General features: G+C 59.6%; 46 protein-coding genes, 1 tRNA gene and 1 pseudogene (1 of these 48 running past the window's edge). 22 read left to right on the top strand and 26 right to left on the bottom strand.

The annotated features are described in order from the left end of the window. A protein-coding gene (locus G3N58_RS09585) for a dienelactone hydrolase family protein (protein ID WP_205999039.1) crosses the window boundary here: on the bottom strand, window positions 1-523 show its 5' portion. 176 nt of this gene lie to the left of the window's left edge; the window shows 523 of its 699 coding nt (coding positions 1-523); its start codon is at window positions 521-523; the stop codon falls past the left edge of the window. Window positions 524-842: 319 nt separating this feature from the next. Between G3N58_RS09585 and G3N58_RS09580 the strand changes: the two genes are divergently transcribed. Both G3N58_RS09580 and G3N58_RS09575 read left to right on the top strand, forming a co-directional pair. Next, entirely contained in the window at window positions 843-1,952 is a 1,110-nt protein-coding gene (locus tag G3N58_RS09580; protein WP_205999038.1) for a nitronate monooxygenase, read from the top strand. Window positions 1,953-2,593: 641 nt separating this feature from the next. After that, entirely contained in the window at window positions 2,594-3,739 is a 1,146-nt protein-coding gene (locus tag G3N58_RS09575) for a branched-chain amino acid ABC transporter substrate-binding protein (protein WP_167042238.1), read from the top strand. Between the two features lie 371 nt (window positions 3,740-4,110). Here G3N58_RS09575 and G3N58_RS09570 read toward each other — a convergent pair whose 3' ends face one another. Then, on the bottom strand, window positions 4,111-5,895 hold the full coding sequence (locus tag G3N58_RS09570; RefSeq protein ID WP_241017052.1) for a collagen-like triple helix repeat-containing protein: 1,785 nt from the start codon (window positions 5,893-5,895) through the stop codon (window positions 4,111-4,113). A gap of 258 nt (window positions 5,896-6,153) precedes the next feature. Continuing rightward, window positions 6,154-7,404, bottom strand: a complete 1,251-nt coding sequence (locus tag G3N58_RS09565) for an MFS transporter (protein WP_277396970.1) — start codon at window positions 7,402-7,404, stop codon at window positions 6,154-6,156. Window positions 7,405-7,679: 275 nt separating this feature from the next. Here G3N58_RS09565 and G3N58_RS09560 point away from each other — a divergent pair, with 275 nt between their 5' ends. From G3N58_RS09560 to G3N58_RS09550, 3 genes are all read left to right on the top strand, one after another. Then, window positions 7,680-8,333 carry a pyridoxamine 5'-phosphate oxidase family protein gene (locus G3N58_RS09560; RefSeq protein WP_167042244.1) on the top strand — a complete coding sequence of 218 codons (654 nt, stop codon included), beginning with the start codon at window positions 7,680-7,682 and terminating at the stop codon, window positions 8,331-8,333. A gap of 394 nt (window positions 8,334-8,727) precedes the next feature. Then, the gene (locus G3N58_RS09555) at window positions 8,728-9,030 is read left to right on the top strand and encodes an H-NS histone family protein (RefSeq protein WP_167042246.1); all 303 of its coding nucleotides are present in this window, start codon (window positions 8,728-8,730) and stop codon (window positions 9,028-9,030) included. Window positions 9,031-9,319: 289 nt separating this feature from the next. Beyond that, window positions 9,320-10,597 (top strand): cation diffusion facilitator family transporter, encoded by a 1,278-nt coding sequence (locus G3N58_RS09550; RefSeq protein WP_205999058.1) that lies wholly within the window; start codon window positions 9,320-9,322, stop codon window positions 10,595-10,597. A gap of 69 nt (window positions 10,598-10,666) precedes the next feature. Here G3N58_RS09550 and G3N58_RS09545 read toward each other — a convergent pair whose 3' ends face one another. The 3 genes from G3N58_RS09545 to G3N58_RS09535 all read right to left on the bottom strand — a co-directional run bounded on the left by G3N58_RS09545 (window position 10,667) and on the right by G3N58_RS09535 (window position 12,501). Continuing rightward, window positions 10,667-11,125, bottom strand: a complete 459-nt coding sequence (locus G3N58_RS09545; RefSeq protein ID WP_012431468.1) for an Lrp/AsnC family transcriptional regulator — start codon at window positions 11,123-11,125, stop codon at window positions 10,667-10,669. Between the two features lie 90 nt (window positions 11,126-11,215). Continuing rightward, complete coding sequence (locus tag G3N58_RS09540; protein ID WP_167282272.1) at window positions 11,216-11,848, bottom strand: exonuclease; 633 nt, start codon at window positions 11,846-11,848, stop codon at window positions 11,216-11,218. Then, window positions 11,845-12,501, bottom strand: a complete 657-nt coding sequence (locus G3N58_RS09535; protein WP_205999036.1) for an MBL fold metallo-hydrolase — start codon at window positions 12,499-12,501, stop codon at window positions 11,845-11,847. The genes G3N58_RS09540 and G3N58_RS09535 overlap by 4 nt, the downstream gene beginning before the upstream one ends. A gap of 627 nt (window positions 12,502-13,128) precedes the next feature. On the opposite strand from G3N58_RS09535, the gene G3N58_RS09530 reads away from it, so the two are divergent. After that, window positions 13,129-13,761, top strand: coding sequence for a septal ring lytic transglycosylase RlpA family protein (locus G3N58_RS09530; RefSeq protein WP_205999035.1), 633 nt, complete (start codon window positions 13,129-13,131; stop codon window positions 13,759-13,761). A 241-nt stretch (window positions 13,762-14,002) separates the two neighbouring features. Here G3N58_RS09530 and rsmI read toward each other — a convergent pair whose 3' ends face one another. Then, window positions 14,003-14,887 (bottom strand): 16S rRNA (cytidine(1402)-2'-O)-methyltransferase, encoded by an 885-nt coding sequence (gene rsmI, locus G3N58_RS09525; protein ID WP_205989430.1) that lies wholly within the window; start codon window positions 14,885-14,887, stop codon window positions 14,003-14,005. A 379-nt stretch (window positions 14,888-15,266) separates the two neighbouring features. Here rsmI and G3N58_RS09520 point away from each other — a divergent pair, with 379 nt between their 5' ends. The 5 genes from G3N58_RS09520 to G3N58_RS09500 all read left to right on the top strand — a co-directional run bounded on the left by G3N58_RS09520 (window position 15,267) and on the right by G3N58_RS09500 (window position 17,892). After that, on the top strand, window positions 15,267-15,713 hold the full coding sequence (locus G3N58_RS09520) for a YraN family protein (RefSeq protein ID WP_346778256.1): 447 nt from the start codon (window positions 15,267-15,269) through the stop codon (window positions 15,711-15,713). A 280-nt stretch (window positions 15,714-15,993) separates the two neighbouring features. Next, complete coding sequence (locus G3N58_RS09515) at window positions 15,994-16,581, top strand: phosphoheptose isomerase (RefSeq protein WP_205999034.1); 588 nt, start codon at window positions 15,994-15,996, stop codon at window positions 16,579-16,581. 26 nt (window positions 16,582-16,607) lie between these two features. Further along, entirely contained in the window at window positions 16,608-17,396 is a 789-nt protein-coding gene (locus G3N58_RS09510) for a BON domain-containing protein (RefSeq protein ID WP_167042259.1), read from the top strand. After that, window positions 17,396-17,752 (top strand): c-type cytochrome, encoded by a 357-nt coding sequence (locus tag G3N58_RS09505; RefSeq protein ID WP_167042262.1) that lies wholly within the window; start codon window positions 17,396-17,398, stop codon window positions 17,750-17,752. The genes G3N58_RS09510 and G3N58_RS09505 overlap by 1 nt, the downstream gene beginning before the upstream one ends. 64 nt (window positions 17,753-17,816) lie before the next feature. Further along, a tRNA-Ala gene (locus G3N58_RS09500) sits at window positions 17,817-17,892 on the top strand. A gap of 431 nt (window positions 17,893-18,323) precedes the next feature. On the opposite strand, the gene G3N58_RS09495 is transcribed toward G3N58_RS09500, so the two are convergent. From G3N58_RS09495 to G3N58_RS09475, 5 genes are all read right to left on the bottom strand, one after another. Then, window positions 18,324-19,550 (bottom strand): GIY-YIG nuclease family protein, encoded by a 1,227-nt coding sequence (locus G3N58_RS09495; RefSeq protein ID WP_205999033.1) that lies wholly within the window; start codon window positions 19,548-19,550, stop codon window positions 18,324-18,326. Then, the gene (locus G3N58_RS09490; RefSeq protein ID WP_205999032.1) at window positions 19,537-21,657 is read right to left on the bottom strand and encodes a DEAD/DEAH box helicase; all 2,121 of its coding nucleotides are present in this window, start codon (window positions 21,655-21,657) and stop codon (window positions 19,537-19,539) included. The genes G3N58_RS09495 and G3N58_RS09490 overlap by 14 nt, the downstream gene beginning before the upstream one ends. Continuing rightward, entirely contained in the window at window positions 21,657-24,458 is a 2,802-nt protein-coding gene (locus tag G3N58_RS09485) for a class I SAM-dependent DNA methyltransferase (protein WP_205999031.1), read from the bottom strand. Before G3N58_RS09485 ends, G3N58_RS09490 begins: the two co-directional genes overlap by 1 nt. A gap of 452 nt (window positions 24,459-24,910) precedes the next feature. Then, entirely contained in the window at window positions 24,911-25,114 is a 204-nt protein-coding gene (locus tag G3N58_RS09480) for a DUF2188 domain-containing protein (RefSeq protein ID WP_205999030.1), read from the bottom strand. Window positions 25,115-25,129: 15 nt separating this feature from the next. Further along, the gene (locus G3N58_RS09475) at window positions 25,130-25,435 is read right to left on the bottom strand and encodes a DUF3892 domain-containing protein (protein ID WP_205999029.1); all 306 of its coding nucleotides are present in this window, start codon (window positions 25,433-25,435) and stop codon (window positions 25,130-25,132) included. Window positions 25,436-25,662: 227 nt separating this feature from the next. Here G3N58_RS09475 and G3N58_RS09470 point away from each other — a divergent pair, with 227 nt between their 5' ends. Then, a complete protein-coding gene (locus G3N58_RS09470) occupies window positions 25,663-25,986 on the top strand; it encodes a helix-turn-helix transcriptional regulator (protein WP_205999028.1) in 324 nt (107 codons plus the stop codon). Next, window positions 25,979-26,869, top strand: coding sequence for an ImmA/IrrE family metallo-endopeptidase (locus tag G3N58_RS09465; protein ID WP_205999027.1), 891 nt, complete (start codon window positions 25,979-25,981; stop codon window positions 26,867-26,869). Before G3N58_RS09470 ends, G3N58_RS09465 begins: the two co-directional genes overlap by 8 nt. A 211-nt stretch (window positions 26,870-27,080) precedes the next feature. On the opposite strand, the gene G3N58_RS09460 is transcribed toward G3N58_RS09465, so the two are convergent. The 3 genes from G3N58_RS09460 to G3N58_RS09450 all read right to left on the bottom strand — a co-directional run bounded on the left by G3N58_RS09460 (window position 27,081) and on the right by G3N58_RS09450 (window position 32,286). Next, the gene (locus G3N58_RS09460; protein WP_205999026.1) at window positions 27,081-28,358 is read right to left on the bottom strand and encodes a TniQ family protein; all 1,278 of its coding nucleotides are present in this window, start codon (window positions 28,356-28,358) and stop codon (window positions 27,081-27,083) included. Between the two features lie 95 nt (window positions 28,359-28,453). Continuing rightward, on the bottom strand, window positions 28,454-29,593 hold the full coding sequence (locus tag G3N58_RS09455; protein ID WP_205999025.1) for a TniB family NTP-binding protein: 1,140 nt from the start codon (window positions 29,591-29,593) through the stop codon (window positions 28,454-28,456). Continuing rightward, window positions 29,593-32,286, bottom strand: a complete 2,694-nt coding sequence (locus G3N58_RS09450; protein WP_205999024.1) for a TnsA endonuclease N-terminal domain-containing protein — start codon at window positions 32,284-32,286, stop codon at window positions 29,593-29,595. Before G3N58_RS09450 ends, G3N58_RS09455 begins: the two co-directional genes overlap by 1 nt. Before the next feature lie 926 nt (window positions 32,287-33,212). On the opposite strand from G3N58_RS09450, the gene G3N58_RS09445 reads away from it, so the two are divergent. The 6 genes from G3N58_RS09445 (at window position 33,213) to G3N58_RS09420 (ending at window position 37,667) form a co-directional block, all read left to right on the top strand. Then, a complete protein-coding gene (locus G3N58_RS09445) occupies window positions 33,213-33,446 on the top strand; it encodes an AbrB/MazE/SpoVT family DNA-binding domain-containing protein (RefSeq protein ID WP_205999023.1) in 234 nt (77 codons plus the stop codon). 355 nt (window positions 33,447-33,801) lie between these two features. Continuing rightward, a complete protein-coding gene (locus G3N58_RS09440; RefSeq protein WP_241017051.1) occupies window positions 33,802-34,590 on the top strand; it encodes a DUF1883 domain-containing protein in 789 nt (262 codons plus the stop codon). Window positions 34,591-34,651: 61 nt separating this feature from the next. Continuing rightward, entirely contained in the window at window positions 34,652-35,125 is a 474-nt protein-coding gene (locus tag G3N58_RS09435) for a TIR domain-containing protein (RefSeq protein ID WP_205999021.1), read from the top strand. 5 nt (window positions 35,126-35,130) lie between these two features. Then, window positions 35,131-35,748: a hypothetical protein gene (locus G3N58_RS09430; RefSeq protein WP_205999020.1), complete on the top strand. Its 618-nt coding sequence runs from the start codon at window positions 35,131-35,133 to the stop codon at window positions 35,746-35,748. A 27-nt stretch (window positions 35,749-35,775) separates the two neighbouring features. Continuing rightward, entirely contained in the window at window positions 35,776-36,993 is a 1,218-nt protein-coding gene (locus G3N58_RS09425; protein ID WP_205999019.1) for a nucleoside triphosphate pyrophosphohydrolase family protein, read from the top strand. Continuing rightward, a complete protein-coding gene (locus tag G3N58_RS09420) occupies window positions 36,990-37,667 on the top strand; it encodes a uracil-DNA glycosylase (protein ID WP_205999018.1) in 678 nt (225 codons plus the stop codon). The genes G3N58_RS09425 and G3N58_RS09420 overlap by 4 nt, the downstream gene beginning before the upstream one ends. Window positions 37,668-37,737: 70 nt before the next feature. On the opposite strand, the gene G3N58_RS09415 is transcribed toward G3N58_RS09420, so the two are convergent. The 8 genes and pseudogenes from G3N58_RS09415 to G3N58_RS09380 form a co-directional block, all read right to left on the bottom strand. After that, window positions 37,738-40,389: a patatin-like phospholipase family protein gene (locus G3N58_RS09415; RefSeq protein WP_346778255.1), complete on the bottom strand. Its 2,652-nt coding sequence runs from the start codon at window positions 40,387-40,389 to the stop codon at window positions 37,738-37,740. A gap of 427 nt (window positions 40,390-40,816) precedes the next feature. Continuing rightward, window positions 40,817-41,929: a potassium channel family protein gene (locus tag G3N58_RS09410; RefSeq protein WP_205999017.1), complete on the bottom strand. Its 1,113-nt coding sequence runs from the start codon at window positions 41,927-41,929 to the stop codon at window positions 40,817-40,819. A gap of 244 nt (window positions 41,930-42,173) precedes the next feature. Then, window positions 42,174-43,448: a hypothetical protein gene (locus G3N58_RS09405; RefSeq protein WP_346778254.1), complete on the bottom strand. Its 1,275-nt coding sequence runs from the start codon at window positions 43,446-43,448 to the stop codon at window positions 42,174-42,176. 691 nt (window positions 43,449-44,139) lie between these two features. Next, on the bottom strand, window positions 44,140-44,331 hold the full coding sequence (locus G3N58_RS09400; protein ID WP_205999016.1) for a hypothetical protein: 192 nt from the start codon (window positions 44,329-44,331) through the stop codon (window positions 44,140-44,142). Between the two features lie 345 nt (window positions 44,332-44,676). Next, on the bottom strand, window positions 44,677-45,579 hold the full coding sequence (locus tag G3N58_RS09395) for a plasmid partitioning protein RepB C-terminal domain-containing protein (RefSeq protein ID WP_205999015.1): 903 nt from the start codon (window positions 45,577-45,579) through the stop codon (window positions 44,677-44,679). Beyond that, window positions 45,576-46,478: a ParB/RepB/Spo0J family partition protein gene (locus tag G3N58_RS09390; RefSeq protein WP_241017050.1), complete on the bottom strand. Its 903-nt coding sequence runs from the start codon at window positions 46,476-46,478 to the stop codon at window positions 45,576-45,578. Before G3N58_RS09390 ends, G3N58_RS09395 begins: the two co-directional genes overlap by 4 nt. Next, a pseudogene (locus tag G3N58_RS09385) lies at window positions 46,475-48,039 on the bottom strand (recombinase family protein). The gene G3N58_RS09390 and the pseudogene G3N58_RS09385 overlap by 4 nt, the downstream one beginning before the upstream one ends. Window positions 48,040-49,354: 1,315 nt before the next feature. After that, entirely contained in the window at window positions 49,355-51,175 is a 1,821-nt protein-coding gene (locus tag G3N58_RS09380; protein ID WP_205999014.1) for a methyl-accepting chemotaxis protein, read from the bottom strand. A gap of 589 nt (window positions 51,176-51,764) precedes the next feature. On the opposite strand from G3N58_RS09380, the gene G3N58_RS34120 reads away from it, so the two are divergent. Together G3N58_RS34120 and G3N58_RS34115 are read left to right on the top strand one after the other, a co-directional pair. After that, a complete protein-coding gene (locus G3N58_RS34120) occupies window positions 51,765-52,277 on the top strand; it encodes a hypothetical protein (RefSeq protein ID WP_241017049.1) in 513 nt (170 codons plus the stop codon). Beyond that, window positions 52,256-52,699 (top strand): helix-turn-helix domain-containing protein, encoded by a 444-nt coding sequence (locus G3N58_RS34115; protein WP_241017048.1) that lies wholly within the window; start codon window positions 52,256-52,258, stop codon window positions 52,697-52,699. Before G3N58_RS34120 ends, G3N58_RS34115 begins: the two co-directional genes overlap by 22 nt. Window positions 52,700-52,883: 184 nt before the next feature. Here G3N58_RS34115 and antC read toward each other — a convergent pair whose 3' ends face one another. The 3 genes from antC to antA are packed head-to-tail and all read right to left on the bottom strand — an operon-like array spanning window position 52,884 to window position 55,812. Beyond that, entirely contained in the window at window positions 52,884-53,912 is a 1,029-nt protein-coding gene (gene antC, locus G3N58_RS09370) for an anthranilate 1,2-dioxygenase electron transfer component AntC (RefSeq protein WP_205999013.1), read from the bottom strand. Window positions 53,913-53,926: 14 nt separating this feature from the next. Beyond that, on the bottom strand, window positions 53,927-54,415 hold the full coding sequence (gene antB / locus G3N58_RS09365; protein WP_167042270.1) for an anthranilate 1,2-dioxygenase small subunit: 489 nt from the start codon (window positions 54,413-54,415) through the stop codon (window positions 53,927-53,929). Continuing rightward, window positions 54,412-55,812, bottom strand: a complete 1,401-nt coding sequence (antA, locus tag G3N58_RS09360; RefSeq protein WP_167042272.1) for an anthranilate 1,2-dioxygenase large subunit — start codon at window positions 55,810-55,812, stop codon at window positions 54,412-54,414. Before antA ends, antB begins: the two co-directional genes overlap by 4 nt. Before the next feature lie 453 nt (window positions 55,813-56,265). On the opposite strand from antA, the gene G3N58_RS09355 reads away from it, so the two are divergent. Then, on the top strand, window positions 56,266-57,671 hold a 1,406-nt coding region (locus tag G3N58_RS09355; protein WP_205999012.1), incomplete at its 3' end, for a sensor domain-containing diguanylate cyclase.

The raw sequence follows: 57,671 nt of genomic DNA, 5'->3' as shown, positions 1-57,671 counted from the left end.
GAATGTGCGCGTCGAGCTCGCCATAGTGGAATTGCATCGGCACCTTGACGCTGGCGGCTTTATCCAGATGGGTGTGAATGCCGCCGCCGTAGTAGGCGATGGCGGCGTCGAGCGAACCGGCCGCGGCGGCCAGGTACGCGAGGCGGCCGCCGAAGCAGTAGCCGATCGCCGCGACCTTGCCGGTCACTTCCGGCAGCGCGCGCAATGCGGCGGCAGCGGAGCCGATGTCGGCGACCGCGTCGTCGAGCCTGGTCTTCTGCATCAGCTCGATGCCCTTTTCGCGGTCCTTGCCTTCATACGTCAATTCGACGCGCGGCTGCACGCGCCAGAACACGTCCGGGGCGAGCGCGACATAGCCGTCCTGCGCGTACTGATCCGCGACCGAGCGGATATGGCTGTTCACGCCGAAGATTTCCTGAATGATGATGACGGCCGGTCCCTTGCCGCCCTTCGGCAGCGCCAGGTAGCCGCCGAAACTTTCGTTGCCGGCGGGGATGTCGATCCATCGGGAAGTCGTGCTCATACTGTTCTCCATTGACTCGCGCGGGCGCCGCGCGAGGTCGGGGTAGTCGGAACGCCAAAGGCCGGCCGGCCTCGGGCGGGCGCTTAGTGTGCCATCAAAAGAACCGCCTTGCAGCAGGGCTGGGCGGGGCCTTGCGGCTTGCTTCGCGCGCCACGATTCTCGTCAGGCGATTGAAACATTCTCGATAATTCATTTCTCCGGCGGCGCGCATATGGGTAGAGTCGGCCGTATCGGCTCGCGCCGGCAGGCGCATCACGCGAACGCGTGGCGAGCCTGTTGCACAGATATGGCCGGCCTCGCGCCGGAAAGGAAACCGATCATGAATGAGGGCAATTTTGTGACGCCGTTTGCGGCGCGTTTTCAGATGCGCGTGCCCGTCGTGCAGGCGCCGATGGCGGGCGGCGCGACCACGCCGGCGATGGTCGCGGCGGTGTCGAATGCGGGCGGGCTCGGTTTTCTCGCGGGTGCGGCGCTCGAGCCGGAGAAGATCGCGAGCGAAGTCGCGGCGATTCGCGAACTGACCACGCGGCCCTTTGGTGTGAACCTGTTCGTGCTCGATCCCGCCTCGCCGGACGAAGCCACCGTGCGCCGCGCGCTCGACGCGATCGATCCACTGCGCGCCGATCTCGGCCTGCCGCCCGGCCGGGCGCTCGAACGCTATGCGCCGGACTTCCGCGCGCAGTTCGAAACGCTGATCGAATTGCGCGTGCCGGTGGTGGGCTTGACGTTCGGACTGCTGGCCGCCGCCGATGTCGATCGTTTGCATGCAAACGGCCAGTATGTGATCGGGACTGCGACGCATGTCGTCGAGGGTGTCGCGTGGCGCGACGCGGGCGCCGATGCGATCGCCGCGCAAGGCGCCGAGGCGGGCGCGCATCGCGGCACCTTCATCGGTGCGGCCGAGGATGCGCTCATCGGCACGATGGCGCTCGTGCCGCAACTCGTCGACGCGAGCGGGCTGCCGGTGCTGGCCGCCGGCGGCATCATGGACGGCCGCGGCATCGTCGCGGCGCTTGCGCTCGGCGCGCAGGCGGCGGTGCTGGGCACCGCGTTTCTCACGAGCCGCGAAAGCGCGATTCCCGCCGTATGGAAAACCCGCGTGCGCGGCATGTCCGACACCTCGACTACGGTGACGCGCGCGATCACCGGCCGTCATGCGCGCGGCATCCGCAATCCGTTGATGCAACGTTTGAGCGAAGAGGCGCAGCGGATCGCGCCGTATCCCGTGCAAAACGCCTTGACGCAGGAGCTGCGGCAAAACGCGGGCCGCGCGCAGAACGGCGATTACCTGTCGCTGTGGGCGGGGCAGGGCGCGCCGCTCAGCCGCGCGCGTCCTGAAGGTCTCGGCGCCGCCGAACTGATGGCGCAACTCGAGCAGGAATGGCGCGCGGCGACCGCGCGTATCGCCGCGTTCGAGCGCCGCTCGTGAAGCGCTGATTGTGCGACCGGCTTTGCGATTGGCTTCGTGGCCGGTTTTGTTGACGGGTTTGTGACCGCGCCGGCGACCGCATTCAGTGACTGCATGCGTGGCTGCGGTTTTGACCGCATTCATGACCGCTTGGTGACCACATCCGTGACCGATTCCGCGCCCACTTCCGCAGTCGCTCCGGCGACTGATTCAGAGATGCGCCGGCGCGCCTGCAATGCGAACTGAATCCGTTAATAAGCATGTGCGGCGCGCCTCATTATCGAGTTGAAAAATCCTTCGAATTATTCCCGATTCGAACCAGAAAAAACGCTAAAACCTCCCGCGCGGCGAACCCCCTCAATTGGCGGAAACCCGCATGGGCTGGCGCTTTCCGGCCCATTCGCCGAGGCCGCGAGCGACGCTTGCGGGACACGCGCTATTAGTGTTCTTCCCACTTTCTCAAAAAATTCCCCCAAATTAATTTGATGACCTACACTTGCGCGCAAGTACGGTTTGCCAACTGTCACAAACAGTCAGGCAAGCGTACTGGCCAAGTGCATGAACGATGCAACCGGCGTGATCGTCCACGGGACTGAGCGACACGAGTTGGGGAAGCGGGGCACAGGGCGATTACGTTGTTTTGACCGAAAATGGAGACATACATGAACATCACAATTCAAAAGTTGTTGCCGATCAGCGCTGCGGCGATGCTGTTCGCGACGTTGGCAACATCGGCCGCGGCCGACACGGTCGTCAAGATCGGTCACGTTGCGCCGTTGACTGGCGGTATCGCTCACCTGGGTAAGGACAACGAAAACGGCGCGCGTCTCGCCGTCGAGGAAATCAACGCGAAGGGCCTCACGATCGGCGGCCAGAAGATCACGCTGCAACTCGATGCCCAGGACGACGCGGCCGACCCCCGCACCGCCACGCAGGTCGCCCAGAAGCTCGTCGACGACAAGGTCGTCGCCGTGGTCGGCCACCTGAACTCGGGCACCTCGATTCCCGCTTCGAAAATCTACAGCGATGCGGGCATCGTGCAGATTTCGCCGTCGGCAACGAACCCGGCCTACACGCAACAGGGCTTCAAGACGACGTACCGCGTCGTGGCGACTGATGCGCAGCAGGGTCCGGCACTCGCCAACTACGCCGCGAAGGACATGAAGATCAAGTCCGTCGCGATCGTCGACGACTCGACCGCGTACGGCCAGGGTCTCGCGAACGAATTCGAAAAGACCGCCAAGGCGCTCGGCCTGAACGTGGTGTCGCATGACGCGACCAACGACAAGGCTGTCGACTTCCGCGCGATTCTGACGAAGATCAAGGGCGAAAACCCGGACGCGATCATGTACGGCGGCATGGATGCCACCGGCGGCCCGTTCGCGAAGCAGGCCAAGCAGCTCGGCCTGCGCGCGAAGGTGCTGGCAGGCGACGGCGTGTGTACCGACAAGCTGTCCGACCTGGCCGGCGACGCAACCGACAACATCGTCTGCTCGGAAGCCGGCATGGCGCTCGAGAAGATGGCGGGCGGCAAGGCGTTCGAAACGAAGTACGAGAAGCGCTTCGGCCAGCCGATCCAGATCTACGCGCCGTTCACGTATGACGCGGTGTACATCATCGTCGACGCGATGAAGCGCGCGAACTCGACCGATCCGGCGAAGATCCTGGCCGCGATGCCGACGACCGACTACAAGGGCGTGATCGGCGAAACGACCTTCGATTCGAAGGGCGACCTGCAGCACGGCGTGATCTCGCTGTACAACTACAAGCAGGGCAAGAAGACGCTGCTCGACGTCGTGAAGATGTAAATTCCATGTGAGCGGGGACGGCATTGCGCCGTCTTCGGTTCGCTGTTAAAAAGGCACGCGCGCTGTGAGGCTCGCGTGCCTTTTCTTTTATGCTCGCTTTCCGTATTTCCACGCGATGGCTTCTTTCGCACATCGCCATGCTACGGATACCGAACCGGCTTGCGCACGCTGCCGGGCATGCAAGCCGGCATGCGTCCGCCGCGGTTCGAGCGCTTGTCGACCGCGGGAGCGCCGGGTGTTTATCGAATCTTCATCGGCCCTTCATCAAGCGTACACAGATAAAAAAATGGCGAGCCGGTTGCCCGGCTCGCCACCCTCCCTGCGGCGCTTCTGGTTATCGCGCCTTTATCTGCTGTCGTTGTTCTTGGTTATCACTTCTTCGCCGCGAGGTTGCCGAGGCCGCCGAGCAGACCGCCGCCCGAGCTGCCGCCCGCGGCACCCGTGACGCCGCCTACCGTGGTCGTCAGCGTACCGGTGACCGTCGTCAGCAGGCCGGTGACCGGCGCGAGCAGATTGCCGCTGCCGCTACCCGATGACGTGCCGCCCGTCGCCGCGCCGCTGAGCGTGCCCGTCAGCGACGACACCAGCGTCGTCACCGGCGCGAGCGGGTTGCTGCCGCCGCTCGACGTCGCGCCGCCCAGAACGCCGGTGACCGTGCCCGTTACCGAACTCACGACATTGGTCAGCGGCGCAAGCGGGCTACCCGAGCCGCCGGTGCCGCCAAGGCCGCCGAGACCACCCGTCAGCGTCGAGACGACGCTGGTCAGCGGTGCGAGCGGGCTGTTGCCGCCGCTGCCGCCGCTCAGGCCGCCCGTCAGCGTGCCGGTGACCGTCGTCAGCAGACCGGTGACCGGTGCGAGCGGATTGCCCGAGGTCCCGCTGCTGCCGCCGAGACTCAGCAGGCCTGTGAGACCGCCGAGCGGATTGCCCGAAGTCCCGCTGCTGCCGCCAAGACTCAGCAGGCCCGTGAGACCGCCGAGCGGATTGCCCGAGGTCCCGCTGCTGCCACCCAGACCGAGCAGACCCGTGAGGCCGCCAAGCGGATTGCCGCTGCTCGCGCTGCCCGCGGTGAGCAGGCCGCCCGCCGAGGTGACCGTGTCGCCGAGCTTCGTCACGACGTTGCCGAGGTTCTGGCCGATGGGGTTGCCGGTTGCACTGCCGATCTTGCTGCCGGCGCTATCGAGTCCGTGGCCGAGCGTCGACAGCAGGCCGTTCAGCGGCGCGCCGAGGCCGGTCGTGTCGCCGACGGTTTGGGTCGTCTGCGCGAGCGTCGAGGTGATCGGCGTGATCGCGGTGCTGAGCGTCTGCGTGACCTGCTGGATCGGGCCGTTCGATAGCGTCGCGCCGAGCTGCGTGCCGACGCTGCTGACCGTATTGCCGACCGTCGATACGACCGTGCCGAGCGGCGTCGTCAGCGGGCTCAGCGCCGAGGTCGGGCCGCTGCCGAGGCTCGTGACGAGCTGGCCGGCGCTGTTGACGGCCTGGCCCGCGTTGTAGACGAGGTTGCCGCTGCTGGCGAGCGTGGTGCCGAGCGGATCGGTCGAATTGCCGAGCTGGCCGAGGCCGTTCGCGACGCCGGTGCCGAGCGCGGTCACGCCGCTGCCGAGATTCGACACGACGTTGCCGAGCGCGGTGGTGGTCGCTGCATTGGTGCCGGGAAGCGACGTCGAGCCGATCTGGCTGCCGACCGCGGAGACGGTTTGGCCGGCTGCGGTGACGACGTTGCCGGTGTTCTGCACGACGACGCCAACGGGGTTGGCGCTGGCTGTGCCGCTGCTCGAACCGCTGCTGGAGCCACTCGATGAACCGCTGCTCGAACCACTACTGGAGCCGCTGGACGAGCCACTGCTCGAACCACTACTGGAGCCGCTGGACGAGCCACTGCTCGAACCACTACTGGAGCCGCTGGACGAGCCACTGCTCGAACCACTGCTGGAGCCGCTGGACGAGCCACTGCTCGAACCACTGCTGGAGCCGCTGGATGAGCCACTGCTCGAACCGCTACTGGAACCACTGGACGAACCGCTGCTCGAACCACCCGCGCCTCCGCCGCCGAGGCTACCTGTGCCGGTTGTCAGCGTGCTACCGCATCCGGTGAGGACGATCATTGACGTCACGCATAGCGCGACGGCCGTCAGTTTGAGTTTGCATTGCATGTTCCGCTCCCCTCGTAATATGGAAATTGCTGAGGGAGCTAACTGCAAAGACTATGCCATTTTTTTAAGCGACCTGGTGAGAGATGAAAATATATATAAATCAACAGGTTGATGGTTTTTGCGCGGGCAGGCGAGACAGTTCCGGGCAGCGATGTGTCGGGGAACACAGCGGCGCGCGGGGCCGCGCGTAACGTAACGTAAGCCGGCGGGTTTCATATGACATGAAGAACGTCGACACACGGCAGGCGTGCCCTGGGCTCAGATCTTCAAACGCCGCAGCACCTTCGGGCCGACGAGCGCGATCGACGCGGCGCACACGGCGACGACCGACAGACCGATCGTCAGATTGGTCATCTGCGTGACCGCGCCGATGATGACCGGCCCGAGCAGCAAGCCGAAATACGCGAGCCCCGCGACGTGCGCGAGCCCTTCGGCCGCGTGGATGCCCTTCACGCTCGCGGCCGCCGCGAACAGCACCGGCATCATGTTCGCGAGGCCAAGGCCGAGCAGCGCGAAGCCGACCAGCGCGGCAACCGGATTCGGCAGCAGCAGCGCGTCGACCATGCCCGCGCAGGCGAGCGCGGCGCTCATCATCACGAGCTGCGGCGCGCCGAAGCGGGCGCGCACCGCATCGCCGGCAAAACGCGCCGCCGCCATGCCGCCCGAAAACGCTGCGTAGGCGGCGCTCGCGAGTGCGGGTGTCGCGAGCACGACGTCGCGCATATAGACCGTGGCCCAGTCGTACATCGCACCTTCGGCGATCAGCGCGACGAGCGCCATCGCGCCGAGTGCCCACAGCGCTGGCGAGCGCCAGCGGCTCGTGCGCGGCGTCGCCGAGTCGGGATGCTCGGCGTGCGGCACGTGCGGCAGGACCGACGGACACGCCAGCAGAAGCACGAGCGCGCTCACCGCCGCCGCGAGCAGCAGGTGCAGGGCGGGCGCCATGCCGCGCGCGAGCAGCGCCCCGCCGACGGCCGCGCCGAACATCCCGCCGAGACTGAACATGCCGTGCAGCGACGACATGATCGGCTTGCCGAGTGCTTTTTCGACGGCGCTCGCCTCGGCGTTCATCGCGACGTCGAGCGTGGCCATGCCGGCGCCGAAGATCGCCAGCACGGCCAGCAGGAGCCCGTACGACGGCACGACCAGAATCAGCGCCGCGCAGGCGGCCATCGCGAGGCCGCCCGCAAGGCAGGCGCGGCGCGTGCCGACGCGCGCGATCCACGATCCGTTGGTCACCATCGCGCCGATCGAGCCGCCTGCGACGGCCAGCAGCGCGAACGACAGCATGGCCGCATTCAGATGGAAGCGGTCGCGCACGGTCGGCACGTGCACGCCCCACGACGCGTACATCATGCCGGCGATAAAAAACAGCGCCATCGTGGCGACGCGGGCCCGTTGCCGCGCGGTGACGGGCAGGTCGCGATGGGCAGCGGGCAGGACGGCGAATTCGGAGGCGGGTTGGTCGGGCACGAAGGTCTCGAAACGGGGGCGCGTATGAAGGCGCATTGAAAGCGGACTTGAGATTTTATCGAAGCATGCTGTCCTATGCTTGGAAGGCCGGAGCCGGGCACGTACGATGGCGCGAGCTCCGTGTGGCAGGGCGGCGGAGTGCGTCGCCAGGTTTTTTATGGGCGATGTGCCGGCCGTTTGCCCGTGTCATGCCGTTTGCCGCAATGTCGTGGCAGGCGTGCCGTCCATGCGGGTTGCCACGGCGTTCCGCGAGCTTGCTGCCGTCTTCGTGCGCCGCTCCGCCTGTCGCCCATTCATCGAGGTACGTCGACTTGAACATTCCCGCTCATGCTCCGCTGCACCTGTTGCACACGGCCGCCGTCGGCACGCTCGCCACACATGCGCGCGGGCCCGGGGGCTTTCCGTATCCGTCGGTGTTGCCGTTTGCGCCGGACGCGCGGCATCGTCCGACTATTCTCATTAGCCGGCTCGCCGAGCACACGCATAACCTGCTCGCGGACCCGCGCGCCGGCTTTCTGGCGGTGGACGCACCCGACGGCGACGTCCTCGGCGGCCAGCGCGCCACGCTGCTCGGCACCTTCGAGCCGGCCCCGGAGTTCGTGCGGCGCTACCTGCGATATCACCCGGAAGCGGAGCGCTATCTGATGCTCGGCGATTTCTCGTTCTGGACGATGCAGATCGAACGCCTGCGGTATATCGGCGGATTTGGCGCGATGGGCTGGCTCGACGGGGCGGAACTCGATGCGCTGCCGCCGCTCGGCGCCGATGAGGAGAACGCGCTGCTCGACGAATTCGGCCGCCGGTTGAGCGGCACGGAAGGCGTGGAATTTCTAGGCATCGACCGCTATGGCGTCGATCTGAAACAGGCGGGTATGCGTCGCCGCTGCACATTCGACGGCGCGCGATTGGACGCTGAAACATTGCATGCGGCGCTCGAAGTTTGCATCGAGCGATATGCGCATTAAGCATTATTGTTTTTGGGAAAACCCCGGACATCGGCCACTGCTTTTGTCTTCGGCTCTATCTCAATAGAAGCGCTTATTGCGATGAAAGTTCTCATGGCGTGAAATGTTGATGCGAATTCGCGATCTCAAAATAGCATTTGCTGCTAGTTAATCGCATAAATATGCGCTTCGCCGAGAGTTTTTCAGCAACATGCGAAATCAGCTAATTGAAAGCTAATCGTGCGGATACCGCTACGGTGCCGAAACTTTTTGAAACGAATTTAAAATATTTGCGGCGAGTGCTTTTGCAGTTTTTCTATTTTGTGTTAATCTCGCCAAAATTCCGAGGTCTGAAACCTCAAAGAACGAGCCGACATAAGATCGGCGGTCATTTATCCATACGACAAGGGAACCTATGTCTTCCTACAAGGAACTCCTCGCACAGCGCGAGAAGCTCGAAAAGCAGATCGAAGAAGCGAAGTCACGCGAATACGCTGAAGTCTTGAATGAGATCAAGCAGAAAATGGTCGATTACGGTATTTCGCTGAGCGAACTCGGCGGTGGCCGTGCGGCGAAAAGCGTCAAGGCCGCCCGTCCCCGCGCGGGCGTTGCGCCGAAATACCGCGACCCGGAAAGCGGCAACACGTGGTCGGGCCGCGGCAAGCCGCCGCGTTGGATCGCAGGTCTCGATCGAGAAAAATTCCTCATCGAGAAATAATGCGATGGGCCGGAAAGTAAATCCTTCCGGTCCATAAGTAATAGGAATATCGGTAATGAGCAGCGCTTATTGCGCGTTGCCATAATCTCGGAAAGCCGCGCACCAATTCAGGGCGCGGCTTTCTGCTATTCAGACCTGCTGCTTTTTGTCGCAGGTGTCGCAGATAACTGGAACACGAATGCTTTTCGTTTAGATAAGCGGCTGATTCAAAAGGACTTTTTTCGCTATTCCCGATGTGCTTCGATGGTTGGCGGGTACAATAAAGAGATTGAACCTCTCCTTTTTCAAGATGCCGTCCGCTGACATCGCCCAATCGACTGAGAAACAGCGCGTTGCGCGTAAAAGTACTTTTGCGAGTATTGCCGTCAATACGGTATTGATGGCGCTGCAAGTCGCGATCGGAACGCTGGCGCACTCGCAGGCGCTCGTTGCCGACGGCGTCCATTCCCTTGCTGATCTGATTTCCGATTTTGTCGTGCTGATTGCCAATCGGCATAGCGGCGCAAAGCCCGATGCGGATCACAATTACGGACATAGCCGTTATGAAACGGTGGCTTCATTATTTTTAGGCGCGCTGCTTATCTCGGTCGGCGTCGGCATGTTATGGCGTGCCGGTACGCGCCTGGCCAATCTTGAAAACATTCCCGCCGTGCAGGTGAGCGCACTCGCGGTCGCGGTGCTCGTGCTCGTTTCGAAAGAGGCGCTGTTTCGCTACATGCTGCGCGAGGCGAATCGCGTGCGCTCGGCGATGCTGATCGCCAACGCGTGGCATGCGCGCTCGGATGCGGCGTCGTCGCTGGTGGTGGGGATCGGCGTGGTCGGCAGTCTCGCCGGCGTGCGGCTGCTCGATCCGATCGCGGCGGCGATCGTCGGCTTCATGGTGGCGCGCATGGGCTGGACCTTCGGTTGGGACGCGCTGCAAGACCTGTCCGATCGCGCGCTCGACGAAACCGCCACCGCCGACATGCGCGCGTTGCTGCTCTCGACGCCCGGCGTGCGCGACGTCCACGAAATGCGCACGCGCAAGATGGGCGACTTTGCGCTCGTCGATGCGCACATTCTGGTCGATCCGCTGATTTCGGTATCGGAAGGGCATTACATCGCGGAGTCGGCGCGCTTGCGCGTGCTCAGCGACAACCGCGTGCTCGACGCGCTGATCCACGTCGATCCGGAAAACGATGCCGTTGCGCATCCGCCTGTCGGTTTGCCGCCGCGCGAGCGCGTGGCCGCCGAGGTCAACGCGGCGCTCGCGGCCGGCGGCTTACAGGCCGCGACGATCAACCTTCACTACCTGAGCACGGGGCTCGATGTCGAGGTGATCTTGCCGGCGGCGTCCGGCAGTGTGGGTGGTGCTAGTGCGGCGGTTGCGTCCGGTGCGCTGGAGCGCGATGCGCACGCGCTCGATCGGGTCGATCTCGACGCGCTCAAGCGCCGTCTGGGCGCGCGCAAGCTGGATGTGCTGCTGCAGCGGGACGTGGCGGTGGCGCCGGATGATGCGCGGGCGCAGAAGCCGGGCAGTGCAGCGGTCGATCAGGCCAAAGCCTCGGAACCTCACCACGCCGACTGATTTCGGCTCCTGCCGAGCCCCGAGCCCCGAGCCCCGAGCCCTTCGCGGCGTTTCCGCCGCATTAGCCTCTCACAACGGCAACTGCGTATCGAATTTGATCTCGCGCAGCACAACGCTCGTGCGCACCTGCGCGACGGCGGGAATCTTGAAAATGCGCTCGTGCAGAAAGCTGTCGTACGCCTTGATGTCGGGCGCGACGATCTTGAGGATGTAGTCGGATTCGCCGGTCGTGCTGTAGCACTCGGTCACTTCGGGGCAAGTCGCGATTTCGCGCTCGAACTGCTCGACGCCGCCCTCGGTGTGACGGGTCAGATGAATATGCGCGAGCGCGCAGACGTGCAGGCCGAGCTTCTCGCGATCGAGCAGCGCCGTATAGCGCTGGATCACGCCCGACTGCTCCATGTCCTTGATCCGCCGCCAGCAGGGCGTGCTCGACAGGCCGACCTGGTCGGAGATTTCCTGCACGGAACGGCGTGCGTCGAGCTGGAGCAGGCGCAGGATCTTTTGTGAGAACGTATCGAGTGTCAACTGCGCCTCCGTTAGCGTCGCCGTATCAACGCATGGTAGAGGGCGCGAAAACGAAACGCAATGTAAAACGGTTCCCGCGAGGCAGATTACCTAATTTGCCGGTTGCACGGCGGCATTTTGCCCTGAGTCGTCCCCGTCATTCCTCGTGCCCGCAGCCAGTGCCAGCTGGCTCGCGCGCAATTCCCTGAGCATATTGCAGAACAGCGCACCCTGTTCGATCGCGTCGTCGAGCGCGACGTGCGTATGCGGATGATCGTCGAACCAGTGTTTCGGAAAGCGCGGTTTGATGTTCTTGCGGTACGGCAGGCCGGTCATCGCGAACGCGAGCGTCTTGATGTCGAGCGCGGACCACGAAAACGGGCAGCGGCCGACGAAGCGCATCATGTACCAGAACATGTAGGTGAAGTCGAAGCCGGCCGGCATCGCGACGAACACCGGCTTGCCCGGCAGCGCCTCGACCCAGTCGACGTAGGCGGCGAGCGCCGCGGCGGGCGTTTGCAGGTCCCGGCGACAGGCGGCCCACGCGTCCGGCTGCGTTTTCCACCATGCTTCCTGCACCGGATGCGGCGCCGCGCCTTCCAGCAATTCGAGATTCGCCGAGAAGGTGCCGATCAATTGCTTGTCTTCGGTGTACGCGGCGGACGCGAAGCTCAGCATCGAATGCGGACCGGGGATCGGGCCGTCCGCCTCGACGTCGGTGCTGACGTAGATTTCCCGGCTCATGGGTTCACCTCGGCGCTGACCCCATCGGCAACATAGGGATTGGTGCGGCGTTCGGCGCCGAATGTCGAGGTCGGACCGTGGCCCGGCACGAACGTGACGTCGTCGCCGAGCGGCCAGAGCCGTTCGCGGATCGAGCGGATCAGGTCCGCATGGTTGCCGCGCGGAAAATCCGTCCGGCCGATCGAGCCGGCGAACAGCACGTCGCCGACGAGCGCGAGCCGGTGCGCCCGGCTGAAGAACACCACGTGACCCGGCGTGTGTCCCGGGCAGTGGTAGACCTCGAGGGTTTCGTCGCCGAACGCCACGGTCTCGCCGTTGTGCAGCCAGCGGTCGGGCTCGAACGCGCCGGCGGCCGGAAAGCCGAAGCGCGTGCTCTGGGCGGGCAACTGGTCGAGCCAGAAGCGCTCGTCGGGATGCGGGCCCTCGATCGGCACGCGGTAATGCGTAGCGAGCGTCTTCGCGCCCGCGCAGTGATCGATGTGTCCGTGCGTCAGGAAAACTTTTTCGAGCGTTGCGTTCTGACGCGCGATCTCCCCCCGGATGATTTCCAGATCGCCGCCCGGATCGACGACGGCCGCCCTCCCGGTGGCTTCGCAAACGAGCAGCGAGCAGTTCTGCTGGAACGGCGTGACGGGGATCAGGGTGACTTTCATGGCTGGACGGGCTCGGCTGCGCGCGGGAAAACGTTGATTGTACCGGTCTCCCGGCTCTCGCCGGTGCCGCCGGAAAGCGCCGCCAGCAAGGGCTCGGGGCGTGCTTTCGTCTACCCATTCCTGCATTAAATGTGACGATTAATCAATGATTTGCGTGACTTTTGGCCCGCTCGCCGGGTTTTCGGTATAATGCCGCCCATGCACAGAAGTTTGTGCTGCCACAAGGCGATGCGTTCCTGGCGAAAAAGGGTACGCCGCTCGCCGTTCAAGTAAGGGCTGTCGGTTTGTCGACGGCCATCCAGTATCGATGCGTTCGATGCACACGTCTTGCCCAGCCAGGCGCCGCGCGCCTGCTACGGACCTAACTTCCGTGACGCTGGGTGGGGCCTACGCCGCCGTTCCTGCGCGCTGAGTTGCGCGCGCAAGAACGTGTTTGCCACGTTCAGTTGGCGGCATGTGGGGTCTGGTCAGGCTGCCGGGGACAGGTTGCGCCAGACGTGAAAATTAACCGTGCGGTAGCGGCTCAGTGAGCCGCATCCGGGCTTTGACGTACTGCGCCGATTCGCGCGGCGCGTCGTCGCCCCTACCGCCGGAGTCGCAGGCAACACACGCCTCGCTTATCGCGTGATGCGACTCGACATTGTGTTTGCACGTCTTATGAAAACTCGGTTATCCCGTGGTCTGGGGACTCTTTTTGCCTTTTTTGTACTGGCCGGCTGTGCCACGCCTCCGGGCGCCGGCGACACGTCCGCAAGCGACACGCCGATCAGTACCCAAACCGCACGCTTGACCACGCTCGGACCACAATCGTTCGGCAGCGCGCCGGCTTCGAGCCCAAGCGCGGCCAGCACGCCGCTCGCCGACGCTAGGCCGCTGGGCGACGATGGCGTCGACGCTTCCAGCTTTCGTCAGACCGGACGCGCGTCGTGGTATGGCCGCTTCTTCCACGGCCGCCGCACCGCCAACGGCGAACGTTACGACATGCATGCGCTGACGGCCGCGCATCGCACGCTGCCGCTCGGCTCCTACGTGCGCGTGACCAATCCGGCCAATTCGCGCTCCGTCGTCGTGCGGATCAACGACCGCGGTCCGTATGCGCGTGGCCGGGTGATCGATCTGTCGATGGCGGCCGCTTCCGCGCTCGACATGCGCCACAGCGGTACGGCCCGCGTGCAGATCGTCGGGCTCACGCAGCAGGAAGCGCGCGCCGAGATGAACGAGACGCTGGCGTCGGACTCGGATTCGGACGCGAGCAAGTAATACGCGGGTGAATGCAGGTGAGCGCGGCGCGTGCCGCCGCGCGATGGGGCGGTTGTCGAGGTTGCTCGAGGTTGCTTTAAGGAGCCGGCACACCCGCCTCAAGAAGGGCTGTAGAAAAACGCAGGGCCGCACCATGAACCGCGCTCTCGCAAACGCTTGGATCGACGATGTCCAACTTTGCGGGGTGTAGCTCAGGGTGCGGCCTTGTTCTTTTATCAGGCCCCTCGAACTTCTCTGGGCATCAGGCCTCGGGTTTCTCTTCCTTCAGCGCCAGCGCCCGCGTGTACAGCGCGTTGCGCGACGCGCCCGTGAGCGCGGCCGCGACCTTGGCCGCGCTGCTCACCGTCAACTCTTCCAGCAGGATGCCGAGCAGGGCGTCGTGATCGTGCTCGCCCGCCGCTTCCGGCGCCGCGCCTTCGACCACCAGCACGAATTCGCCGCGCTGCCGGTTCGGATCGGCGGCGAGCCACGTTGGCCCTTCGGCCAGGGTGCCACGGTGCAGCGCTTCATGTAACTTCGTCAATTCGCGTGCGATCAGCAGCCCGCGCGCGCCGCCGAACGCATCGGCGAGTGCCTGCACGGTTTCGACGATCCGGTGCGGCGCTTCGTAGAACACCATCGCATGAGGATGCTTCGCGAGGGATTGCAGCGCCGCGGCGCGCGCTTTCGGCTTCGGCGGCAGGAAGCCGAGGAACGAGAACGTCGCGACCCAGTCGCCGGCCGCGCTTAGCGCAGTCGCGAGCGCGCTGGCGCCGGGCAGCGGGACGACCGCGAAGCCGGCTTCGCGCACGGCGTCGACGAGTTTCGCGCCCGGGTCCGAGATGCCGGGCGTGCCTGCGTCGGACACGTAGGCCACACGCTCGCCCGCTTGCAGATGCTCGATCACGCGCTGCGCCGCCGCGCGCTCGTTGTGCTGATGCACGGCGACGAGCGGCTTCGAGATGCCGTAGCGCGCGAGCAGTTGACCGGTGTTGCGCGTGTCCTCGGCGGCGATGCGGTCCGCGAGTCCGAGCACGTGCAGCGCGCGCAGCGTGATGTCGGCGACGTTGCCGATCGGCGTGGCCACCACATACAGCGCGGCGGCAGGGTATTGCTGCCCTTGCGCAAGTTCGGAGAGAGGAGTCATGAGACAGAAGACGCAAACAGACGGAACGAGGCCGCCATTGTGCCATGTGGGCGCGCGTGGGCCCGGTGGAGCGGGGCGGGTGTGCGCGGCGGCGAAGACGCCGGATGCGGTGCACGGCGAGGCGCGAGACCGGCTGTGGACAGTTGCACCGCGAATCGCTGCGACTACTGCGACCACTGCGACCACTGCGACCACGGCGACCACTGCGACCACTGCGACCACTGCGACCACTGCGACCACGGCAACCACGGCAACCACGGCAACCACGGCAACCACGGCAACCACGGCAACCACGGCAACCACGGCAACCACGGCAACCACGGCAACCACGGCAACCACGGCAACCGCCGCAATCAGCACGACCACAAACGCCCCGCGAATCGCCGCGGAGTCCTCGAAGCCCAAAAGCGCGGTCGCCACCCCGCACAACTTTTCCGCACCTCGCGGGTCCAAAACGGTCGGCGCGGCTTTCGAAGCGCGTGCGCAAGAGTTTCTGCAGCGTCAGCGCCTGAGGTTCGTCGCGCGCAACGTCGCGTGCCGGGGCGGCGAGATCGATCTCGTGATGAGCGATCGCGACGGCACGCTCGTGTTCGTCGAAGTTCGCGCGAGAGCGCAGCGTCATTACGGCGGCGCGGCAGCCAGCATCGGCTGGCACAAGAGGCAGCGCATCGTGCGCGCGGCGCGACACTACCTCGCGACGAGCGCCGCCAGGGCCGCGAGAAGCCACGGTTCGCGCGAGCAGCCCGCGTGCCGTTTCGATGTGATCGCGTTCGACGGCGGCCGGCTCGTCTGGTTGCGCGATGCGTTTCGCGCCGACGACGTCTGACGGCTCGCGCGGGCAACGCGCGTGAGTGCGATAAACTTGCGCTCGCGGTTGCGCGCACGAGGCGCCGTCCGCGAGACGGGCAGCCGGAGCAACCTAGGGTGCGATGTGGGAAGCAGCGTGTTTCATGATGTTTTCCGCGCCCACGCGGTATGTCGCCGGACGCGCACCCGTGGCGCACTGCCGGCATCGCGTCGGCACGCGAGCGGCGCGCAGCCCGGCAATACGACTTCACAACACGGCCGCATCGTGCGGTCCATTCGCGGTAGAAGATAGAGACTCGATGTCAGTCGAACGCATTCAACAACACTTCCGCGACAGCGCGGCAGTCAAACTCGAAGCCCTCGAAACCCTGTCGATGCCGATCGCCGCGGCGATCGACACGATGTTCGCCGCGCTGGCCAACGGCAATCGCATCCTCGCGTGCGGCAACGGCGGTTCGGCCGCCGACGCGCAGCATTTCGCGGCCGAGCTGATCGGCCGCTTCGAGCGCGAGCGGCCGGGTCTGCCGGCCGTCGCGCTCAGCACCGATACCTCGGTGCTCACCGCCATCGCCAACGACTACTCGTTCGAGCAGATTTATTCGAAGCAGGTCCGGGCGCTCGGCCAGCCCGGCGACGTGCTGCTCGCGATCAGCACGTCCGGCAATTCGGCGAACGTGCTCGCCGCGATCGAAGCCGCGCATGAGCGCGAGATGATCGTCGTCACGCTGACCGGCAAGGGCGGCGGACGCGTGCAGGACGTGTTGAGCGAAACCGACATCCACGTGTGCGTGCCGTCAGAGCGCACCGCGCGTATCCAGGAAGTACACCTGTTGACCATCCATTGCCTGTGCGACGGCATCGATGCCATGTTGCTCGGCGAAGACTGAGACCGATTCCGAAGGAGAGCTAGTTGATGAGCGCATTCCGCGTCAAGAAGACACTGGTGAGAACCGTGCTGGTGGTTGGGTTCGCGGCGGGTTTGTCCGCGACGCTGCAAGGCTGTTTTCTCGCCGTCGGGGCTGCCGCGGGCGGCGGCGCGCTGATGGCGACCGATCGCCGCACGCTCGGCGCGCAGACCGAGGATCGCGAGTTGCAGGTGAAGGCGCTGGCGCAGATCAGCCAGAATCTGCCGGACAGCGCGCATGTGAACGTCGCGGTGTTCAACCGCCGCGTGCTGCTGACCGGCGAGGTCGCGGGCGATGCGTCGAAGCAGCGCGCCGAGGACATCGTGCGTGGTCTGAACAACGTCAATACGATCGTCAACGAACTGGCGATCATGCCGGCGAGTTCGTTCTCGTCGCGCACCAACGACACCTACCTCGAGACGCGCGTGAAGACCGCGTTGATCGCCGAGAAGAACATTTCGGCGAACAATTTCAAGGTGGTGGCCGAGCGCGGCAACGTGTATCTGATGGGCCTCGTCACGATGGACGAGGGCAATCGCGGTGCGGACGTCGCGAGCCGCGTGCCGGGCGTCGTGCAGGTCGTGAAGGTGTTCCAGTACATCCAGCCGCAGGAAGCCGCGGCGGCGGCCACCGCCGCAGCGACGCCGGCGGTGGCGTCGCAGCCCGACGCGAGCGAACCGACGGTCGGCGCGATTCCCGATTCGTCGGTGAGCGCACGGCCGCTCGACCAGCAGGCGCCGGCGCCGGTGAGCAACTCGACGTCGGTGCATCCGGGTAATCCGAAGGCGACGCCGTGATGCGCGCGATGGCTCGCGCCCGCATCGCGCTGATGCTGGGCGCGGCGGCAACGCTGGCGAGCGTGTCGGCCCCGGCCGTGTATGCGGCTGACGCGCCGAGCGGCCAGCTGGTCGCCAATGCGAATGCGTGCATGGGTTGCCACGCGGTGGATCGCAAGCTCGTCGGCCCGTCGTTCCAGCAGATCGCCGCGAAATACAAGGGCGATGAGCAAGCGCCGGCCAAACTCGCGCGCAAGGTGAAGGACGGCGGTTCCGGCGTGTGGGGCATGATTCCGATGCCGGCGCATCAATCGATGAGCGATGCGGACATCCGCGCGGTGGTCGACTGGGTGCTGGCGGGCGCGCCGTCCAGATGAGGTTTTCCCGAGCGGTGAGGCTTGGCAAAAGGGAAAATGGCTGTGCTAGAATTGTTTGAATGTTGGGGGGGTAGCTCAGCTGGGAGAGCGTCGCGTTCGCAATGCGAAGGTCGGGAGTTCGATCCTCCTCCTCTCCACCAATAGAATCAAGGGCTTAGACGATGTGAGATTGTGAGCATATTTTTGCGCTGAATGCAAAGTTATGCTGTCAGGTACAAAGTGTAAAGATATGCTTCAATCTCAAAGCCGCCCGCGAAGTCGGCTTTGATGTTTTTAAGGCTCGAAAATTTCTGTTAAAGAGAGCTGAGGCGAAGATCGCCCACGGAAGACTATCGACTGGTGGTAGTGATGATTTGTAATCATCAGGTAGCGGGTTCGAGTCCTGTAGTCGGACGGCAAACATCCATCTGCCTACGTTCAGGCGGAAAGCGAAACGGATCCGGAAAGTGCCTCACAGTCCTGAACCTGAGCTATCACGGATTGAATTGCATGATCCCGCCCCGTCTCAGCTTCCGCCCGTCAAAGTTAGCGCTTTACACCGGTATCGCCCTTTTTGCGACACTATGAGCGGTCACCGACCGACCAACTTGCCGGTCTCCCTGTCATATACCTTGTTTAGGATCGTGCCGTTCAGGATGCTTTGCACCGCTTCGTCGATGATCGGTAGCGAAACTAGGAACCATTCGCAGGGCTTAACCGGCTTGCCGAAGCGATCGAGGATTTCCAAGTCGATCTGCGCGCTCGCGAAAATCTTATGGATCAGGTTTTCCACCTTGGTCCGATTGACGCCCGCGAGTTTGTAGGTGGTCACGACTTCCACTTTGGCAAGCAGGTACGTCGCATCGTTCTCAGCATCGGCAATTCTCGTCTCGACCTTGCCGCCCGTCACGCCAATCTTGTGAATGACTTGACGGTACGGGGCGATGCGTGGATCGTTGGACAGTGAGCGCAGCACGTAGATAGTGCCGCTCTGTACGTCATCGTCTTGCCATTCCCCGCTGAAAAGCGGTCCCACGTCCTTCTTGCGCAGACGGCGCGGTGCATCGTCGCGGTAGAGCGCCTTCTGAAACGAACGCTGCAACAGATCGCTTTCGGTCTCGTTGTCGTAGATGACACGAAGCCGCGCGTCCGGCCGGTCGGTGACTGACGTTTTGATGGCATCACCCATCTCTGCGACGTAGGCAATCTGCCCGTTCAGAATGTAGAAGTCGCCTTGCTGGATGCTTTCCAGCTTGATTTCCGCATCGCGAGCAAACGGCAACGCTTCCCAGGTGCTATCAGTCAGCCCGGCCTTGGCCTCATCAAACAGATGTTTAAACTTATCGAAATCGACGCACGGCGTACGGTCGGCGATTTGCTCCGCCGCCGCCTTTTCGGCGGTGGATCGGACATACCGAAGCACCGTTATGTCGTTATTATCTTTCGCGTCAACTCCTAGTTCCGCAAGCAGATCATCGTCGTTAAGCTGGGCCAGATCAACCCCAATCTTAGCCGCCGGCTGCTCAAGCAGACCTTGGGTGTCCAAGGTTGCGAGCAGCGCAAGCGCGGCCGTGTTACGGCGCAGTTGGTCGAGACGAACAGCGTAGAGGCGCTCGAAGATGTCAAAACCTTCGCCGTGGCGAGGCGCGTGACCGTGCTGCTCGACGAAGCGCTGGATTTCCTCGAAGCCGGCGATGATGCGCTCTTCCTGGGCCGTGCGACCACCCGTCACCTCGACATCGACCGAAATCCCCAACTGCTCCAGCAAGTCGTCGTCGGAAATGTCGTCCGACGCCAGGATCTTCTTACGCGTTGCCATTCCCTTCCTTCCTCTTCTCTTCTGCCTTGAAGCGGGCGAGGACGGCGATGCCTTCGGCCATTCGCTTCTCCCACGGATCGGATGCGTTGATGTCCGGCAGGCGACCACGGTCAAGCTTGAATGCCAGCGCTCGCTTGGCGAGGTCGCGCGCTTCCTCGATCGGGATGTTGACCTTGCGCGCCGCGATCACAGCCTGCACTTGTTTCAGGGTCTTCTCGTCCATCGCCTTCGCGAGAATCGCATAGGCGGTGTCGAACGGGTTGATTCGGTCGATCAGGTCGATGTCCAGTTCCTTGACGCTCATGGCGAACTGCTTCACGCCCTGGATGAGCGCGAGGTTCGCTTTCGGCGTACCGTCGTCGGTGCCACCCGTTGCGCCGTCGCTACCCGGTATGTCGACCTGCTTAGCCTGCTGTGTGAAGGCAAGCGCAGCGACTGCGTACTGGCGCACAGCTTCTTGATCGTCCTCTTCGAGGTGCGGGTATTTCTCGCGAACGATCTTTCCCATTTGAAGGATCGTCAGTTCCTCGGGAATCGTGTTGTCGTGGTCGAACAAACCGCGTTCAAGCGTCTTGTTGTTCTGCACGAACGAGGCGAGCACTTCGTTGATGTCCTCGCGGCAGATGCGCGCCGCTTCCTCGGACTTCGGTTCGACCAGCCCCTTAACCTCGACGTGCACGCGCCCGTCGTCGTGATTCACGCCGATGTTGAGTTGGCCTTCCTTGTAGCCGCCGGGGCCATAGTCGAAGCCAGGTTGCTCGCCGACATTCTTTGGGGTGAACTCAAAGCGCGGTGCCAAGACTTGCTCCATGAGCAGGCTTGCGGCGATCGCCTTCAAGGTGTCGTTGATCGCATCGGCCACCATGTCCTCGGACGCGTCCGGTTCAGCGATCAGATTCGTGAAGCGTGCGCTTTCCTTGCCCGGGGCGTCGCGGGTGGCGCGACCGATGATCTGAACGATTTCGGTCAGGCTGTTGCGATAGCCTATGGTCAGCGCGTGCTCGCACCAGATCCAGTCGAAACCTTCCTTCGCCATGCCGAGCGCGATGATGATGTCAACGTGATCGCGGTTGTTTTTTTGCTTCGGGTCTTTCAACGCCGACAGGACAGCGGAACGGCCGTCGCCGTCGTCCACCAGATCAGCAACTTTAATCATGCGGCCCTTGGGCAACTCGACAAGATGAAAGCCGGTTTGGGGATCGGTACCTTTCCAGGTGCCGAGCCTGTCCATGATCTTCTCGACTTCCTTGTGCTTGTCCTTGAGACTTTCGCGCGAATTGACGTTCGGGATGTGCACGATGGTCTTCAACGACGGGTCGAGCACTTGCATGATCGCATCGACGTATTTGTTCGGGTAGGAGTAGAAGTAATAGCCGATTTCAAGCGATTTCAGAAACTCGTACCCGTTCAACTGCTCGTAGTAGGTATACGTTACTGTCTCGAAGCGCGCTTCGTCGTCCGGCGCCAGCACGGCTTCAGCGTCCCCACGGAAATACGAGCCAGTCATCGCGACCATGTGCATCTTGTTTCGCTGAATCAACTCGGTCAACTGCCGCCCCAAGATGTTGTCCAGGTCGCTGCTGACGTGGTGGAACTCGTCGACCGCGATCAACCGATTGTCGAACGCGGCCGGCCCAAGTTCCTGGTATGCGAAGCGGAACGTGGCGTGCGTGCAGACCAACACCTTGTCGTCGCCGGCAAGGAACTCGCCGACGGCCTTAACCTTCGACGGAGCTACCTTCACGTCGTCCGCGCCGGGCGCGTTGCACAAATTCCACTGCGGCTTCACGACCCAATCGACGAAGAAGCCGTACTTGGACAGCGGTTCATCGGCAAAACTGCCGCCGATCGACCGCTCGGGCACCACGATCAGCGCCTGTTTGATGCCTTGGTTCGCCAGTTTGTCGAGCGTGATGAACATCAACGCACGGGACTTGCCGGAGGCCGGTGGCGACTTGAGCAACAGGTATTGCTCGCCCCGTTTAGCATAGGCGCGCTCCTGCATGGGACGCATGCCCAATGCGTTCGATTTGGTGGACGCCCCAGTCCGATCTGTCTTTATGGAGACGGTCGGGATGGAGTAACGCTTGGTCTCTTCGTTGCTCATTACGCGGTTTTCCGTGCTCGAATGGTTTTTCGGGTTGGCGTCGCTTCCGCTGTCGTCATCTTCGTATACAAATCGAACAGCTTTTCCAATCGCTCGGTGTCGTTGCGGAACCGCCGCCCGATGTAGATGCGTTCGAGCACTTCGTCGTTTCGCTCATGGGCGCGACGCAAATTCACCGGCATGGCTTCCGGGTCATAGAGGTCCGCGATCGTCGCTGGGAAGTGCGCTTCGCGAGCGAGCAGAATGTCTTCGGCGCACTGCGTCAGTTCGGTCTTGTTGTGCTCCGTCAATGTTGGTACGGGAAAGGTGTTCCAGCCCAAGGTATTGGAATAACGAAGGCGCGTTTCTAGTTTTCCACAAACTGCGGAGATCCAAATCAAATGCATTCGTGAGCTAAGCAATGAAAACAGCCATCCGTCGGCCTGGTAGATCACAAGCGACGGAGCCATTGCCACGTCATTGTCTGTAAAAATATCGCAAGGATAATATTCTCGATTTTCCGACGAGAGTTGAGCAATGACAATCTTCCTGGTTCGCTCGAAACGCGTTTCGTCAAATCGGTGAGGAACTGTGGCGATTTCCTGAGTTGCCTTTTTTGTGCTCGTTGCGCGCATGCGCGAAACCGCATCCAATCGGGTCTTGATGGCCGTGATGCGGGATGCTTCATCGAGTCTTTCGTCGGGGATGATAAGTGCGTAGCGAAGGATCCCCTTTATAAGCTCTTGGCCACCGACGAGGCGGCCGAGCATGTCGGATACCTCCGGATGGGCGGCCAGCAACTCGCTTCGCTCGTTCGACGACAAAACTAGATTCCCGCCATCCGTCATCTTGTCGCCCGAAAGCATTTCCGGCAATCCACTCAACTGGAGCGAGCGAAGGGGAACGAATATATTCCTCCCCTTAACTAGATACGGATTGATGTTCTCAACAATTGAGACGGTTGTCTTGCTTGAGTCATCCACGTCCGAAAATAGTTTTCTCTGTTTTATCTTTTCGCCCTTTGAGAGACCGACGATAACTACCGTAACACCGGCGTTCCGACTTGCGAGGTTGTTCCATTTAAAGCTGGTATGAGCGAATGCAATTTCGTGCCCTGCCGCTAGGATCAGCGGCCACAAAACCGCAACTTGCTGGCCTTGGCAAACTGAATTCGTCGAAACGAATGCCGAGACGGAGTTTCCTTCATTGCTGTAATCAACAGCCTTCATGAACCATCCGGCAACATAGTCCAAAGACTTCCATCCATGACAGCGATGACCGAAAATCAGTTCAAGGTCAGCTTTGTGTTCAACGCTCTGCTTTTTGGTACCTAGATATGGCGGATTGCCACAAATGTAAGTCTCTCCGCCTTCATTTTCGAAGTCGATTTCGCGTTGGTCGAGGGGCATCCCGAGGAGGTCATCCGAGATGATCTTTACGCCGGTTCCAGCAGGAGGGCAGAGTGCTATCCAGTCCAGTCGAAGTGCATTACCGTTCGTGATCCAGTTTTCCGCTTCGAGTGGCAGGAAGTCTTGCACGGCTTGCATCTGACCGCGATACAACACGTCGCACTGATATTCCGCGATGATGAGCGCGAGACGGGCGATCTCGGCCGGAAAACTGCGCAGTTCGATGCCACGAAAGTTCGTCAGTGGAATCGCCGATCGTAGGTCAGGTTCTTCGCGGCGCCGATTGATTTCGGCCTCGATTTCGCGCATCTGCTTATACGCGATGACTAAGAAGTTGCCGGAGCCACACGCAGGATCAAACACGCGTATGCGTGCCATGCGTTTACGCAGGTTCAGCAACTTGGCTTTGTTGTCGCCAGCGGCCTCAAGTTGGGTGCGTAGATCGTCGAGGAACAGCGGATTGAGTACCTTCAGAATGTTCGGCACACTTGTGTAGTGCATGCCTAGAGAGCCGCGTTCTTCGTCATCAGCGACCGCCTGGATCATGGAACCGAAGATGTCGGGATTGATTTCGTGCCAGTCCAGTTGCCCAGCGTGCAGCAGGTACGTGCGGGCCATGCGTGTGAAGCGTGGCACGTCGTTGCTGCCGCCGAACAGGCCGCCGTTCACGTACGGGAACACATCGGCCCAGCCAGGGATTTGTGCGTCCGCACGGGCGTTGCTGTCCTTGGTCGGCACGTTCATCGCGCGGAAGATCGTGCTAATCACGTCATGGGTATTGCCCGACGCCGCATCGCTCATCCGATCGACGGTCTTCGTGAACAGCCCTCGGCCGTCGAAAATTCCAGTGTCTTCGGCGAAGAAACAAAAGATCAGGCGAGCCATGAAGTGATTCATATCCTGCCTACGCTCATCCGTCGCCCACTCGGGATTCTCGCGCAGCAGTTCCAAGTACAGTTTGTTCAATCGGCCGGTTGCACGAACATCGACCGCACTGTCCTTGATTTCCTTGATCGTCGAGATGCCCGCGAGTGGCAGGAAGAAGCCGAAGTGCCCGGGAAACTTTGGGTACTCGCAAGCGATCGTCTCGCCGCTCGACATTTCCTCGGCTTCAAGCGTGTCGCCATCAGTCGCCAGGATGAATTTGACCTTGCCCTTCGTCGTCTCCGGACTCGCACGTAGGGCGTTCAGCGTTGCATTAACCTGTCCGGGTGTGCACGTTGCGAGGTGGATGTTATTGCGCTGCAAGACGCCGCGAGGGACGTCCGACTTGTTGGTGTCGCCCTTGCGGAGACGGGCGATTGTTGTGTCTTTGTTCCCGAATGCCGAAAGGAATTCGTAAGGAAAGTTTTCGGCGTCAAACGGTGTTTCGGCCAGACCGGAGACGGCGGCCTCGATTTCGACTGCGTTCATGTGTGTCGCGGATAGGGTACTTGCCCGAGATTATGCCAAGGCCCGAGGACATGTTGGGCCGGCATTGCCCACAACTTGACGTGGGGCTGCGTCACGAGAAGTAGCGACACTTGGCAGATGCCGCCTCCCTTTTAAGCGATTACCCGCCATCGGGATTCTATGAGGAATCAGACGGCTGTGGCGATTTGTCCGATGAACACGACTGCTTCCGACTGGCCGATCTTTGCAACGGGATTGCGCACCGTTGAATGCAACAGCGGATGGCGGCGGTGAGGTGCGGGATGATTTACGCGTTTTAACTGGCCAAGACAAGTCATCAGCCAATACAGCGCGGCTGTGCGTGAACGTCAACAACAACAGGCTACTGCGGTTCGGGAACGCTTGCGTGACGGAGGCCCGTGCAGGCAACGCCCCCGCCACGATGACTGCGCCGCCGTATAAACCGGCTGCTATTACGGCTTGCGCCACTTATCGGGTTTGCCGTTCGACGTGGTGCGAACACGTTCGACAAGGACCGGCCCGTCGGGATTGAGCCTGCGTGCAAGCTCAATCGCCTCAGCCTGAGTTGACGCTACGCCGCTCGCGCGCTGCGAGTTCGGCCGGCGCACGGCGTAGTCCTTTTCAGGGCGTTGTTCGACGAAAATCTTCTTGCCCATATTGGCTCCTCGGATTTAACGATCCGGCAAAGACAACAGATTGTCGGTCTTGCGACCATCGGCGACCGTTTGCACGAACTTGATGCGTCCATAGTTATGGACGTGGACCCAAGCGCCCCGGAGATTCGGATTCCGGTCCGGGCACCATACGGAGCTGTTTCCGTTGCTCTCGATGAACTGAACCATTTGCTCGCGCGTGCTGCTGCCTTGTTCGTTCGTTTCCTTGCCGTCCACGCATTTGACCCACCAAAGCTGAGCGATGTGCTCATGGCCTTGCCCGCCGTTCATGCGCTTGGCTACACACTTAATGTTCGTTGCCATCAACGTATCCCAAAAAAAGTTGGAAGGACGCGCCGACGCTCCATGTTCGGTGTAGGCGCACTCGAAGTTTGCCTACCTCGAATTCTGTTGTCAAGTATAGAAAATGCGTCTACTCTGAACTTTTGCGTGGTGTTGCTGCCAGCCGAGCGTTCGCGCGCCGGTAAACTGTCCGCCGAAAGGCGTTCTATGGCGGACCATGTATTCGACTAATCACTCGGGAGAAAACGTTGTCTACCCCGCTCGGCGACAAGATTCGCGCTGAAAGGAAACGGCTAAAGCTGACTTTGGACGATTTGGCCCAAAAAACCGAATCGAGCAAGAGTTACATCTGGGAGTTGGAAAACCGCCCGGTTGTAAGGCCGTCTGCGGACAAAATCCGCCGTATCGCGGAGGTCTTCGGCGTGACAGTCGAATACCTGCTAGACGAAGGGAAGCAAGCGCTCACTAAATCTGAGGCGGACGAGGTTTTCTTCAGAAGAATTGGCCAACTTGATGCGACAAAGAGAGCTCAACTCGAAAGGTTCCTGAAAGCAATCGACGACGATGACTGAACCGACAACCCCGATGGGGTGGGGTATCCAGCTGTCCAAGCTCTGGATCGCATCAGGGCAACCATTTCCGGTCGGCGTGAAGGAGTTGGCCCTAGAGGTGACCAAACAGCGTTTCCCTGATCCGGTGGGGTTGGTGACCCCTCACGGAGTCGCAGGCATTGACGGAATGCTTTCGAAGCGTGAAAAGAAAGGCGACTGGTGCATCTCATACGATGAGACGGTCGGTGTGCCAGGCCGCATCAACTTCACCCTCGCTCATGAGTTGGGACACTATCTCTGCCATCGACAACGACGAGCGGAGTTTCGTTGTGGTCCGGTAGATATGCTCGACTACGATAGCGACGTGTCGAGAAAAATGGAAAAGGAAGCGAATGTCTTCGCCTCCTACTTGCTGATGCCGGCAACAGACTTTCGGCAGCAAATCGCTGGTCAAGTCGTGACGCTCGATGTCCTGAGCACGGTTGCGGATCGATACGAGACGTCTTTTACCGCTACCGCGCTCAAGTGGATCGAGATCACCGATGAAGCCGCGGTGCTGGTGGTAGCTAGGGATGAATTTATCTGCTGGTCTTACCCGAGCAAGGCTGCCGCCAAAGCACGAGCGTATCTGGCACCCGGGACCCAGGTCCCTCAATCCGTTGTCGATCGACTCAAAACTTCAACCCGCCATTCTGGAAACACGTCGTACCGCGTACAGCCCGGCGTCTGGCACCCATCGCTGGAAGCGGACGAATTCATGATCGTCTCAGATCAGTTCGATCTTGCAATATTCTTGGTGCGGTATCCGGATGCACGCGCGGTCGACCACGATGAAGCTGAAGATTCGGACGCGTTCGACGGAATGACGAACCTCGGAAGCGGGATTGGTTGGGTACGCCGATAAGTTCGCGTCTTCGACTTGAGTGCTCACATGATGCTTCGTTAGTCATGCGTAGTTGCTATAGCGATGCCGCGCGCCAACAAGTGTGAGATGGCGCGCGTGCCGAGGACATTTCCGACGCCACTCTCGCGCCCCGACTGCTTACCATTTGTGGACAAGCTGTTCCTCGGCAAGCGGTGAGTGGCATCGCGCAATGGTTGGCAGAGTCTGTCATTCAGGCTTTGGTAAGTGCCCTCCCCAATGCTATTTGCTTAGCCCGGACATCATAGAAAGCATCTCGAACAACGGGATCTTTCAGCGACAGTCCCAGTTTCCGCAGTTCGGTATGGACAAGCCCGCGCGTGACACGCTGATGGCTTGCATACAGCTCTCTGACTGTAGCCACCGTCAGAGCACCACGCTCGCCGGCCCGCTGTTCAACCTGCTCATTCACCCAGTTCCTGTGCAACTGCGATATCTGTCGGCACGGCTCTGGGAACCAGTAGATGAGATAGCGATGGGTATAGCCAATGCGAGCGGCTACCTCTCGCATTGGAAGCTCGGAGTACCCCTGATTAATGATAGCGTGTAGCGCCTTGCTGATCTGATCCTTTTCCGGTCGTTTCAGATGTGCTCGTCGTGTCCTTCTGGGCTTTGATGCAATGCTCTGCGGAGTGAAGGTTTCAACCGCGCCGTTCGTTAGAAATGCCACCGGCGTGGTACCTAGGCTCCGTGTAAACCGATAAAACGCGGGAAATGACGGCTTGTGACGTCCCAGCTTCCAGTTACTGAATGTGCCTTCGGAGAAACCAAGAACTTTTTCGAATGGCTTGATTTGCCCATCGCAAAATCTGTCTGCCGTCTCCTTAAGCCTATCCCAAAAATGTTCGGCGTTCAGCAGATACTGCGCAGATTGATCGAGCATGATCATCTCGGTGATGGCGTCGATTGCTTGTTGTGCATCGTTTGGTATGCGCTGCTCCATATGTTCAGTCGGCTGACTGTCGTATTGCGCGAGCGGCCCGTGGCAATATGAGCAGTGGTCCAGATAGTAGTGGCGCGGTATGAACGGCTGAGTTTTCAGGCAAGCCGGACAGTTCTGTTCAAGGAGAACGTGATGTACAGGACAGTGTTGCACGATGACCGATTGCCAGATGAGGGGGTAATACGGTTCGACGTCCGTCTTCCGCCATTCCGCAAAACAGGCCGGACACCAGTGTGGATGCGAATGCAATATGCGTCGTGATCGGTACTGGAAAAGATCGTCCCACCTCAGAAAGGTACATTCGTCGAGCCCTGACTGCATGGTGAGCGACTCGAGGCTTTCCTTGATTTCGCGCGCATACTTTCCCAACCCGTTCATCGTGCTCAGGTAGGTCGTTACGAATTTTGCGCTATGCTTGGTGTAGTTGATTTCGCAATCGCGTAGGACTTCCTCCTTGACGAGTACATGTGGCTTGACGTTGTGCGCCCGGGCGAGACGGATAACGAGGCTATGGATGGCCTCGACCATTGGAGTGCCCCGAGCCTGAGGGGAGATCGAGTACAAACGACTCCGCTTGGGTGAAACCCATTCATTCTCGTTCCATAGCGGCAAAAGGGTACTTTTCATAGGTCAGCTCCCACTTTGTCTCTACTGGGGCCCCGCACCCCAGGCTTTTGACGAGCGCGAGGCTGTTTGTTTTCCGCTGGAGATAGCTGACCAGCAGGAAGCGCTAGGGAGGGACGTTGGGTAAAGGAGAAATTTCGCGCGAACTCGTCGTCGGAAATGTCAGCCAGTTGTTCTTCGCCGCTTTTTGCCTCTTCAAGAATTAATCGAAGATCTTTTTGCTTGAACCTATTTTTCTCGATTAGACTTGCGCTGACAGGTTGTTTCAAATCTAGTGCGTCGACGAGGGTACGTTCGAGCCAATTCTTCAAGATACCGACACATCCCACGGAGTACATCAGGAAGTAGTCGGGGTGTTTCAGAAGATCCAGATCCCATTGCACCGGCATGGCGTTCAACAACGAAAAAACTACATTTCGGAAGGAAGCGCCGTATGGATTGTCCTTCACCAAATCCGGTTCCGAATATCGCTCAAAGTGTAGGATCCGCGTGCGTCGAGCAAGCTGCCCATGAAAATTGTCAGTATTGAGGAGATCGTACGATGATCCAATAACAATAGGGATCTTTATATCGTTGGAGAGTGATTTCACGAGATCGAGCTGCAACGAGTGGCGCAGGCTGGAGCGCGAGTAGAACAGGTTCCGGCCTTCATCGAGGACAATCACCTTTGTATTCCGGTTGCGCACGCAGTTCAGCAACGAACGACGCAGCTCTTCAGCAACCCCGCGTGGGGAATCGCTCATGGTTCTTCGCGAGCTGTCGGGATGCAATGCATGAACAGTTTTGCGGTCGACGAGTGGCTCCTCCATGGCATTGAGCAATCTGATAAAGATATCCTTCCAGTTAGCGTCTCCGGCGATGGGCGTGGGAAGTTCGAGATACACGGCGGGCACCATGGCAGCATCTCTTTCCAATGCTGCCGTGTATGCAGCATTGACCGCGGAAACGAAATGACGCAGGGCCGCAGATTTTCCCACTCCGGTGGACCCAATAACCGCGATAACCGACTCGCTGCAACCCGCCGTGCAGATCTTGTTCAGCGTGCTGAACATTTCTTCAACCCGAAGATGGCGAACCCGCTTGCGATTGAACTCGTCGATCATCTTGGATTCCGGGGTGTCAGGGGAGTAGTTTTTCATCACAGGTCCCCCAGAAGCTGAGGAGCGTACGCATCGAATTCCGTTTCGCTCGCGTCCAGTCCTTCTTCCCATGCGGATGTGCCAGCGCTTTCTGGTTCAATGACATGGTTTCGCTCCGCAAGGTCGTCGGCCAGCTCGCGCTGGCGTAGGCGTTGCAGTCCGAGCACTTCATCCGCTTCGGTCGTGGCGAGGAAGTTGGCGAGTCGCTTCGCGTTGACTGGGTAGTGGTGCCCGGCCATACGGTGTTTCACCCGCAGATACTCGGACGCGATCTGCATTTCCCTTTCCGAGTGGTCTTTGAATACCAGATAACATTCCGATTGGCATTCGTGCCAGCGATGGTTGATGTAGGCGTATGCGATTCCCATGTTGTATGGGTCATATCGAACCGGGACGACCTGCCCGAGGGCCGAATGAAGGCGCAGCGCGACACATGAGTAATACACGTAGTTAATCTTGACTCCGTGTGTAGTCACCCTAGACGTTCCCTTGTTCGTCGATGGCAAGCTCAGCAAAATGAATGCTTTCGAGTAAGGGATCCTAGCGTGAGAGCGTGTGCCAGATAGTGCTAGACCGTGCGCGAAAACTTCAGCTGGACTGCAACCGAGAGTCGAGTGATGGTTCCGCTGGTAGACCTGATCGAAATATTGACCAAGCCGGTTGATCAGTTCATGGAGTGTCCAAACGGAAAGCGCAACTGGATCGACAGACTTCGTCTTCTTGCGGTACTCGCGATCGGCCTGTGTGTTGCCGCGAAGGTTATAGATGAAATCGTTTTGGCTCACGTTGAAAATGATTTCAATAACGCTGCCGTCGCGTGGTTGAGATGTACGGCGATCAAGCTTATGACATCTGAGAGCGGCAAGTAGCTGATCGAAATAGATCGACTGGAAATCTTTGCCCTTATCAACAATGATGAATTGAGGAACGCGGCCGTGCCGCTTTACACAGTCACGAATAAGCATCATGTTCGATCGGTACGAGGGTGAGTCGAACGTCACGTAGAACGCAAGCACCGTACGAGAATACGCGTCGAGAAGGAGTGTCAGCCATGCGCTCTGGTGGATCATCTCTCCGTCCTTCGATCTCAGCCGCATTGGAAGGGGTGTATGGTCGATGTGGCCGATGTGGAACGGGTGTGTGCCGTGTCTTGGCGTTGCGTAGGTTAGATGCCCTTCGGGAATAGTCGGGATCGGCGCCATCTCGTACGCTACTCGCCCACCGAACCGCTTCATCACCGAAGATCGGGTTGTTAGTCTTCGAATCTCGCGGACGAAGGTGGTGCGGCTGGGTGCTCGCAAGCCCTGCTCCTCGCATAAGGCGATCACCTTGCCGAACAATGCGGAATTGGTTTTTTGTCTGGGGTCGACCCAACCAGTGTGGAAAACGTTGGCGATAATGCCGAGAACATCGGTATGAATCTTTCTCTCGTGATTTCCCTGTGTGTTTTGCCAGTTGGGAACCAGCCCCAGGAACCCGTATCCTGTTGTACGTTCGGCGTTGCGATAGCTTGCAAGCCAATATTGGCGTGCACGTCGTGAATACTGGCGGTCAGATGCAGCGATGTTCGAAGAGAACAAGGTGCTGTAACGCGCATATGCGACCTTGAGCTGAGCATCACTTGCCTGCTGCAGTATGTGAAGTGCTTTTTTTTGAGCATCGTCATCTTGTGGTCGTTCAATCGGGACGATCTGGCCTTTCTTTGCAAGCGCGTCAAAGACGCCGTGCTGCAGGACGATGACGCTGTTGTCACTCATGACATCCGGATCGAGGCAACGACAGGCAATCTCAGTGTCGCCACGATTGATAATTTCCCAGTGCTTGCCGTCCCAGCCGAAGCCAGTTCCCGGCATTAGTGACAAAATGACGTTGTCACGCGGGGTGTTCGTCTGCGACGCGGCGAAGACACGGTATGCTGACGCACACGACGCATCGCGAAATACCAGCGCATGCTCGCGATCGGTGATGCGTTGGGCCGTGAGGTCGAAGCAGATCCGGCCTTCGACAACATCGGCGTTGAGGGTATCTGCGATGTCCGGGTTGTCGCTTAGTATGTCGGATACGGTTGCCCATCGCCGTGCGGCCAAGTAGTTGCGCAGCCTCTCCTGCTGTACGGGGTCACCTTGGGCAGGCTTGATGATGTAGTCGCGCAGGTACTCGAGGTTCTCGATCAGGACAGGATTGTTTTCGCTCGCGGGGCGAATCCGGAAAGATGCACCGTAATCGCTAGTGACATGCTGCTCAGCCGGTGGATAGCGCCAGTCGCCTCTTTCGTCGATGGAGTAGGCGTGGGGGCGCTTCTGGATCAACCCAGACAGGTCTTTCGCGGTCTTGCATTCGACGAACTCAAAACCGTTCCGGGTGATCCGGAAAAAATCGGGCGTGTAGGTCCAGCTGGACCGTCGGCCGTTTGGCAGTTGAGCCGCCAGTTGGAGGAACGCGGGCTGCCCATAGAACTCTAGTGTTTCTTCGTCGAAGTCCCACGTGACGGCGGCAGAGTACTCCGTGATCTTCGCTTCGCATTCGATCACGAACCCCATCTTGTGACTGGCATAGCGAACACGGTGGCTTCGGCGGCCGCCGTCAACGGCGCGAACAGGCGCGTTCGTTCGGATCCACTGGATCTTTCGCCGATGGGCTTCCTGCGTGCCGAGTCGCTCGAACAACTCGTGAAGCTCGATATCTGTCAGCATGTGGGCCTCCCGGAGGCGATGACGTATTCGGAAGAGTCATTGCTCGGCGCGATGGAGGGCTGCCCATTACTGGCGGTTTCGGTGCGACGGGTTTGGCTAAACCAGCTCATTTGCGTTTCTCCGGCGTAGCTGTCCCCTTGGAACCCATTTGAGGGGCCATTGGGGACAGCAAGATAAAAGAGGTCCGCTGCCGGACCTAAATCCGGCAGGAAACGGACGAACGAAGAGATTCCCGTTGACAAACAGGAAAAAACGCGGGATAAATGAGTTGTCCCGACCTAGGGCAACGCATTTTTCCCAAAACGGCCCGCGCTCTGCCAGGAGCGTGGGCCGTTTGCATTTCGGCACCCTCAGCCGTCACGTATCGGGGCTGCCTCTCGAAATGGGGTCAAGTCAGCTTGCTATCGCGATGGACACCTCCATTTAGAAATGGTTTTGGGCCCGCAACATTATCTGCGGGAGCGAAGGTATCAAATCTAGCGGATATTTATGCCTGAGCGCAATACGCTAAACATTTTCCACTTTTGGGCTTGTGGCAGGGCGCGAAGGCATCGCTGGTAAAGCGTTTTGACGGTTATTGAGCGTTTGTTAATTTAAATCAGTAAAGGTGCTGATTTAAATTCCAGTGACATAACTGAACTGCCCCGGTTGATATTCTTAATTGTTTTGTCAGATCCGGGTGCTGGACTTTCTTTTGGTGCGCTTGTGAAAGAGAATAGAGCCGAAAACGTTTCGCGCGGGTATTCGAGGAGGTAAATGGTCAAACGGGCGAATCCGGCGATGAAGCGAGTGGGAGCCTCTTCTGGCACTGACGTGCGTCTGAGCTGACGGCTACCACGCTTTGTGTCTTCGCATAGGCGCAAGATGAGCGCCTATGCGAGGGGTACGGCCAGCGTGACGTGAGAAACGCAACTATTGGAGGTGGTATGGCATCAGCAACTGTGGGGACGAAGGGGCGGATTACGATTCCTCGGCAAGTCCGTAACCAGCTCGGACTTGTCGCTGGCGACCGAATCGACTTTGTCCCAAACGATGAAACCGGGCGCTATGAGATCATTCCTGCCAACCGGCGCATCAAAGCACTCAAGGGCATCGTCGCGGCGCCAGCTAGGCCGATTTCCGTCGAGGATATGAATGTGATGAACTCCTGGTACGGGTAGGCGTCTCGATGACGGGGCCGCGCGTGCCTGCGGCAGGCCCGCTTCGCACGTACGGTGCGAACCTTTGCGCTTTATGTGGCGCGTGTCGAGAATGCTGACTCGAAACGATAGCTCGGCCGGAGCAAGATAGTTCGGAGATGCCAGTCGACTTCTACGTGCTCTGGATTCGTGGATGACTGGCCGCAATACGCTCAGCTCGAACGATCTCGAGCGGTTGGCACACGCGAAAATGCGTTTTGCATCATTTGTTTGCTACACGTATCGCGACTCAGTCCACTTGCAGAAAGATTGCGCGCGCATGCATAATTGACCGATAAACTAATAAGCAAAATGATCTGTCGGCATTGCTCCGCTGATGGATCCATCAGCGGGGGCTAGCTTGAACTTTTTGCATCATGATCTCGGACAGAGGAAACGAGGCGAAGTCGTGGAGATCACGCTCTCCTCTGGCGCCAATGTCAGGTTGATGGACAGCTCGAACTTCAGTAGTTATCGCAGTGGGCGTCAACATCGATACATTGGCGGCCTTGCTACGCGATCGCCTCAACGCTTGACCATCCCCTCGTCTGGTCACTGGCACGTTACGATCGATATGCAAGGGTTGCGTGGCAGTACTCGCGCATCGGTCCGAATCTTGCCGGCAGCATTGCCGGAGATCCGCGAAACGCCGCTCAGCGAGCTTCCGAGTTTGGTTCGAAACGACCTTCCACCCGATATCGATTCGAGCAATCAGTATCACGACGTTTTTATCTCGCACGCATCAGAGGATAAAGACGAAATTGTTCGCCCTCTGGCAAGCGCCTTGATCTCGCAAGGTCTGAACGTTTGGTACGACGAGTTCACGCTGCGGATTGGAGACAGTCTTCGGCAGAAAATCGACCGCGGACTAGCCAGTAGCCGAGTGGGGCTCGTGGTGCTCTCCCATTCATTCATCACCAAGGGATGGACGAATTACGAACTGGACGGCATCGTGACACGTGCTGTGTCGGGCGAGCAGATCTTGTTGCCTATTTGGCACAACGTTACGAAGCAGCAAGTCATGGATTTCAGTCCGTCGCTCGCAGACAAGGTCGCGCGAAGTACTGCGACGCATACGGTGTCCGAGATCGCCAGTGAAATCGCTGAACTACTCCGCGCGACCTAGCGTGCGTCGGATTGTGTGTGTCAGGGAAATATACTAAGTTATTACTCTCTACGGGGGCGGCATGTCAGGCGACAGGACTCACGTCTTCATCAGTCACGTGCATGAGGACGATCATAGGCTTAAACCACTCAAAGATCTGTTGGCCACCGCCGGCATGGATGTGCGGGATGGCTCTATCAACAGCGACAAGCCGAATAATGCGACTAACCCAGACTATATTAAATCGCAGATCCTCACTCCTCGGATTGAGTGGGCATCCGTCTTTGTCGTGCTCATTACGCCCGAGACCCGTAATAGCGAATGGGTCACATGGGAGATCGAGTGTGCAGAAAAGATGGGTAAGCGCATCGTAGGGGTCTGGGATCATGGTGAGGCGCAATGCGAGATCCCCGAGGCGTTAGAGCGTTACGCCGATGCAGTGGTCGGATGGCAAGCTGAGCGGGTGAAGGATGCGATCGAAGGCCGCATCAACGAAAAGGACACACCTGACGGAGATTCCGCCCCCGCGCGCGACATTCCCAGATACTCCTGCTAGCAGCCATGCGACTCTTTTCCTACGTCGTTGCCCGAGACTATGGGTTCGCACCCAACCCTTTCGGGGGAGTGTGTAGCCTCGCGACATGCAAGCCGGATATCCGTCAACAGGCGGAGGTTGGGGACTGGATTGCCGGATTGAGTTCCTTGGCCGATCGTCGTCCGCCTGGACTTGTATACGTCATGCGTGTTGATGAGGTCCTAACCTACGACACGTACTGGGCGGACCAGCGGTTTTATCATAAGAGGCCTTCGCGTCTTGGCAGCGTCAAGCAGATGTTCGGCGACAACATCTACCATCGTGATGGTGACGGTCAGTGGCAGCAGGTCGATTCGCATCACAGTCTCGCGGATGGCAATCCAAACCCACGCAATATCGCAAATGATACGCGGTCAACCGGCGTGTTGATTGGCCACCGGTTTGCGTATTGGGGCAACCAGGCAATCGCGGTTCCTCAAGATCTAGAGCCGATTTTCATAAGGCGCGGTTACCGGAATAGTTTTGAGCCTCACTTCATCGCCGATTTCGTCGCTTGGTTCGAGGGCCTCGGCGTCCAAGGATATCAGGCGGCGCCGTTCAAGTGGCAGCGCCCACATGCAACGTGGGCGCGTCCTCCGATCTGAAGGCGATACCAATCAGGAAATTCAACTATGGTGATCGCGCAAGCGCAGCAGCCGCCACTAACGATTGCCTCATATGCGGCGCTGTCCAGTCAAACCGATCGCTTTTCATCGATCCCTGACGGTTCAGTCCAGCTGACTTTTGGCTTTTTCGGTGAGGTGGGTGGACTACTGTCGGCGTTAAAGAAAGTGAATCGGGACCGTCTGCAGGAGTCCGAGACGCAGGTGGCTGGCGAAGAGATCGGCGACGCGCTGTGGTATCTGATCGCGATCGCCAATGCGAGCGCAATCGAACCCAGGATTCTCGGCGAACGGTGCTTGAGGTATCTTCGACAGCGGTTCGGAGAGCATGAACGTGAGAATGGCGGAGAGATTAACTTCCGGCAGATCGATGGACTTATTGCGGTCCATGGCGACGACTTGGAAAATCGCCGAACTCAACAGTTAGCTGAACTGGCCCGTGCGAGCGGAGAGATTGTCGGTCATGTGGACATATCGCAGCTGACCCTCTACCACGACTCGCAGACCAACCTGCTCGCCCAATTGCTGGGCATGTTAGGTTTAGTCGCTGCATCGTTCATGCTGAAGCTGGAGGACATCGCGCGTGACAACCTTGTAAAGATCCACGGTCGATGGCCCGGACAGATCCTTGAGTATACGCAGCCGTTCGATGCTCCGTTGCCGCAGCATGAGCAACTGCCTCGCACTATTCCGATGGAATTCATTGAGCGTCGATCGAAGTCGGGAAGCTACGTCGTACAGCAACTGCACGGCGTTTACATCGGTGACCGTCTGACGGATAACAGCAATGAACCCGACGACTACCGTTTTCACGATGTATTCCATCTCGCGTACGTCGCACATCTCGGATGGTCTCCTGTGATCCGGGCGCTGCTGAAAGTCAAACGCAAATCTGTGCCGGAGATCGATGAAAACGAAGACGGCGCGCGAGCTATGATCATAGAGGAAGGCATCGCTACCTGGATTTTCAACCACGCGAGGCATCGCAACTACTATGCCGACGTTGCGATCGGCAAGCTGGAGTACGGACTGCTCAAGCAGGTTCGCAGCATGGTCGATGGCTATGAGGTGGCTGCCGCGCCACTCTGGCAGTGGGAGCGGGCGATACTGGATGGATTTCGGGTCTTCCGCGAGCTGCGGCAGCCCGAAAACCGCGGCGGCCGGGTTATCGTCGACATGGACGCACATACGCTATCATTCGAGGCGCCAACCCGGACCAACGAATGAAGCCCGACTCCTTTGTCAAAAGTCTAGCCGCAATAACGCTGGACAACGTGTTCAATCCATACCGCGATATTTGTCCGATTCACGATCGGCCAGACGCTGCTGCTACGCGCCGTAGAAATTTGCGGTCGTACTTGGCCGCCGCGCTCGAGTGCGGTGTCGATACGCTATGGATGGGACGGGATTTGGGCTATCGCGGAGGACGGCGCACGGGCCTTGCGTTGACTGACGAATATCATTTGCCAGAACTTGAAAGGCTTTTTCCCGGCGCGCGTTTGACCCGGGCCACGTATGGAACTGCTGTTGCGGAGCGCACCGCCGCCGAGATCTGGGCTGCAATTGGTCGAGTAAATCAACCACCGGTTTTCTGGAACGTGTTTCCCTTTCACCCTCACGAACCGGGCATCGCACTCTCGAACAGGCGCTTCACGCGTGCCGAACTCTCAGAAGTCGATGACCTGAACGCCTCATTGATTGAGGGGCTAGGCATTAAAAGAATTATTTCCATCGGCCAGGATGCCGCTGCATACGCTGGCCGTTTTGGGGTGACTGTAGAGGTAGTGCGGCATCCCAGCTACGGTGGGGTGACTGACTTCCGTCGCGGCATTGCGGAGCTCTATGGATTTCGCCTTCAGTTGCACGGTGAGCGCATGAGTCAGCACAGCCTCTTCAGCTAACGAGATGCGGAACGTCGCCCATCAGACCTCCGAAGCGTCTCTCTTGCTGTCGGTTTTTCGGCTGTGTGAGTTATGTGAGGATGCTTTTGCCTGCCCGCCTGAACCATTCCTGAACCGAAAGACAGTCTGCACCGGCCAGTTCTCCAACGATGGCTTTCATGAAGAGCTTGTCGCCAACGTGCTCCCCGAGCGAGCGGTACGCTTCAAACTGAGCCTCCGTAAAAAACTGGTTGGCCGTCGGATGATGCGGAAAGGCGGGTTCATCCATACGGTAGCGTCGAATAAACTCCCCCTCGTTGCCTGTCAGTGAGAGCTTCACGTAGATCAGATAGCCTATGCCGGGCGGCTGCGTGGCGGTCCCGGGATAACGAATACGACACATCTGGAAGTGAGAGCGACTCAAGCCGTCCTTGCGAAGGCGAAGATCGTCGAGATCAATCTCAAGCGAGATGTCTAGGTCGATTGACGCGAGTCGCTGAAGCGTGGTGAGCGCGTGAAAAGTCATTGCGGGGTCATGCTCGCCGTCTACCGCGACGATATACTTACAGCGGCGTCGCAACAGTTCGTAGACTCCCAGATTCTCGATGTGACCGCCATCGGTGACGTTCAGATATCTGCCTCTTTCGTGGATATTTCCAAACATCTCGCTCAACAAATACCATACCCCTGGCGTGCCTGTGGGACAAGCCTTGGAGTAGAACGGATTCTTTAGCCAGTACCCGAGTCTCACGTTGAGCATCGCCAGCCAAAACGTTTGGTATTGTTTCGTTTGCAAGCCCATTAGAGGTGACGTTGCCGCGCCCGATGTGGCCATCGCGGTGCCCACATCAAGCCCGCTGTCAAGTCTTTCCCAAGCCTGCGTTTTTGCATAACCGGTGAGAGGACTGCCGCAAAAGTCGCGGCTGAACATGAAAAAATCGGTCAGTCGGCCTTGCATCGCTGGGCTGTCAGAGGCCGGTACGTTTAGTGCGGCGTTCATCAGGTGATACGGTGCACGGGCCTGCGGATTCATCTCAGACAACTTGATACGGACGCCGCTGTCAAATGGCTGGTCGGCGTTCGGATCGCGCGTAGGCTGAATCAGAAACGTCTCAGCGAGCTTTCGGCGATAGTGACGATGGGGTGAGGTGAAGTTAATGTCGAGCGGCACACATACGAAGACAAATACGACCAGGAGCACGAGTCCTAGCTGACTTGCACGAGCCGATGGCATCCACGCATACGCTCCGAGGTTCGGCCCCGCACCTGTCAACCACTGATAGATCAAGAGTTCCAGCCCGACGACGAACACGGGCGCCACGCATCCCGCGATTACTGCAAGTGGAATCTGTATTCGTGCATTACGACGTCCGAGCAAGGCAATGACGCCTGCGCTTACCACTGGTATTGTACCGGCGGTCATGAGTGCCGCGGTGTAAGGTGATATTCCATGTCGCCCTGTGTCAAAGAAATCGACATGGCGATGTAACCATCCAAGCGCCTGCCAGATGACCAGTAAAAGCAGGGGAACTGCTAGCCAAGCGAGTACTGCATCGGCACGATGTCGGATCGACGGGGCGATTCGTACGAGCAAGGGCAGAATGATCGCAGTTCCCATCAATAGTGCTGCAACCACAAAACCAAGGTGGAAGTCAGGGAGCCGCGCGCCAACAGTGTTTCGTGCGAGATACTCGAAGAGCGCGAGCAGTGTGGGAATCAGTGCAAGTGCGATGCTGTTGACTAGCATTCCGTATATCTGCGAAGCGGCCATGACAATGCGCTCGATCCAAGACGTTTGCAGATATTTGCTGTGATGGCGCAGGTGGCGAAGGGCTTGGGCTTCCCCTTCTTCTTTTAAAAATGGGCGCTGCGTTGCATACAAACCGAGATTTTGCACACGACTTTCCGTGGCATCGCCTTTGGTGGAAAGAAACGTCGTCAGAAACGAGCCCAGATAGCCACCGCCTGACACCGTTGACAGATAATCGAAGTCTGGTAGCAGATTGCGCCGCGCGAGTGCGATCAACACGCCCAGCGAAAAGGTGGCTGAACGAATGCCGCCACCGGAGAGGGCAAGTCCAGTGGCGTATTCCCGGTCGAATTTAACGCCATAGGTATTCCTACGTGTTTTGATGGCCTCACGTTCGGCCGCGTTCATTGCGTTTGCTTGTGCTTTCTGGACGTTGCTGCCGGTCGGCGGGATGCCCCATTGTAGGGGCGCTGCCATCTCGCCTTCGAACCGTTCACTTACTTCGTCTCCTACGGAGCCAGGCAAGGGCCGCTGGCCATCCCGTATCTCTAGCAGCAGTTCGTCGAACAAGATGAGTAGCGGCTGCAACTCCTCGAGATCACTTCGGAACTCGTCTGTGTCGTCCAGTGCGCTAAGTGCGCCGGATAGGTTGCGTCGGTGCCATTTCGCCGTGAACGGGCGCACGTGAGCATTGAGCACGTGCCAAGCGAGGGTCTCGAAGTGGGTTGCGCCGAAGTACCTGTCCTGAATCTCGCGCGCACTGCCGAAGAGGCGGTAAAGACTTTCTAGCGCTGCGCTTTCGATGCCGTCCCCGTAGCGCAATGGTTGGGTGGCGACACGTGTAGCGAGCTGTGTATGAAGTTCGGCAGCCGCCCTCGAGTCGGCTTCTTCCGGCATCCACTCATTCTTCCCGGAGCGTTGAAGGAAGACATCACTAAAGAGTGCTGCTCTTTTCGTCCGGTATCCATCGAGACGCTGTTTCCAGGTCGTCACGTCATTCCCCTGTCGGTCACTGGCTGAGCTCCTTTGCCAAGCCCGATGCAATTGTTGGTTTCGTGCCTGTCAGCAAAACTTGATCAGCGTACGGACAGCCATTTAGTTTCATTACAGCCTATGAGTGATAGCTGCCGACTTCGCCACCGAGCACGGCAATAACGATAGCACGGCAGGCGGTCGCAGGGCGGGATTGCGCTCTGTTGGGCAAACAGCTCGATTTTCGATCGTCACCCGATCCAGGCTTCCCATCAACGCTCGGTGAGCGGGCATGTTCCGAGCCAGAAAATGCCACTCGTCAATTCCACCTGATGCTATATCAACTTGAAATTGCGTCTGACACCAACGCCGTTTCGCGTAACGTTTCCACACATATGAAAATGACATACTGCGGGGTCTTAGGAGCACATTCCGCTCGACCGAGATATCACTCGATCCGGCCTTCCGCGATAAGTTGGCTGATGCAAGCCTCCGCAACGGTGTTTGACACTTTCAGTTCCGACGCAATTCTCTTGTGTTCATGCCGCGGCCATTTGAGTCGGGGACCTGACGGCAGGTGTTCGTAAACTCGGCTCAGAAGCCAACTAGTGATGTGTTCGCGCGCCCAGGCAACAAGACGGTCTGCCTGCTCCCGCATTGGTGATTGGCTGGCGGCCGTTAGGTTCGTCTTGAGCGAGCCGCGAGAAGGCTTATGATCAACCGGTGACGGCGAATCCAGGCAGCGAGGCAAGGACGTTCTAAAAAAACGTGATAGCCTTGTCCGAGTTTTGGTTCTTTGCTGGAACATAATCACGAGCTGTTCGAAAGACGCGAGCCTCTTGACGATTGCCAGCGTACGATTTCCGATGACCTCGTCTGCCGCCTTGGATTTGAAGGCTTCTGCGCATACCGTCTGCGCGAGTAAGAGCTCTTTGCTCAAAGAAGTCAATGAGCTTTCGTTTCCGAATTCTGTAAGTCTGGATTGGTTTAAATGAAAAACGACATACTTAAAGATTGCCTGTAGGAGGTTTGCCATTTCTTTTGTACTTTGTCGGAGGGCTACAGTGTTTGCCGTCTCGCACGACATGGATACAGCCTTTGTAGCGCTCCTAAGATCATCGCAGAAACCCTGAAGTCTACGTTGACAATCACTTGTGTGAAGAAGTAGCAGCATGGAATATTGGCGCTCAGACGCCACCTTTCCGACAAACAGTGCGACAAGTGAGAGACCGGAGAAAACCACCATCGCACAGATAACGCGGCCAAAGCCGTGTGGAACCAGGTCGCCGTAGCCGAGCGTGGTGAAGGTAACAATGGTGAAGTAGAGCGCATCAAGCAAAGATCCGTCATTCGTTCCATTCGATGTCACGATTCCATGACCATGAGGGGAAGCCACGTAAAAATACACAGTCGCACTTGTCAAAACAGCCAACGCAAGGAAAAACAGACGCGCATAAGACATTTCATCAATTAACCGACCAAACGGGGTCGTCAGTGGTCCCTTGCGATGAGGTCCTTCTATCTCAAGAAACTCTTCTAAGTTTTCGCTTTCTGTTGTCATGGTTGCCTCTGGCACTGTGCGAAGGAGGAGGTGTCTCATCATTGGATGTGCATGTATGGTCATTCGCGCGAGGAAAAACGGAATAAATGACGATTCCTTGATCTCACATCCATGTGGCGAGTCACTGACAATAGCGATTTCGTCTTCATGTGATTTGTTTGGTCCTCGCGATCCGATTGAGCGGATCGCGTAGCATGAGGTAACAACCGGACAGGAAAATGTACCCTTAAACGGGAATCTTTGATTAATGGCTAGGGCAGTTTACTAAAGCAACTTGACTCAATTTGGTTTCCAGCCCCTTGGTAATCTCTTCAATGTTAGATTTGACGCCATCTCGCCGCGCGTCCCTGGAAGCACGGGCCTCGCTGGAGAAAAAGCGTTCTTGAATGGAATGCTTCGCTGCCTCCCCTGTGGCCACCAGATCGAACCAGTCACCATCGAAGACCGGCATTGGCTCGGATTGGCCTTCTTTGAAAGCGCATGCTTTCAACGGATATAAATCTATTACTTCGATAAGACGTTTGTCGAAGGTGAGCAAGGCGGGGAAAAAGTAACGAGCTTGCGGCGCGGGCTTGAACGTCATCGCCTCCTCTAGCTGCCGTACATGCCACAAATCCCACGCCATACCCCCAAGCAGTCGAAATAGATCCGGCTTACCTTTCTGAATTTTCCCGAAGAAAGTGAGGTCTTGACCGCGCTCAAAATAGGCGCGCGCCAATGCAGTTTCGCGACCGTTCATAATCGCCATTACGGAGTCGCAGAACTCCAAAAACTGAAGCATTTTGTTAGCAAGGCTCGCCTTCGGTGAACTCAACTGAATCAATGCCATCTGAAGAAGATGGCAGTATACGAATTGATATCGGAAAGTTAGTCCGCGAGTAAATCGATCGTCATCGCGATCCGCAAACATCCGAGCGATGTGCTCCTGAGCCCGCTTCGTCAAATCGGGATCCGACAGCACCGAGCGCGCTTCTCCCCGAGATTGGAGCCACTGCGTGTCGAGCGTCCGCAATATTTCGTACACTCTCAATTTGGCGTAGATCCGATCTGCGGCCCCCTGATCATGCAAGTTGTGAACATTCTCTAGCATATAAGGAATTGGATCGACCGAGACATCGTCGCGCGCAATGAAATCGAAAACCTCCTTCATGTCGGTGGGCAATCTCGCAATTGATTTTCCACTTACGAATGGCTCAAGGTAGCTTACTGCTTGAGTGTCCAGCGATATTGAGTAATCTATCGGATATGTGGCCTTGCCACTGCGCATTTCGCGAACGGTTTCAGTGTCTAGGACCACTACCCGCTCGGTATTGAAAAGACTGCGTATCGACGCTCCGCCAGAGAATGTTCGGTTAACTGCGAAGCCGGGCGCCGCTCCACTCTTTGCCGCAAAGACAAATTTGCAACCATCGAGCAATGGACCGGCTTGCGTGAATATTTCTAGGGCCTCCGCGAGGCTGTCTGAATTGCAAACTCGAGCCATCAAACTGCGAGTAAAAATTTCATTTTCACGGTTCACCCATCACCCTCCAAAATCGTTGCGCGCGAAGATCGGTCGGTCGGCTTCGGGGTCCTTTGACGTCACATTCGATGCCATTGATCAATTCCAGCGATAGCTGGATCAAGCTTCAGCCGTTTTATATAGCATTCCTTCAGTCGCCGACGTGAAAATGTCAGCCATATCAAAGTGGCGCGTCAGTTACTGGTTTACGGCTGATGCTATCGACGACTTGAGGTGCCGGCGACTCGATAGGCCGAACACTGTGTTCAATACTCGTGTCAGATATCTAGCTACGCGCATCGCTGGTTTTTGAGTGCCTTGAGCGCTGCTGCACAAATGCTCTGGGTTCAAGGCATAGTTGTTGACGCGCACGATGGTACGTCGGACCCGGCTGATCTCGGATAAGACCATACAAGGGCCACACGGTTAAATTTTTCTGTAGGCTCGCTTGAGCGGCGCCGACGGATTCAGGATCAGGTGGGGGATCATCGTGTGCGTTGCAATGGAGCTGCTTCACATTCCTGTACAGACTTTGCTCCGCAATCTCGGTTTATCGAGTTCGACAGTTTTGCGCAAAATTTCTAGGAAAGAGCGCTTGTCCAGCGATGCATCAGATCGCGCTAATTGGTACATAAACTGTACGGCGAATTCTTGTCCGCGCTGTCACTTGGCGCCGGCTGGTGGTATCGGCACCCGCGTTGCTATATCGCTAACGTTTGGGTCGCCATTCCGGCAATTCAGGAAATGTGGTTCGTTTTGAGACTTTTGCCGCGGCACGCAGGCGCTCCTTCATTTGCGGCGTCACAACAGGAATGTCACGTGATCGTCCTCGGCGGACCACGACCGTCGGCAATGATTTATCGCTCGTCCCTGAATCCTTTCCTTTTTGGGTCTTGCTCATACAGATTCCTCTTGCCAATACCCACCAGTGTGAAAATGTGCTCTGAATGGCGGCCAATACAAAGTGGCCTACCGTTACCTTTTCCGTCGCCGCGGGTTAGCTACGCGGCGCGCCTGTCGTCGAGGCGGTTCAGGAAGCACGAGCTTCACAACAGGCTTACCCGCACGGCAGACAACGAAGCTGCGTTTGGCAGTCAGCTTGGGGATCAGTCGCTCGATGCCGGACTGGGCACTCGACAGGCTTAGGTAGCGTTTCCTCATAACCCTTCCCGCGTCGGGTGTGGTGGAGAGATAATACGCCCACCTACGCGGTAGTGCCGTGATCGTTAGTTTTTGTTGGGCAGATTCACGCAGCTACGGCGAGTTGCTGCTGGTCCAAGGAAGCTGTTTCCACTATAGCCTGAAATTCTCTCAGCAGATCGGCCTGATTCTGAAATAGGTACTGACGGACAGGCTCGTTTTCGAGAAGCTTGGCAAGGTAGCTCTTCGCTAGCACCAAATTCAGGACATCCTGCCCGTAGGTCTGCTCGACAATCTTGTACTGACCCTGCAGATTGCTCATCTCGTGCTCCATCTTCGCCATCTGCTCTGGACCCACGCCCGTCAGTTTTGCGGGCTTTTTCCCATCAACGAGACGCGAAGCCGGCGTTGCAACGAGCAGCGCTTCTGCATACGACACGCTGACGTTGTTCGCCGCGACCATCAGTTCGACGCATTCAAGCTGTCGCGTTGGTTTCATTTTTCGAAGGGCGCGCACAAGCTCGGGCGAGAACTGTCGATCACCCAGGAGCAATGCTGCCTCCGTACATATGCCGTCCAGAAGTGTCATTCGTTTAATGATCTGGGACACGTCGACTGCGAGGGCTTTTGCCAATCGTTCGGGTGAGACACCGCGCTCGACCGCACGCCGGATCATATAGTGCTCTTGGATCGTTGAGAGCCGGTTGATCCTGTTGTTATATGTATAGCTTTCGTCGTCCGTAGATACGAGGCAGCTCGCCGTGATCTGTCCGAGGTCCTGCAACGCAATCAAGCGCAGATGTCCGTCGAGCAGCACATGCTGGCCCGAAGTCTGATCGGCTGAGGTCACGGAAAGCGGTTCGATGAGGCCGACCTCCTGAATTGAAGCTCTGATCTGTTTGAATTTCCGCGATTCGACCACGCCGGTCGGCGTTCGACGCGACGGCAGTATGTTGGTGACTGAAACGGATAGCGGCTCGGGAATGAAGCCCAACGTCACGCCTGTCATGCTGCGCTCCCACCGGGCCAGACGCGTTCAGCCAGATATTTAGGCAGCGTGCTCAGTCCTTCCGCGCGGAGGAGGTTCACGAAATTCTCGTCAGCCAAGAGTTGCCGGAGGCCTCCCACCACGAAGAGGAGTCGCTGCTGCGTAAATTCGGCCTTTCTGACCATCGCCTTCTGTCGCTCCACTTCGCGTTGATAAGTGCGTACGAGGCTCGAAGTCGTGACGCAGGTGACATTGCGTGACATGTTGCGATTGGCCGAGCGCCCAAGCGTTTTTCGTCGCTCAATCACGCGACGTGCGTCCATCAGCTGCCTGCCTCGAAGCTTTCCTGACTCGTACGCCTCCTGAAGAGCAGCCTGAATCGCCTCATCGTTGTCGCCAGCGCCGACGATCGTGAGAGCCGCATTTAGTGGAATCTGACCTTTTTCGACTGCAATAACGAGCCGTTCCTCACCCTGGTGCAGCAGCGTCAGTATTCCTTGCACGTACTGTTGCGTCAGCCCCGTCTTCTCCGCGATCGCCTTTGGCGCGTAGCCGCGCTCCTGCAGCTGCCGTATGCCCGCGAGCAGTTCCAGCGGCCGGCATTGCCGGCGCGCGATGTTCTCAGTGAGACTCATAATGAACGCGTCTTCATCACTCACGTTCACAACGAGGGCGGGAATAGTTGATTCACCAAGGGAGCGGAACGCTTTGAGCCTTCCCTCGCCACACACAAGTAGATATTTTTCGATCCCACTGGAGGTCGCACGCGGCGTGACGAGAATCGGTTTCTTCAGGCCGATGACCTTGATGTTGCCGACGATCTCATCGAAGACGCGGCTGTTGCGGTCACGCGGATTGATGACTTCGATCTGGTCAACGGGGATCATCCGAACTTCACCTGACGACTGATGCGGGATCATGCGGCTCTCCTCAGGCGAGCACGCTGCGCCATGCCGTACAGGTAATCCAGCGTATCGAAGCGATAGCTTTCGAATTCGATCGGGTTGTGATCCGCCAGGTGTAGGCGGGGCTGGCCGAAATCAAGGCGAGGCAGGAGGTAATAATCGAGCGCCGCTGCATTTTCGTGATCGAGTCGAACCGCTACGGTGATGTCTGGCAGCAGGCTGGTATCGAAGCGTACCTTCCAGTGATTGCGATCATCTCCGTGCGCCTGACAACGGGAGAGGACGATGCAAGCAGTGAACTCGTTGTTGACGGTGAGGAGGTCTGTGGCTGAATCTCGGGTTACAGCTCCACCGAGGTCCGTGATTTTCGTTTCAGTTTCAGCGACAATTTTCGGGTGAAGCTTCCGCAGAAATCGGTTCCTTCGACATACTGATAGTCACGACCAGGCGTGAACCCTACGGTCTGGTACGCTCGAATCAGACTGCCAAACCGATACGCGTAGACGGAGGAGGACGGCATTCCCTCGGTTTCGTCGATCACGACGCCGGAGAGAAAGCCTCGGCTCCGATAAAGATTTCTCAGACGCTCGATCAGTTCCTCGCATGAATAGCGCCGGGCGCGCGCCCGCATGATGCCCTGCGCCGTGTAAAAAGTTTCGTTCGGCACAATAGACTGGAACGCGCCGTCCTTGCGGATCCACATATCGGGCGGATTGACCACCCGCGCCTTCTTAAGCTTGAATGACACGCGGTTGTAGACGTTATTGCCAATGTACTTCTCGTTGGTCAACACCTCCCTTACAGTTGTGCGGGTCCATTCACGATCGAGGTCGGTACGGACGCGCATGCCGTTTAGGCGCGCAGCGATCTCGTACTCATTCAACGATTCGTCGATAAACCAGTCATAAATGAGATTGACGATCCGGATCTCACTTTGCGGCCCCGGCATCAGAATGACGCGATCCGTCTGTAGCGACTTGTGCTCTCCGCGTTGCAAATCGCCCTTCATGAGGCCATGCTGATCAACGAGCACGCGTCGCATTCCATAACCAGCTGGGCCACCCTGCCGGAAGCCAAGCTCGATTAGTCGGCACTGACCTGCGAACACTTTTGTCGACAATTCACGGCTGTACTCGCCGGCCATGGCTCGCTTGACGCCCTTGACTATCGTCGATACAGGCGATCCATCGTTCTCGAATTGCTCGGCGCAATAGGCCACCTGGATGCCGGCACGCCTGCAGATGTATTCGTAGTAGGCGCTTTCGTCGGCGTCTTGAAAACGTCCCCAGCGACTGACGTCGTAGACCAGGATGACCTGAAAATCCGCGACATGATTTTCGACGTCGTGAATCAACTGCTGCAGGGCTTGTCGACCGTCGAGCCGCAGGCCGCTTTTGCCTTCATCGGCATAGGTGCGCACGAGCTCAAGTCCGCGTCGGGCCGCATACTCACGAATCCGATCGCGCTGGTTCTCGGTCGAGTACTGCTGATGTTCAGTCGACATGCGCACGTATTCGGCTGCGCGCAGCGGTTGCGCCTGTGCGTTGTCTGCGTCGTCTGTGTGATCGAGTGCCACGGTCCTGCTCCAGCCAGCGTTGACGCCGTCATTTGTTCCCCGCTCGCGTTCACTGTCGGTCAGAGGGATCGCTGCGGTCCGGCAGAAAATGGTTTCTCCGCAGCGCCACGACGATCAAATGCGCGGGTACAGAACGAAGGTAGCAGGCAATAAACCGAAGTCGATCAGGTCATCTCTTTGCAATTATGTGGGGACAAGCTTCGGCGCCGATAGCACAGCGATGTGCACTGTCCACGCGTTCATCTTTGCAATGCCGGCTTCTACTGCGTCGCGCAGTATGTAGAACCCGGACGTGAGTGGCCGCGAGGGCTGCAACGCGTTCATGTTTGCAATTGGCTGGCAAAACCGATGCGCATTCCGTTTGCGCTGCATGACGCGATTGCGCTCGCAATACGTTGGATGGGTCGCGCGATACTGGCGCCAATAGTCTGGATGCCGGGCCAGCCAGTCCGCCTGTGCCCGGGCCTGGTTGTCGCGGTAGTCAGAATCCGTGCGAAGGCGCTGACGCTGCCACGCGCGTCGGCGAGCTCGCTGACAGGCTTCGGCTGAGCAGTACCGTTGATTGGGAACGTGCCGCAGAGGGGTAAACGCCGCTCCGCAGGCAGCGCAGGTTCGAGCCGATTTCATGACTAGGCTCCGCGTGATGACCGTGATGACCGTGATGACCGTGATGACCGTGATGGACGGCGCTGGCGCAGATCTCGGGCGATTTCACGCGGCAGGATGCCTCGAGAAGCTCTGCCGGACGCAATTGCGCGAGCTACCCACGGAGATTTTCCCTGTTCCCGACACGAATGCCAGACGCACTTTAACGAGCCCCACGTCAGCAGGCCCGCATGCACGCTCGCATTTGTGAACAGCTTCAATAATCGCGGGCCACTTCCGCGAATCCAGTCGTCCGATGACCCGGAGTACGACTCTCAGGAACAAAGTGCAACGAAATCTGGCTTGGCTCGACAAAGTGCAAAAACTTAGTTCCCCGGTGTGATTCCTCAATTAGTTCGATCCCCTGTTCTACCGTAGTTGGGGTGCAAAAAGAAGGTTCGAACTGAGTGCAAGAAATTGCTTCGTGTCTCAGTAGAAATCCCGAAACCCCGCGTAGCGTAAGGCTCGCGGGGTTTTTGTTTCCATTCCGGAATCATGAGTTCCGTCGACTGCCGGGGGCATTTTCTCCATCGCCTCCTTAAGTGCAAAAACCGGCCTCGCGCCGGTTTTTGCACTTCTACACACGGAAATCGGCAACCGCCTATCAACGCGTTGCCGCGGAGCCGCACCGATCCCTAACTCCTCAGGCAGACCGCGCGGCAAACCTCACTCAGAACCTATCCCACCCGTCATCAGCGCTCGCAACAGACACCGCCGACACCCCAACCGAACTCCCCACACCATTCGCCCCCACCAATGCCGCGACCGGCGCCACGCCCGTCGCTCGCGTGGCCCGTTGCGTTGTCGCCAACGCTTCCCGCCTCGGCATCGCGCTACGCTGAGCCAACGCCGGAGCATGAGCCGACACATGACCGGACGCATGCGCAGACCCATAAACCGGAGCCGCAGCACCCGCCCCCATCCCGCCGCTATTCACCACCTGAAAAAACGCCACCGCTTCGCTCAACTGCTGCCCCTGATCTTCCATCGAGCGCGATGCGGCCGCGGCTTCTTCCACGAGCGCGGCGTTCTGCTGCGTGACGTTGTCCATCTGCGTGATCGCGAGATTCACCTGCTCGATGCCGCGGCTCTGTTCGCTCGATGCTGCCGCGATCTCCGCCATGATGTCGGTTACGCGCGCGACGGCCTGCGTGACTTCGCTCATCGTCTTGCCCGCTTCGCTGGCGAGCGCCGAGCCGTCGCGGATGCGGTCCACCGAGTTCGCGATCAGATCCTTGATCTCCTTGGCCGCGCTCGACGAGCGTTGCGCGAGGCTGCGCACTTCGCTCGCGACCACCGCGAAGCCGCGTCCCTGTTCGCCTGCGCGAGCCGCTTCGACGGCCGCGTTCAGCGCGAGGATATTGGTCTGGAACGCGATGCCTTCGATCATGCCGGTGATGTCCGCAATCTTCGTCGAGCTATCGCTGATCTGCTGCATCGTGTCGACGACCTGGCCGACCACCACGCTGCCTTTCTGCGCGACCGACGACGCGTTCGCCGCCAGCGTGCTGCCCTGCTGCGCGTTATCGGCGTTCTGTCTGACCGTCGACGTCAGTTCCTCCATGCTCGACGCCGTTTCCTGCAGCGAGGCGGCCTGCTGTTCGGTGCGCTGGCTCAGGTCCATGTTGCCCGCCGCGATCTGGCGTGCCGCGCCGGCAATGCTCGTGCTGCTGTCGCGCACGCGCGTGACGATGATGGTGAGCCGCTCGTTCATCTCGCGTAGCGCGCCGAGCAGTTTGCTGGTTTCGTCGTGGCCGTCGGCGCTGATGCGCGTGCGCAGATCGCCTTGCGACACCGTGCGTGCGACGTCGATCGCAAAGCCGAGCGGTCCGGTCACCGCGCGCGAGATCAGCCAGCACGAAACGATCGCGAGCGCGATGGCGGCGAGGCAGATCGCGATCAGCAGATTGCGCTGATTCTGATAGTGCTCGGCGTAGTCGTTGATCAACTGCTCTTGGCGGGTCCGCGTGTAGTCGGCATAGGTATCGGTCGCGCGGATCAACTGGGCGAGCAGCGGGCGGCAGTTGTCGTCGATGTCGGTGACCGCGTCGTCGCGCTTGCCGGCGAGCGCGAGATTGACGATGCGCGTGGCGACCGGACCATACGCCGCCTCGATGCGATTGATCTCGGCGACGAGACTGCGCGCCTTCTCCGACGTATCGGTCGCGTTCGCAATCATCTCGTTCAACTGTTTCAGGTGCGCCTGCACGTCTTCGTGCGCGCGCATCACGTCGGCCTTTTCTATTTCGACGTCCTGGGGTTTGGTCACGAGCACGAGATTGCGCGCGGCGATCGCGCGCCGGTCGATCGCCGTTCGCACCTGCACGACCATGTCCGCGCGCGCATTGATGCCGTGCACGTAGTTGGTGAAACCATCGGTCGAGTCGCTTAGCGCTTTCAGCGAAAGCCCGGAGACGGTGACGACGATCAAGGAAAGCATGCCGAAGCCGGCAATGAGCTTGCTTCTGATGGTGAGGCGATTGAGGATCACTTTTATTCTCTCCAATAACGAAACATCGAGCGATTCGTATGGACTCTCAGGTCCGGACATGGGAACGTTTCTACGAGGACGCCGTACTTCCCGACGGCTTGACGTCATACCCCGGCAGGCATTGCGCGTGAGCGCTGACCGGCGAGGGCATCCCATTTACCGGTTATCGGATCGGATGCCGCCGGACTTGATAGAGATCGGAATTTTTTGCGCACGCTTGCCCGCGATGGCTGAAGGAGGTGGAAAATTGTGCGGCCTTGCTTCTATTTAGGCGCATGATGAAAACCCGACCTTTCGATCTGATTGCAGCGGGGCGGGCGTTGAAGTCGAGGAGCGCGGGGGGCTTCGTCCGGTTCCATCGCTGTGCAGCGTTTGTTTGTGTTCGTTTACGCCGATCGGCCGAGGTTGAGGTAGTCTTGCTGAAACCCTTCGTTCCCCGGTTTCGCGCGCTTGTGGTTGCCTCCCGACGAACGAACCCGTCGCTGCGCGAATGCCGGCTAGTTCGTTTCCACCCATGCGATCAATACCGGATTCCGTCAGTCGAGATATTCGCGCCGCGCTAAGCGACCTGGACGGCGCGCGCGAATGGATGGCTTCGATCTGCGGTCCGCACGGTCTGCAGGTCAGCCGGCCGGAGCGGCTGCGGTTTCACCAGTCGGGCACCGTGTTGCGGTCGATGGCGACGACGCTCGGCTTTGTCGAGTACGGCACCGACGTCACGGTCGCGGTGCGCGAGAACAGTCCGCTGAACTGCTATAGCGTGAGCCTGCCGATGGTCGGGCAGCAGGAACTGGCCGCGCACGGCAAGACATGGCTGTCGGATCAGGACTGCGGGTTGATCGTCAGTCCGCAGGAGTCGCAGGACCTGGCCATCACCGGCAATTGCCGCAAGCTGCATGTCGCGATTCCGCGCGCCGCGCTTCAGCAGGTGCTGCAGACGATGCTGCAACGTCCGCTCGACGCGCCGCTCGTGTTCCACCCGACATGGACGCGGCGGCCGGCGAGCAGGGCACGTGGTGGCGCATGGTCAAGTTTCTCGCCGGCGAGATGGAACGCGCGGGGGCGCTCGGGCAGCTCTATATGTCGAGCGAATTCGAACTGACGCTGCTCAAGGGGCTGCTGCTGTCGCAGCCGCACAACTACTCGGCGCAACTCGCCAATGCGTCGGCCGTGACGCCGCCGCATTACCTGATCAAGGCGCGCCAGTTCATTCACGACAACGCGCGCGAGCCGATCACGCTCGAAGAGATCGAGCGCGCCTCGGGGGTGTCGCGCTTCAAGCTGTTCGACGGATTCCGGCAGTATTTCGGCTGTGCGCCGATTGCCTATCTGAAGCGCTACCGGCTCGAATCGGTGCGGCGCGATATTCTCGAAGACCGTTCGGTGCGCAATATTTCATCGGTTGCGCTGAGTTGGGGGATGTCGCATCTCGGCCGCTTTTCGACCGAGTACAAGGCGATGTTCGGCGAGTCGCCGTCCGATACGCTCAAGCGCGCGGCGCGCGTGCCAGTGAAGCGGGGCTGATTCGCCGGCCGCGAGTTCGCCTGACACTCGCGCATTCGCCGTCAGCGTTTTGCCAAATGGAATCGTCCCGTCCGATCGCCTTGCGACGACGGAACGGGACGCAAAAGAAACACACACTCAAACACAACTGCAAACAGAACCGCAGCGGGAGCGCGACGGAAGAAGCCGCGTCACATCACGCGCTTTACCGCGCGTTGCTTTCGCCAAACTTCTCGTAGTACAGCCGGTAGTCCTGAATGCCTTGCTCGGCGAGCCAGGTCTTGATCGCTTCGACCATCGGCGGCGGGCCGCACACGTACATGTCGAAGCCATTTGCTTCGAGGAACGAACGGTCGAAATGTTCGGGGATCAGCCCCGTCTTGCCCGACCATTCCGGCACGGCATTCATCACGACCGTTTCGACCGCGAAGCCCTCGATGCTCGCCTTGTAGCCGTCGATGCGCCCGGTTTCGCACAGGTCGGCCGCATTGGTGACGCCGTAGTACAGATGCACCGGATGCACGCAATTGCGCTTCGCCGCAATCTCGTCGAGCATGCCGAGGAACGCGGAGAGTCCCGTGCCGCCCGCGACCATCACGAGCGGACGCTCGATCTGACGCAGATAGAACGCGCCGAGCGGTGCCTCGAATTCGACCGTGTCGCCGACCTTGCAGCGCTCGCGCAGGTAGTTGCTCATCACGCCGTCGGGCAGCAGGCGAATCAGGAACTGCAAATCGTTGCGCGTATTCGGATGATTCGCGAACGAGTACGAACGCCAGTCCTCGGTGCCGGGCACCTTCACGCGCGCGTATTGCCCCGGCAGAAAATCGAGCTGACGGGCATGCGCGCTCGCATCGAGACGCAGAACCGCGGTCGTCGCCGACACGAGTTCGACGCCGACTACGCGCGCCGACACGGTGCTCGTGCTCGCGCCTTTGCACAGCGTCGAATCGAAGTCGAAATAGAACGACGCGTCCGACTTTACGCGCGTCTGGCACGAGAGGATCTTGCGCTCGTCGAGGTCGGCCTCGCTGAGCGTTTCCTCGTCGACGTAATCGAGCGTGTAGTCGCCCGATTCGCAGCGGCCTTGGCAGGTGCCGCACACGCCTTCGCGGCAATCGAGCGGAATGTTCACGCCGTGGCGCAGTGCCGCATCGAGCAGCAGCTCGTTCGGGCTCACGTCGAAGAACGCGGTTTTGCCATCGGCAAAGCTCAATGCGACTTTATGTTTCATCGTCGTGCTCCCGCTTACAGATGGTAGAAGTCCAGCACCGCGTTGATGTGGTCGTTCAGCAGCAGCACGTGCTTGCGCGTGATCTTCCAGCTATCGCCCGACGGCCGCAGGTCGTACACCGCGCGGCCGTAGAAGTAGTCGGTCGAGCCGTGGCGCGTGTAGAGCGTCGACCAGTTCACGTTGGCCTCGACGCCCGCATCCGCGCGCTCGCTCAGACGCACGTTGCTGATCTGATGCATGGTGCGCGGCAGCGGCGTCGACGCGGCCGACTTGCCGGTGCGCAGACGGAACACGCGGTCTTCGAGACCGGAGCGGTCCGAGTAGTAAATCAGCGACATGCCCTGCTTCGGGTCGGTCGTGTAGACGTGTTCCGAATCCCACTGCGGTACGTGAAACACGCTCTGCGGATCGAATAGTTCGAGGTAGTCGTCCCATTGCTGCCGGTCGCATAGATCGGCTTTCAGATACAGAAACTGCTCGATGGCGTGCTGGAGCTGGCTCATGCCTGTTCTCCCTGCGATGCGATGGATTGGTCGAGGCCCTTGAGGATCGTGTCGCGCCATGTGCCGTGCTGGTTCACGTAGAGCCCTTCGTGGGTCAGTTCGGTGCCGGTCAGGTTCGGGGCGATGCCGAGCAGCGTCGTGTTCGCGGTCGCGCTGCTGGCCCACTTGTGATGGCCGCGCGAGATGTCGCTCCAGCGTTCGAGCCGTGCCTGGAAGCCGCGCTGCTGCTCGCGGAATTCGACGAGGTCGTCGGGCGTGCCCATGCCGGACACGTTGAAGAAGTCTTCGAACTGGCGGATGCGGTTCTCGCGATCCTTCGCCGACTCGCCCTTCACGCCGATGCACTGGCTGATGATCTCGGTCTTGTTCCAGGCGAGCGGCCGCACGATGCGCAGCTGCGAGCTGATCTGGTCCATGAAGAAGAGGCTCGGGTAGACGTTCAGGTTGCGCAGCCGGTGCATCATCCATTCGGCCTTGCCCTGGCCGTAGGCGTCGACGAGGCGCGGCATCACGCTCGCGTAGCCGGGACGCACTTCGGGGTTCGGCATGTCGCTGAACAGCACGCTATGGCCGTTTTTGAACGCGAACCAGCCGTCGTCGGTTTCGTGGTCGCCGGCGCCGAGCTTGCTGTAGTCGAGCGTGCCGCTCGCGCTTTCGCCGCTGCCGCCGTTCTTCGCATTCGATTCGATGCGATGCTGCACGGTCGCCACGTAGTTGTAGTGCACGGTGCTCACGTGATAGCCGTCGAGACCGTTTTCGTTCTGCAGCTTCCAGTTGCCGTCGAACGTGTAGGTCGACTTGCCGGGCAGCACTTCGAGCTCGCCGGTCGGCGACTGCGCGACCATCATGTCGAAGAAGAGGCGCGCGTCGCCGAGATAGTCTTCGAGCGTGTCGGTGCCGTCGACGTCGAGGCTCACGAACACGAAGCCCTTGTAGCTCGCGATACGCGCTTTCTTGAGGCCGCGCGCCGACTTGTCGAAGTCGTCGCAGTACTCGCCGGGTGCCTTCACCTTCACGAGGCGGCCGTCGTTCTTGTAGCACCAGGCGTGGAAGGGGCACGTGAAGGTCGACTGGTTGCCCTTCGTCATGCGCGTGAGCGTGGCGCCGCGGTGCTGGCACGCGTTGATCATCGCGTTGAGGTTGCCGGCGCCGTCGCGCGAAATGATGAGCGGCTGGCGGCCCGCGCGCATCGTCAGGAAGTCGTTCCTGTTGGGAATTTCGCTTTCGTGGCACGCGTAGATCCAGGCCTTCTCGAAGATGTACTCCATCTCGAGCGAGAACAGCTCGGGCTCGGTGAACATTTCGCGGGCAATCCGGTAGACGCCTTCCGCCGGGCGGAAGTCCAGACAGCCGCTAACGAATTCGCGCCATTGGCTGGCGCTGCGCTTTTCGCTCATGAGGTCTCTCTCCTTGTGTCCAATCGTTTGAACGTGACAGGCTCGATTGAATACCCAAGTGGCGAGGCGAACTATCCGGCCAATTTGCATTCGCTATCCGGATAATTCGACGGCGGCCGGACAGGCGCGCGGGCGGCCCGGAAGGCGCTCAGTCAGGCGGCTGGAAGGTGGCGGGGCGAGCGTCGGAAAACGGCCCGAAAACGGCCCGACGGTCGCCCGAAGCCCCCGACGGCGGGCCGCCGCGGCCTTGCACGGCCTTTGCGTGGCTTGGCGCGCTTGCCGCCCACGGCCGGCCCCGGCGCCAGTTCGCAAAATCATGCTTCTTCGCGTCATGGCGGGCGCTCGCGTCTGCTACCCTACCGGTTCAGGGGACGCGTACTCCGGAGATTCGCGCGGGACGCGGCCAATACCGTTCACGCGCGTGGTCGAGCGCAGGTTTAAAACGAACAGCAAATGGTGACGCGCCGACCGAACGCCGTGATTGCGATCAGCATCGTGCTAGCGGGTGCGATTCTCGCGATCGCCGTCTGGTTGCTCGCGCAGATGCGCGACGACGCCTTGCGGCGCGCGCAGGACTCGGTCGACAACGTCTCGCTGCTGGTCGAGCGCGACGTGTCGCGCAATCTCGAGATCTACGACCTGTCGCTGCGCGCGGTGATCGACGGACTCGAACAGCCGGGCGTGCTCGAACTGCCGCCGACGATTCGCCAGATGGTGCTGTTCGACGGCTCGATCAGCGCGAAGGACATGGGCTCGGTGTTTGTGCTCGACGCCCGCGGCAACGTGCGCTTCGATTCGCGTACGACCGAGCCGCAGCCGGGCAATTTCGCCGACCGCGATTACTTCAAGGTGCATCGCGATAAGCCGGATGCCGGCCTCTTCATCAGCCATCCGTTCGGCCCCGAAGGTAGCGTCAGCGATAAAGACCTGCGCATCGCGCTGAGCCGGCGCATCACGCAGCCGGACGGCAGCTTCGGCGGCGTGGTGGTCGGCACCATGCGCCTCACGTATTTTCACCGCCTGTTCGATGGCATGAAGCTCGGGCCGAGCGGCTCGATGGCGCTGATGCTCAACGACGGCACGATGCTGATGCGCCGTCCTTACGATCTGAAAACGATCGGCATCAACCTGACCGGCACCGCGAACTATTCCCGTTTCGTCCAGCAGCCGAGCGGCGACTTCTTCGGCACGGCGGCGATCGACGGCGTCGAGCGCTGGTACGCGTTCCGCCATATCGACATCTATCCGCTGATTCTCGACGTCGCGCTGTCGACCAACGACATCTACGTCCAATGGCGGCGGCGCGCGTGGATCATCGGCACGCTGATCGCCGGGCTCGACGTCACGATCATCGCGCTCGCGATCCTGTTCGCGTACCAGTTGCGCTTGCGTCGCGCGGCCGAGGAAGAGCTGCGCGAACTCGCGCGCACCGACGGCTTGACCGGGCTGAACAACCGCCGCGCGTTCGAGGAACACGTGGGCGAGGAATGGCGCCGCGCGCAGCGCAACGGCTGGCCGCTCTCGCTACTGCTGATCGACGTCGACAACTTCAAGGACTTCAACGACCTGTACGGCCATTCGGCCGGCGACGAAGCGTTGATCGGCGTGGCGCGCTGCATCGCGCAAAACGTGCGGCGCCCCGGCGACACGGCCGCGCGCTACGGCGGCGAAGAGTTCGCCGTGCTGCTGCCGGACACCGACTCGGCCGGCGCGCGGTGCATCGGCGAGCAGATTCGCGCAGCGGTGCAGGCACTGCAATGCCGCCACGTGGCGAGCGTGCACCACGTGCTGACGGTGAGCGTCGGCGCGGCCACCGCGTACGGCACGGCGCTCGCGACGCGCCGCGCGCTCGTCGACGC

Source organism: Paraburkholderia sp. Ac-20342 (assembly GCF_017104985.1).
Taxonomy (GTDB): domain Bacteria; phylum Pseudomonadota; class Gammaproteobacteria; order Burkholderiales; family Burkholderiaceae; genus Paraburkholderia.
This window is presented reverse-complemented; position numbering and strand designations above follow the sequence as displayed.

Bases quoted from the DNA above. Each gene is read 5' to 3' on its own strand.
- G3N58_RS09490 (WP_205999032.1), bottom strand. From the start codon at position 21,657: ATGAGCAACGAAGAGACCAAGCGTTACTCCATCCCGACCGTCTCCATA.
- G3N58_RS09440 (WP_241017051.1), top strand. From the start codon at position 33,802: ATGGATCCATCAGCGGGGGCTAGCTTGAACTTTTTGCATCATGATCTC.
- G3N58_RS09480 (WP_205999030.1), bottom strand. From the start codon at position 25,114: ATGGGCAAGAAGATTTTCGTCGAACAACGCCCTGAAAAGGACTACGCC.
- G3N58_RS09425 (WP_205999019.1), top strand. From the start codon at position 35,776: ATGGTGATCGCGCAAGCGCAGCAGCCGCCACTAACGATTGCCTCATAT.
- antA (WP_167042272.1), bottom strand. From the start codon at position 55,812: ATGAGCGAAAAGCGCAGCGCCAGCCAATGGCGCGAATTCGTTAGCGGC.
- G3N58_RS09465 (WP_205999027.1), top strand. From the start codon at position 25,979: ATGACTGAACCGACAACCCCGATGGGGTGGGGTATCCAGCTGTCCAAG.
- G3N58_RS09495 (WP_205999033.1), bottom strand. From the start codon at position 19,550: ATGGCAACGCGTAAGAAGATCCTGGCGTCGGACGACATTTCCGACGAC.
- G3N58_RS09580 (WP_205999038.1), top strand. From the start codon at position 843: ATGAATGAGGGCAATTTTGTGACGCCGTTTGCGGCGCGTTTTCAGATG.
- G3N58_RS09555 (WP_167042246.1), top strand. From the start codon at position 8,728: ATGTCTTCCTACAAGGAACTCCTCGCACAGCGCGAGAAGCTCGAAAAG.
- G3N58_RS09570 (WP_241017052.1), bottom strand. From the start codon at position 5,895: ATGCAATGCAAACTCAAACTGACGGCCGTCGCGCTATGCGTGACGTCA.
- antB (WP_167042270.1), bottom strand. From the start codon at position 54,415: ATGAGCCAGCTCCAGCACGCCATCGAGCAGTTTCTGTATCTGAAAGCC.
- G3N58_RS09410 (WP_205999017.1), bottom strand. From the start codon at position 41,929: ATGACAACAGAAAGCGAAAACTTAGAAGAGTTTCTTGAGATAGAAGGA.
- G3N58_RS34115 (WP_241017048.1), top strand. From the start codon at position 52,256: ATGTCGAGCGAATTCGAACTGACGCTGCTCAAGGGGCTGCTGCTGTCG.
- G3N58_RS09395 (WP_205999015.1), bottom strand. From the start codon at position 45,579: ATGACAGGCGTGACGTTGGGCTTCATTCCCGAGCCGCTATCCGTTTCA.
- G3N58_RS09530 (WP_205999035.1), top strand. From the start codon at position 13,129: ATGCGACTCGACATTGTGTTTGCACGTCTTATGAAAACTCGGTTATCC.
- G3N58_RS09390 (WP_241017050.1), bottom strand. From the start codon at position 46,478: ATGATCCCGCATCAGTCGTCAGGTGAAGTTCGGATGATCCCCGTTGAC.
- G3N58_RS09430 (WP_205999020.1), top strand. From the start codon at position 35,131: ATGCGACTCTTTTCCTACGTCGTTGCCCGAGACTATGGGTTCGCACCC.
- G3N58_RS09455 (WP_205999025.1), bottom strand. From the start codon at position 29,593: ATGAAAAACTACTCCCCTGACACCCCGGAATCCAAGATGATCGACGAG.
- G3N58_RS09540 (WP_167282272.1), bottom strand. From the start codon at position 11,848: ATGAGCCGGGAAATCTACGTCAGCACCGACGTCGAGGCGGACGGCCCG.
- antC (WP_205999013.1), bottom strand. From the start codon at position 53,912: ATGAAACATAAAGTCGCATTGAGCTTTGCCGATGGCAAAACCGCGTTC.
- G3N58_RS09450 (WP_205999024.1), bottom strand. From the start codon at position 32,286: ATGCTGACAGATATCGAGCTTCACGAGTTGTTCGAGCGACTCGGCACG.
- G3N58_RS09510 (WP_167042259.1), top strand. From the start codon at position 16,608: ATGAGCGCATTCCGCGTCAAGAAGACACTGGTGAGAACCGTGCTGGTG.
- G3N58_RS09575 (WP_167042238.1), top strand. From the start codon at position 2,594: ATGAACATCACAATTCAAAAGTTGTTGCCGATCAGCGCTGCGGCGATG.
- rsmI (WP_205989430.1), bottom strand. From the start codon at position 14,887: ATGACTCCTCTCTCCGAACTTGCGCAAGGGCAGCAATACCCTGCCGCC.
- G3N58_RS09460 (WP_205999026.1), bottom strand. From the start codon at position 28,358: ATGGTCGAGGCCATCCATAGCCTCGTTATCCGTCTCGCCCGGGCGCAC.
- G3N58_RS09400 (WP_205999016.1), bottom strand. From the start codon at position 44,331: ATGAGCAAGACCCAAAAAGGAAAGGATTCAGGGACGAGCGATAAATCA.
- G3N58_RS09515 (WP_205999034.1), top strand. From the start codon at position 15,994: ATGTCAGTCGAACGCATTCAACAACACTTCCGCGACAGCGCGGCAGTC.
- G3N58_RS09435 (WP_205999021.1), top strand. From the start codon at position 34,652: ATGTCAGGCGACAGGACTCACGTCTTCATCAGTCACGTGCATGAGGAC.
- G3N58_RS09550 (WP_205999058.1), top strand. From the start codon at position 9,320: ATGCCGTCCGCTGACATCGCCCAATCGACTGAGAAACAGCGCGTTGCG.
- G3N58_RS09505 (WP_167042262.1), top strand. From the start codon at position 17,396: ATGCGCGCGATGGCTCGCGCCCGCATCGCGCTGATGCTGGGCGCGGCG.
- G3N58_RS09475 (WP_205999029.1), bottom strand. From the start codon at position 25,435: ATGGCAACGAACATTAAGTGTGTAGCCAAGCGCATGAACGGCGGGCAA.
- G3N58_RS09485 (WP_205999031.1), bottom strand. From the start codon at position 24,458: ATGAACGCAGTCGAAATCGAGGCCGCCGTCTCCGGTCTGGCCGAAACA.
- G3N58_RS09565 (WP_277396970.1), bottom strand. From the start codon at position 7,404: ATGCGCCTTCATACGCGCCCCCGTTTCGAGACCTTCGTGCCCGACCAA.
- G3N58_RS09535 (WP_205999036.1), bottom strand. From the start codon at position 12,501: ATGAAAGTCACCCTGATCCCCGTCACGCCGTTCCAGCAGAACTGCTCG.
- G3N58_RS34120 (WP_241017049.1), top strand. From the start codon at position 51,765: ATGGCTTCGATCTGCGGTCCGCACGGTCTGCAGGTCAGCCGGCCGGAG.
- G3N58_RS09420 (WP_205999018.1), top strand. From the start codon at position 36,990: ATGAAGCCCGACTCCTTTGTCAAAAGTCTAGCCGCAATAACGCTGGAC.
- G3N58_RS09445 (WP_205999023.1), top strand. From the start codon at position 33,213: ATGGCATCAGCAACTGTGGGGACGAAGGGGCGGATTACGATTCCTCGG.